This is a genomic window from Nonomuraea sp. NPDC050310 (genome assembly GCF_040655795.1).
GTDB lineage: Bacteria > Actinomycetota > Actinomycetes > Streptosporangiales > Streptosporangiaceae > Nonomuraea.
The window spans coordinates 671440-727624 of record NZ_JBFAKP010000001.1; the positions used below are offsets into that span (position 1 = coordinate 671440).

Annotated in this window: 53 protein-coding genes (2 of these 53 running past the window's edge); 31 read left to right on the forward strand and 22 right to left on the reverse strand. The window is 71.3% G+C overall.

Features of this window, described 5'->3' with window-relative positions; all coding sequences use genetic code 11:
- The 5 genes from AB0I67_RS03290 to AB0I67_RS03310 all read right to left on the reverse strand — a co-directional run.
- Positions 1–345, reverse strand: partial view of a DUF58 domain-containing protein gene (locus tag AB0I67_RS03290; RefSeq protein WP_357916794.1) — the beginning only. Its footprint begins 1140 nt before the window's first position; the window shows 345 of its 1485 coding nt (coding positions 1–345); it begins with the start codon at positions 343–345; its stop codon lies beyond the left edge, outside the window.
- 84 nt (positions 346–429) lie between these two features.
- On the reverse strand, positions 430–1404 hold the full coding sequence (locus tag AB0I67_RS03295; protein ID WP_357918376.1) for a MoxR family ATPase: 975 nt from the start codon (positions 1402–1404) through the stop codon (positions 430–432).
- Positions 1400–2593, reverse strand: coding sequence for a DUF4350 domain-containing protein (locus tag AB0I67_RS03300; RefSeq protein WP_357916797.1), 1194 nt, complete (start codon positions 2591–2593; stop codon positions 1400–1402). The genes AB0I67_RS03295 and AB0I67_RS03300 overlap by 5 nt, the downstream gene beginning before the upstream one ends.
- Positions 2590–3318 (reverse strand): DUF4129 domain-containing protein, encoded by a 729-nt coding sequence (locus AB0I67_RS03305; RefSeq protein ID WP_357916800.1) that lies wholly within the window; start codon positions 3316–3318, stop codon positions 2590–2592. The genes AB0I67_RS03300 and AB0I67_RS03305 overlap by 4 nt, the downstream gene beginning before the upstream one ends.
- A gap of 3 nt (positions 3319–3321) precedes the next feature.
- Positions 3322–4371, reverse strand: coding sequence for a hypothetical protein (locus tag AB0I67_RS03310; RefSeq protein WP_357916803.1), 1050 nt, complete (start codon positions 4369–4371; stop codon positions 3322–3324).
- Here AB0I67_RS03310 and AB0I67_RS03315 point away from each other — a divergent pair.
- From AB0I67_RS03315 to AB0I67_RS03330, 4 genes are all read left to right on the forward strand, one after another.
- Positions 4336–4695: a hypothetical protein gene (locus AB0I67_RS03315; RefSeq protein ID WP_357916806.1), complete on the forward strand. Its 360-nt coding sequence runs from the start codon at positions 4336–4338 to the stop codon at positions 4693–4695. The two genes, AB0I67_RS03310 and AB0I67_RS03315, sit on opposite strands and share 36 nt — an antisense overlap.
- Positions 4696–4946: 251 nt before the next feature.
- On the forward strand, positions 4947–5624 hold the full coding sequence (gene mtrA / locus AB0I67_RS03320; RefSeq protein WP_357916809.1) for an MtrAB system response regulator MtrA: 678 nt from the start codon (positions 4947–4949) through the stop codon (positions 5622–5624).
- A gap of 100 nt (positions 5625–5724) precedes the next feature.
- Entirely contained in the window at positions 5725–7353 is a 1629-nt protein-coding gene (gene mtrB, locus AB0I67_RS03325) for an MtrAB system histidine kinase MtrB (RefSeq protein WP_357916812.1), read from the forward strand.
- Entirely contained in the window at positions 7343–9088 is a 1746-nt protein-coding gene (locus AB0I67_RS03330; RefSeq protein ID WP_357916815.1) for an LpqB family beta-propeller domain-containing protein, read from the forward strand. The genes mtrB and AB0I67_RS03330 overlap by 11 nt, the downstream gene beginning before the upstream one ends.
- Before the next feature lie 156 nt (positions 9089–9244).
- Here AB0I67_RS03330 and AB0I67_RS03335 read toward each other — a convergent pair whose 3' ends face one another.
- Positions 9245–9370 (reverse strand): hypothetical protein, encoded by a 126-nt coding sequence (locus AB0I67_RS03335; protein WP_357916818.1) that lies wholly within the window; start codon positions 9368–9370, stop codon positions 9245–9247.
- Positions 9371–9693: 323 nt separating this feature from the next.
- Between AB0I67_RS03335 and AB0I67_RS03340 the strand changes: the two genes are divergently transcribed.
- The 3 genes from AB0I67_RS03340 (at position 9694) to AB0I67_RS03350 (ending at position 12553) form a co-directional block, all read left to right on the forward strand.
- On the forward strand, positions 9694–10365 hold the full coding sequence (locus AB0I67_RS03340) for a phosphoribosyltransferase family protein (RefSeq protein ID WP_357916821.1): 672 nt from the start codon (positions 9694–9696) through the stop codon (positions 10363–10365).
- A 642-nt stretch (positions 10366–11007) separates the two neighbouring features.
- Positions 11008–11688 (forward strand): ribosome-associated translation inhibitor RaiA, encoded by a 681-nt coding sequence (gene raiA / locus AB0I67_RS03345; protein ID WP_357916824.1) that lies wholly within the window; start codon positions 11008–11010, stop codon positions 11686–11688.
- 187 nt (positions 11689–11875) lie between these two features.
- Positions 11876–12553, forward strand: a complete 678-nt coding sequence (locus tag AB0I67_RS03350; RefSeq protein ID WP_357916827.1) for a response regulator transcription factor — start codon at positions 11876–11878, stop codon at positions 12551–12553.
- Between the two features lie 535 nt (positions 12554–13088).
- Here the strand turns inward: AB0I67_RS03350 and AB0I67_RS03355 are convergent.
- The gene (locus AB0I67_RS03355; RefSeq protein ID WP_357916830.1) at positions 13089–14297 is read right to left on the reverse strand and encodes a crosslink repair DNA glycosylase YcaQ family protein; all 1209 of its coding nucleotides are present in this window, start codon (positions 14295–14297) and stop codon (positions 13089–13091) included.
- 320 nt (positions 14298–14617) lie between these two features.
- On the reverse strand, positions 14618–14860 hold the full coding sequence (locus AB0I67_RS03360; protein WP_357916833.1) for an HGxxPAAW family protein: 243 nt from the start codon (positions 14858–14860) through the stop codon (positions 14618–14620).
- Between the two features lie 169 nt (positions 14861–15029).
- Here AB0I67_RS03360 and secA point away from each other — a divergent pair, with 169 nt between their 5' ends.
- Positions 15030–17825, forward strand: a complete 2796-nt coding sequence (gene secA, locus AB0I67_RS03365) for a preprotein translocase subunit SecA (protein ID WP_357916835.1) — start codon at positions 15030–15032, stop codon at positions 17823–17825.
- Between the two features lie 630 nt (positions 17826–18455).
- On the opposite strand, the gene AB0I67_RS03370 is transcribed toward secA, so the two are convergent.
- Both AB0I67_RS03370 and AB0I67_RS03375 read right to left on the reverse strand, forming a co-directional pair.
- The gene (locus AB0I67_RS03370; protein ID WP_357916838.1) at positions 18456–18854 is read right to left on the reverse strand and encodes an Rv3235 family protein; all 399 of its coding nucleotides are present in this window, start codon (positions 18852–18854) and stop codon (positions 18456–18458) included.
- Positions 18855–19484: 630 nt separating this feature from the next.
- On the reverse strand, positions 19485–20855 hold the full coding sequence (locus AB0I67_RS03375) for a PTS transporter subunit EIIC (protein WP_357916841.1): 1371 nt from the start codon (positions 20853–20855) through the stop codon (positions 19485–19487).
- 259 nt (positions 20856–21114) lie between these two features.
- Between AB0I67_RS03375 and AB0I67_RS03380 the strand changes: the two genes are divergently transcribed.
- A complete protein-coding gene (locus tag AB0I67_RS03380; protein WP_357916844.1) occupies positions 21115–22476 on the forward strand; it encodes a carbohydrate-binding protein in 1362 nt (453 codons plus the stop codon).
- A gap of 25 nt (positions 22477–22501) precedes the next feature.
- Here the strand turns inward: AB0I67_RS03380 and AB0I67_RS03385 are convergent, their stop codons facing one another.
- Positions 22502–23833 carry a PTS transporter subunit EIIC gene (locus tag AB0I67_RS03385; protein WP_357916847.1) on the reverse strand — a complete coding sequence of 444 codons (1332 nt, stop codon included), beginning with the start codon at positions 23831–23833 and terminating at the stop codon, positions 22502–22504.
- Between the two features lie 75 nt (positions 23834–23908).
- Entirely contained in the window at positions 23909–24646 is a 738-nt protein-coding gene (locus tag AB0I67_RS03390) for a GntR family transcriptional regulator (RefSeq protein WP_357916850.1), read from the reverse strand.
- A 110-nt stretch (positions 24647–24756) separates the two neighbouring features.
- Here AB0I67_RS03390 and AB0I67_RS03395 point away from each other — a divergent pair, with 110 nt between their 5' ends.
- From AB0I67_RS03395 to AB0I67_RS03450, 12 genes are all read left to right on the forward strand, one after another.
- A complete protein-coding gene (locus AB0I67_RS03395; protein ID WP_357916853.1) occupies positions 24757–25779 on the forward strand; it encodes an SIS domain-containing protein in 1023 nt (340 codons plus the stop codon).
- A gap of 48 nt (positions 25780–25827) precedes the next feature.
- Positions 25828–26064, forward strand: a complete 237-nt coding sequence (locus tag AB0I67_RS03400; protein WP_192790232.1) for a PTS glucose/sucrose transporter subunit IIB — start codon at positions 25828–25830, stop codon at positions 26062–26064.
- A gap of 3 nt (positions 26065–26067) precedes the next feature.
- On the forward strand, positions 26068–26514 hold the full coding sequence (locus AB0I67_RS03405) for a PTS glucose transporter subunit IIA (RefSeq protein WP_357916856.1): 447 nt from the start codon (positions 26068–26070) through the stop codon (positions 26512–26514).
- Positions 26505–27125: an HAD-IA family hydrolase gene (locus tag AB0I67_RS03410; RefSeq protein WP_357916858.1), complete on the forward strand. Its 621-nt coding sequence runs from the start codon at positions 26505–26507 to the stop codon at positions 27123–27125. The genes AB0I67_RS03405 and AB0I67_RS03410 overlap by 10 nt, the downstream gene beginning before the upstream one ends.
- A 15-nt stretch (positions 27126–27140) precedes the next feature.
- Positions 27141–27398, forward strand: a complete 258-nt coding sequence (locus AB0I67_RS03415; protein WP_357916860.1) for an HPr family phosphocarrier protein — start codon at positions 27141–27143, stop codon at positions 27396–27398.
- Positions 27399–27445: 47 nt separating this feature from the next.
- The gene (ptsP, locus tag AB0I67_RS03420; RefSeq protein ID WP_357916863.1) at positions 27446–29101 is read left to right on the forward strand and encodes a phosphoenolpyruvate--protein phosphotransferase; all 1656 of its coding nucleotides are present in this window, start codon (positions 27446–27448) and stop codon (positions 29099–29101) included.
- 58 nt (positions 29102–29159) lie between these two features.
- Positions 29160–30446: a beta-N-acetylhexosaminidase gene (nagZ, locus tag AB0I67_RS03425; protein ID WP_357916865.1), complete on the forward strand. Its 1287-nt coding sequence runs from the start codon at positions 29160–29162 to the stop codon at positions 30444–30446.
- 25 nt (positions 30447–30471) lie between these two features.
- The gene (locus AB0I67_RS03430) at positions 30472–31113 is read left to right on the forward strand and encodes an HAD family phosphatase (RefSeq protein ID WP_357916867.1); all 642 of its coding nucleotides are present in this window, start codon (positions 30472–30474) and stop codon (positions 31111–31113) included.
- Positions 31114–31121: 8 nt separating this feature from the next.
- Positions 31122–31628, forward strand: coding sequence for a hypothetical protein (locus tag AB0I67_RS03435; RefSeq protein WP_357916869.1), 507 nt, complete (start codon positions 31122–31124; stop codon positions 31626–31628).
- On the forward strand, positions 31625–32254 hold the full coding sequence (locus tag AB0I67_RS03440; protein WP_357916872.1) for an HAD hydrolase-like protein: 630 nt from the start codon (positions 31625–31627) through the stop codon (positions 32252–32254). The genes AB0I67_RS03435 and AB0I67_RS03440 overlap by 4 nt, the downstream gene beginning before the upstream one ends.
- A 49-nt stretch (positions 32255–32303) precedes the next feature.
- The gene (locus AB0I67_RS03445) at positions 32304–33026 is read left to right on the forward strand and encodes a haloacid dehalogenase-like hydrolase (RefSeq protein WP_357916875.1); all 723 of its coding nucleotides are present in this window, start codon (positions 32304–32306) and stop codon (positions 33024–33026) included.
- A gap of 91 nt (positions 33027–33117) precedes the next feature.
- Complete coding sequence (locus AB0I67_RS03450; protein ID WP_357916878.1) at positions 33118–35055, forward strand: acetoacetate--CoA ligase; 1938 nt, start codon at positions 33118–33120, stop codon at positions 35053–35055.
- On the opposite strand, the gene AB0I67_RS03455 is transcribed toward AB0I67_RS03450, so the two are convergent.
- From AB0I67_RS03455 to AB0I67_RS03465, 3 genes are read right to left on the reverse strand one after another with little or no spacing between them, the layout of a single operon-like run.
- Positions 35029–35670 carry a GNAT family protein gene (locus tag AB0I67_RS03455; RefSeq protein WP_357916881.1) on the reverse strand — a complete coding sequence of 214 codons (642 nt, stop codon included), beginning with the start codon at positions 35668–35670 and terminating at the stop codon, positions 35029–35031. The genes AB0I67_RS03450 and AB0I67_RS03455 overlap by 27 nt on opposite strands.
- Positions 35671–35718: 48 nt before the next feature.
- On the reverse strand, positions 35719–36282 hold the full coding sequence (locus tag AB0I67_RS03460; RefSeq protein WP_357916884.1) for a hypothetical protein: 564 nt from the start codon (positions 36280–36282) through the stop codon (positions 35719–35721).
- Positions 36283–36304: 22 nt separating this feature from the next.
- Positions 36305–37726 carry an FAD-binding oxidoreductase gene (locus AB0I67_RS03465; RefSeq protein ID WP_357916887.1) on the reverse strand — a complete coding sequence of 474 codons (1422 nt, stop codon included), beginning with the start codon at positions 37724–37726 and terminating at the stop codon, positions 36305–36307.
- Positions 37727–37897: 171 nt separating this feature from the next.
- Between AB0I67_RS03465 and AB0I67_RS03470 the strand changes: the two genes are divergently transcribed.
- Positions 37898–38413: a DoxX family protein gene (locus AB0I67_RS03470; RefSeq protein ID WP_357916890.1), complete on the forward strand. Its 516-nt coding sequence runs from the start codon at positions 37898–37900 to the stop codon at positions 38411–38413.
- A gap of 57 nt (positions 38414–38470) precedes the next feature.
- Here AB0I67_RS03470 and AB0I67_RS03475 read toward each other — a convergent pair whose 3' ends face one another.
- Positions 38471–39832, reverse strand: a complete 1362-nt coding sequence (locus AB0I67_RS03475) for an FAD-dependent oxidoreductase (protein WP_357916893.1) — start codon at positions 39830–39832, stop codon at positions 38471–38473.
- Positions 39833–40065: 233 nt separating this feature from the next.
- Between AB0I67_RS03475 and AB0I67_RS03480 the strand changes: the two genes are divergently transcribed.
- Entirely contained in the window at positions 40066–40692 is a 627-nt protein-coding gene (locus tag AB0I67_RS03480) for a hypothetical protein (RefSeq protein WP_357916895.1), read from the forward strand.
- A 244-nt stretch (positions 40693–40936) separates the two neighbouring features.
- Here AB0I67_RS03480 and AB0I67_RS03485 read toward each other — a convergent pair whose 3' ends face one another.
- The 4 genes from AB0I67_RS03485 to AB0I67_RS03500 all read right to left on the reverse strand — a co-directional run bounded on the left by AB0I67_RS03485 (position 40937) and on the right by AB0I67_RS03500 (position 45082).
- A complete protein-coding gene (locus AB0I67_RS03485) occupies positions 40937–42385 on the reverse strand; it encodes an NADH-ubiquinone oxidoreductase-F iron-sulfur binding region domain-containing protein (protein WP_357916897.1) in 1449 nt (482 codons plus the stop codon).
- 23 nt (positions 42386–42408) lie between these two features.
- Positions 42409–43113: a hypothetical protein gene (locus tag AB0I67_RS03490; protein WP_357916899.1), complete on the reverse strand. Its 705-nt coding sequence runs from the start codon at positions 43111–43113 to the stop codon at positions 42409–42411.
- 62 nt (positions 43114–43175) lie between these two features.
- Positions 43176–44468: a DUF1996 domain-containing protein gene (locus AB0I67_RS03495; RefSeq protein WP_357916902.1), complete on the reverse strand. Its 1293-nt coding sequence runs from the start codon at positions 44466–44468 to the stop codon at positions 43176–43178.
- A complete protein-coding gene (locus tag AB0I67_RS03500; protein WP_357916905.1) occupies positions 44465–45082 on the reverse strand; it encodes a DUF4142 domain-containing protein in 618 nt (205 codons plus the stop codon). The genes AB0I67_RS03495 and AB0I67_RS03500 overlap by 4 nt, the downstream gene beginning before the upstream one ends.
- Positions 45083–45200: 118 nt before the next feature.
- Here AB0I67_RS03500 and AB0I67_RS03505 point away from each other — a divergent pair, with 118 nt between their 5' ends.
- The 4 genes from AB0I67_RS03505 to AB0I67_RS03520 all read left to right on the forward strand — a co-directional run bounded on the left by AB0I67_RS03505 (position 45201) and on the right by AB0I67_RS03520 (position 51650).
- On the forward strand, positions 45201–45722 hold the full coding sequence (locus AB0I67_RS03505; RefSeq protein ID WP_357916908.1) for a sigma-70 family RNA polymerase sigma factor: 522 nt from the start codon (positions 45201–45203) through the stop codon (positions 45720–45722).
- On the forward strand, positions 45722–45895 hold the full coding sequence (locus AB0I67_RS03510) for a zf-HC2 domain-containing protein (RefSeq protein ID WP_357916910.1): 174 nt from the start codon (positions 45722–45724) through the stop codon (positions 45893–45895). Before AB0I67_RS03505 ends, AB0I67_RS03510 begins: the two co-directional genes overlap by 1 nt.
- 62 nt (positions 45896–45957) lie before the next feature.
- On the forward strand, positions 45958–46752 hold the full coding sequence (locus AB0I67_RS03515) for a tryptophan 2,3-dioxygenase family protein (RefSeq protein WP_357916912.1): 795 nt from the start codon (positions 45958–45960) through the stop codon (positions 46750–46752).
- A gap of 35 nt (positions 46753–46787) precedes the next feature.
- Positions 46788–51650 carry an NAD-glutamate dehydrogenase gene (locus AB0I67_RS03520; protein ID WP_357916915.1) on the forward strand — a complete coding sequence of 1621 codons (4863 nt, stop codon included), beginning with the start codon at positions 46788–46790 and terminating at the stop codon, positions 51648–51650.
- Here the strand turns inward: AB0I67_RS03520 and AB0I67_RS03525 are convergent.
- On the reverse strand, positions 51647–52666 hold the full coding sequence (locus tag AB0I67_RS03525; RefSeq protein WP_357916918.1) for a hypothetical protein: 1020 nt from the start codon (positions 52664–52666) through the stop codon (positions 51647–51649). The genes AB0I67_RS03520 and AB0I67_RS03525 overlap by 4 nt on opposite strands.
- A 36-nt stretch (positions 52667–52702) precedes the next feature.
- On the opposite strand from AB0I67_RS03525, the gene prfB reads away from it, so the two are divergent.
- On the forward strand, positions 52703–53818 hold the full coding sequence (prfB, locus tag AB0I67_RS03530; protein ID WP_357916921.1) for a peptide chain release factor 2: 1116 nt from the start codon (positions 52703–52705) through the stop codon (positions 53816–53818).
- Positions 53819–53856: 38 nt separating this feature from the next.
- On the opposite strand, the gene AB0I67_RS03535 is transcribed toward prfB, so the two are convergent.
- Complete coding sequence (locus AB0I67_RS03535) at positions 53857–54045, reverse strand: hypothetical protein (protein ID WP_357916923.1); 189 nt, start codon at positions 54043–54045, stop codon at positions 53857–53859.
- Between the two features lie 202 nt (positions 54046–54247).
- Here AB0I67_RS03535 and ftsE point away from each other — a divergent pair, with 202 nt between their 5' ends.
- The 3 genes in view from ftsE to smpB are tightly spaced (at most 34 nt apart) and all read left to right on the forward strand, a layout consistent with a single transcriptional unit that may run on beyond the window.
- On the forward strand, positions 54248–54937 hold the full coding sequence (ftsE, locus tag AB0I67_RS03540; protein ID WP_357916926.1) for a cell division ATP-binding protein FtsE: 690 nt from the start codon (positions 54248–54250) through the stop codon (positions 54935–54937).
- Between the two features lie 34 nt (positions 54938–54971).
- Positions 54972–55874 (forward strand): permease-like cell division protein FtsX, encoded by a 903-nt coding sequence (ftsX, locus tag AB0I67_RS03545; RefSeq protein WP_357916929.1) that lies wholly within the window; start codon positions 54972–54974, stop codon positions 55872–55874.
- Between the two features lie 23 nt (positions 55875–55897).
- Positions 55898–56185: the 5' portion of an SsrA-binding protein SmpB gene (smpB, locus tag AB0I67_RS03550; RefSeq protein ID WP_357916932.1), read on the forward strand. 180 nt of this gene lie beyond the right edge of the window; only the first 288 of its 468 coding nucleotides appear in the window; its start codon is at positions 55898–55900; its stop codon lies beyond the right edge, outside the window.

Sequence of the window (56185 nt, forward strand, 5' to 3'; positions counted from 1 at the left end):
CACGGTCAGCTTCCGGCGCTCGCCCGGCGGGACGTTGAGGGCCAGCGAGCGCGGCTCGGCCCCGGCCGAGGGCGGCCAGGCGTCACGCAGCAGCCCGCGCACCCGCCGCGAGCCGGGGTTCTCGACCAGCAGCTCGACCGTGGCGACCTGGCCCAGCCGCACCAGGGTCTCGCCGGACCGCTGGAACCGCAGCCCGCGCACGCTCCCGGCCAGCGCGAGGTCGACCAGGACCGCGGCGGCCAGCAGCAGGCAGACCCCGGCCAGCGCGAAGCCGGGCTCGGGCGCGACGAGCACCACGACCACACCCAGGACCGCCAGCAGCGCGGCCCGCCCGGTCAGCGCCATGTCAGCGCGGCCCCCTCATCCACACCCGCTCCCGAACCTGCCGGACAGCGGGTCCTACTGGGCTCTTCCATGCCAAGACTCATCTCAGCGCGGCACCGGGACGGCGGCGAGGATGCCGTCGAGCAGGCCGTCGGCGGTCGCGCCCTCCAGCTCGGCCTCCGGACGGAGCTGCACGCGGTGGCGGAGCGCGGGCCGCGCCAGCGCCTTGACGTCGTCGGGCGTCACATATGCCCGCCCCGACAACCACGCCCAGGCCCGCGCCGTCGCCAGCAGCGCGGTGGCCCCACGCGGGGAGACGCCGAGCTGCAGCGAGGGGGAGTGCCGGGTCGCCCGGCAGACGTCCACGATGTACCCCAGCACCTCGGGCCCGACGTGCGTCTTGCTGCACGCCTCCCGCGCCGCCGCCAGGTCGTCGGCGGTGGCGACCGCCTTGACCTGGCTCAGGTCACGCGGGTCGAAGCCCTGTGCGTGCCGCTCCAGCACCGCGATCTCGTGCTCGCGCGGCGGCAGCGGCACGGTCAGCTTGAGCAGGAACCGGTCGAGCTGCGCCTCGGGAAGCTGGTAGGTGCCTTCGTACTCCACCGGGTTCTGGGTCGCGCAGACCACGAACGGGTCGGGCAGCGCCAGGCCGTCGCCCTCGACGCTGACCTGCCGCTCCTCCATCGCCTCCAGGAGCGCCGCCTGCGTCTTGGGCGGCGTGCGGTTGATCTCGTCGGCCAGCAGCAGGTTCGTGAAGACCGGGCCGCGCCGGAACTCGAACTCCGCGGTCTTGGCGTCGTAGATCAGCGAGCCGGTGATGTCGCCGGGCATCAGGTCGGGAGTGAACTGCACCCGCTTGAAGTCGAGCGACAACGCTGCCGCGAGGGTGCGGACCATCAGGGTCTTGGCCACGCCGGGCACGCCTTCGAGCAGCACGTGGCCCCGGCACAACAAGGCGATGACCAGCCCGGTCACGACCGCGTCCTGGCCCACGACCGCCTTGGCCACCTCGGCCCGCAGCGCGCCGAGGGCCTCACGCGCGCTCTCCGCCCGGCCGGCCACCCGGGTGGTCTCCTCAATGTTCAATGATCTGCCTCTCCAGTTGCTCAAGGTATCGGGCCAGACCGACAAGCCCGCCGTCGTCTGCCGGGGCCGTGCCGTACAGCGCCCCGCCGATCTGCTGCGGATCCAGCCCCGTCCGTACGGCTACCGCGCTCACCACGGCGTGCGGGGGCGAGTCGCCGGTGAGGCCGAGCCTGGGCACGATCCGGTCGAGCGTCCCGGCGCGCAGGGCGGCGGCGGCCTGGCCGCGTGCCCGGCGGGCCCGGTAGAGCCCGCCGCGTCCCTCGACGGTCTCGGCGGCGCGCACCACCACCGGCAGCCGCTCGGCGACGACCGGGCCGAGCCGCCTGGCCCGCCACACCACGGTGACCAGCAGCGCGACCAGCGCCATCCGCAGGCCCCAGCCGATGCTCTCGGGCATCAGGTCGTGGAAGGAACGGCTGCCGCCCCCGGGCGGCTGCGCGTCGCCCGGCTCGGCGGGCGGCGGGACCAGCCAGGTCACCGCGCGCTTGGCGCCGAGCAGGTTGAGCGCCAGGGCGGCGTTGCCGTCCTCGTCGAGGCGCTGGTTGGTCATGAAGGTGGTGCTGCTCAGGACCGTGACCGTGCGCTGGCCGTCGTGGTACTGGACGAGCGTGGGCTTGCCGCGCGACGGGTAGCACGCGGTCGCGCCGGCCGGCGGGTCGAGCGGCTGGCCGCCGAGGTACGCGCTGCCTGCGGCGGTCGCCGCCGGCAGGTCGCACTCGGGCTCGCGCGTGCGCTCCCGTGCCGGGTCGCGGGCCGGCTCGACGGCGGGGGCCAGGAGGTCGAGGTGCAGGTTGCGGGCGTCCACGACCCGGTCGCCAGGGAGTGCGGCGAGGGCGCCCGGGTTGGCCGGGTCGACGTTGCCGGTGACCAGGACCAGCCGGTCACCGGGCAGGGCGGCGGCCTGCTCGGCGGAGTCGACCCGGTCCACCTGTACGCCGTGCGCGCGCAGGAGCTGGGCCAGGGCCTTGCCGCCGCGCAGCGTGCCGTCCTCCGGGTCGAGGTAGCGGGCCTGGCCGTCGCCGCCGGTGAACAGCACCGTGATGGCGGCCACCAGCGTGAGCAGCGCGGCCACCAGCAGCGGCGCCCGAACGGCCCGCCAGATCCGCCCACCAGTGGGCGAGGTCGCCGTCCGGGCGGCGGGGCTCTGCGGGGAGGTCGCCGGGGTGTGCGGGGGAGCGCTCATCGCGGACCTTCCTGCCCGTTGACCGCCGATCGCGGCGCCTGCCCGGAAAAAGGCGGCTGCCCTGGCAACGGCGGTTGCGGTGGTTGGCCGGGGAGCGGAGGTTGCGGGGGAAGGGGAGTCGGGCGGGCCTGGCGCAGCCGCTCGTCGAGGTCACGAAGCATGCCGTACGCCTCGGCCGTCCCCGGCACATCGCCATAGGTCACGTCGTCGAACACCCGGGCCGCCGCCGCCAGCTCGCCCGCGAAACCGGGCAAAGCCCGCCCCGCCTCGGCGGCCAGCTCGTCCGCGGTACGGCCGGGCAGCCCGTCCACCAGAGCCCGCTCCTCCAGGTCACGGGCAATGGCCCGCAGACGCTCCTGGACCGCCTCGGCCCAGAGCTCCTCGCCCGCCAGCCGCTCGGCCTCCTGCCGGTGTTCCACGGCCGTGCGCGCCCGCGTCCCGAACAGCTCCCCACCCCCGCCCGCCGCACCCCGCGTGGTCCGGCGCAACCGCCAGATCAGCAACCCGGCCAGCCCGCCCACGATGAGCACGATGAGCACGGCCGCGATCACCCCGCCGGCCGGCGCGCCGTCCACCTCGGGGTTCGTCAGGTCGCCGAGGAACTGCTGGAGCCGCCGCCAGACCTCGTCCACCAGCGGCTCGTGCTCGTACCCGGGCTTGAGCAGCTCGTCGGCGGCCTCACGCTGAGCGTCGTCCCTGCTGATGGGCGGGCCGATGGGCGTCACGGGCTAGCGTCCGGAGGCGTTGGACGGGTGCCAGAGCTCGTCGGCGGAGGAGTGCACCCAGCCCTGTCGCTGCTGCTCGATGGCGGCGGTCTGCAGGACCAGGTCGAACGCCTCGCTGCGCATCCGGCGGTCGGTGTACAGGAGCCCGGCGACCCCGGCCTGGATCGGGTAGGAGATCATCCCACCCACCATGGTGCCGACCGCGATCAGCACCGCGGCGATCACGGTGGAGCCCACCGTGCCGCCGCCGAGCATCCCGACGAACGAGCCGATGAAGGTGAAGGGCACCGCGATGATGCCGCTCACGAAACCGGCCAGCAGCGCGGTGACCAGCAGGATGCCGAGCACGCGCCAGAAGTCGCCGGTGACCAGCCGCCAGGACCGCCGCATCGCGGCGATCGGCCCCAGCCCCTCCAGCACCGCGGCCGGGGTGGCGAAGGAGAAGCGCGCCATGACGAAGAGCGCGTAGGCGACGTAGGCCAGGATCACCAGCACGCCCACGCCGAAGACGGCGCCACCGCTCGCGCTCACGCTCAGCAGCAGGACGAAGATCGGCACGAGCAGCAGCAGCGGCGCCAGCACCAGCCCGGCCATCAGCAGCACGACCCCGAACAACGCCGGCCAGCGGCCCTTGAGCAGCCGCCAGGCCTCCCCGGCGGTGATCTTCCCGCCGAAGACGGCACGGCCCAGGATGCGGGTAAGCACGCCGGTCAGCAGCGTGACCGCGATGTAGCCGATCAGCATCGAGACGAGCGAGCCGCCGTAGGTGGCGAGGAAGCCGGAGTTGACGCTCTCCAGGTCCTCGGGCCGGGTCTCCGGGTCGGTCAGCAGGCTGCCCATGTCGCCGAGCAGCAGCGACTGGCTGACCGCGACCGGGATGGCGACCAGCAGCGCGGTGATCGCGGACAGGCCGAGCACGGCTTTCGGGTTGGAGCGGATGAGCTTGATGGAGCCGTCGAGCACATCGCCCAAGGTCAGCGGCCGGAGCGGGATGATGCCGGGGCGCAGCGCGGGCGCGTGGTGCGCGTAGCCGTGGCCGGGCTGGCCGGGCATGCCGTAGGGCTGGCCACCGTACGGCTGACCGGGCTGGGCCGGGTGACCGTGCTGACCAGGCTGACCGTGCTGACCGTGCTGACCGGGCTGGGCAGTCTGACCAGGCTGGCCGGGCTGGGCGTGCGGGTGGCTCTGCTGGCCGTACGGCGAGCCATACGGCGTGCCGTACGGCAGGCCACCCTGCGCGGGCCCGGGCGCGCCCGGGCCGGGCGGCTCGGACGGCGGCGGGCTCTGGCCCGGCGCGGCCCACGGCGAGGACGCGGGCGCTCCGTAGGGCGGTGGCTGCTCGGCGGCCCAGCCGGGTGGACGCTCCTGACCTTCTGACATAGCCCAATCCTGGCATGTGTGACAACGGCACGGGGTTCCGCGGACGCCGCATTACCGGCTTTTCCGGCGAGCTGGGCCATGGGGATGGCCGAATGAGCCTGCGTTACCGCAGACTGAGGATTGTCGGGGGACCATCGGGCGTAAAATTTGGCATTTGACGGTCTCACGTCACATCCACGAGCTGGCCAAGGGTAACCTTCCAACAATCGTGGAGTATGTCCCACAATGCGTAGAACGAATGAGGGGCCATGAAAGGTCGCGTGCTGGTCGTCGACGACGACGCCGCTCTCGCCGAGATGCTCGGCATCGTGTTGCGTGGAGAAGGCTTCGAGCCCTCTTTCGTCTCTGACGGGGACAAGGCCCTCGACGCGTTCCGCGACACGCGCCCGGATCTGGTCCTGCTCGACCTGATGCTCCCCGGCGCCGACGGGATCGACGTCTGCCGTCGCATCCGGGCCGAGTCCGGGGTGCCGATCGTCATGCTGACCGCCAAGAGCGACACCATCGACGTGGTCCTCGGCCTCGAATCGGGCGCCGACGACTACATCGTCAAGCCGTTCAAGCCCAAGGAGCTCATCGCGCGGGTGCGGGCGCGGCTGCGCCGTACCGACGAGCCGACGCCGGAGATCCTGCAGATCGGCGACATCACCATCGACGTGGCCGGCCACTCGGTCAAGCGCGGCGAGGAGACCATCAACCTCACCCCGCTGGAGTTCGACCTGCTGGTGGCGCTGGCCCGCAAGCCGCGCCAGGTCTTCACCCGCGAGGTCCTGCTGGAGCAGGTCTGGGGTTACCGCCACGCGGCCGACACCCGTCTGGTCAACGTGCACGTCCAGCGGCTGCGCGCGAAGATCGAGAAGGACCCGGAGCACCCCGAGATCGTGGTGACCGTCCGCGGTGTCGGCTACAAGGCCGGGCCTGCCTGACGGCTCCGCCATGCCCCCCGCCAAGAAAGGGTCACGCCGCCGGATCGTTCGCCGCCTCCTCGGAGGAGCGCGGCGGAGGCTGCGGCGTGCGGCGGGGCGGGTGCGCCGCGTCTGGCGGCGCTCTCTGCAACTCCAGGTGGTCTCCAGCACGCTGGTGATCTCCATGACCGTCGTCGCCGTCCTGGGCGTCTTCCTCTTCCAGTCGATCACCACCTCGGTCGTCGACCAGCGCGAGAAGTCCGCCCTGAGCGACGCGCGCAGCGACACCGCGGCCATCGCGAACCTCCTCAAGGCGCACCAGGACAGCGGCGAGAGCCCCAAGCCGGGCCAGATCGTCAAACCCCCGGTCGACCAGGCGATGGACGCGATCAAGCCGACCGAGGAACGCCGCTACGACGTCATCGTCCTCAACGAGCGCGAGCCCAGCGGCTCCCGCGCCACCGAAGGCGTCAGCCGGCTGAGCATCCCGGCCGACCTGCGCGACCGCATGGACACCAACAACACCAAGTTCCGCTGGGGCGAGGAGTTCCGCGTCTCGGGCCGCTACCAGGTTGGCTTCAACCCCACCGGCACGCCCAAGCTCGCCATGGTGACCGCTGTGGTCGTCTCGAGCGGCGGCTACCAGGTCTACCACTTCTTCCCGCTCACCGAGGAAGAGGCCACCCTGACCGCCATGCGGCAGATGCTGGTGCTGGTCGGCATCGGCCTGGTGGTGCTCCTGGCCGCGATCGCCTCCCTGGTCACCCGCCAGGTCGTCACTCCGGTACGGCTGGCGCGGCAGGCGGCGGAACGGCTGGCCGCCGGCAAGCTCGACGAGCGGCTCAAGGTCCGCGGCGAGGACGACCTCGCCCGCCTGGCCACCTCCTTCAACGAGATGGCCGCCAACCTCGCACTCAAGATCCACCAGTTGGAGGAGCTCTCGCAGGTCCAGCGGCAGTTCGTCTCCGACGTCTCGCACGAGCTGCGCACCCCGCTGACCACCGTGCGGATGGCCGCCGACCTCATCCACGACGCCCGCGAGGACTTCGACCCGATGGTCTCGCGTTCCGCGGAACTCATGCAGGCGCAGCTCGAACGCTTCGAGTCGATGCTCGCCGACCTGCTGGAGATCAGCCGCTACGACGCCGGGGCGGCCACGCTCGACCTCGAACCCACCGACATCCGCGACGTGGTCCTGCGGGCCGTCGCCGACTCCGAGTCGCTCGCCGAACGCCACGCCACCCGCTTCGACCTGCGGCTGCCCAACGAGCCGTGCATGGCCGAGATCGACAGCCGGCGGGTCGAGCGCATCCTGCGCAACCTGCTGTTCAACGCCATCGAACACGGCGAGGGCCGGGACATCGTGGTCACCGTCGGCGCCGACCGCGACGCCGTGGCGGTAGCCGTACGAGACCACGGTGTCGGGCTGAAGCCCGGCGAGGAGCAGATGGTCTTCGACCGGTTCTGGCGAGCCGACCCCTCGCGCGCCCGCACCATCGGCGGCACCGGCCTGGGCCTGGCCATCTCGCGCGAGGACGCCTCGCTGCACGGCGGCTGGCTGCAGGCGTGGGGACTGCCCGGCGAGGGCTCGCAGTTCCGGCTCACCCTGCCACGTGACTCCAGCATCGAGCTCAAGGGCTCGCCGCTGTCGCTCGAACCCCCCGAAATGCAGATCAGGCGGACCTGGCGCGGGCAGATCACGCCCGTGCTGGCGCCCGCCACGGGGGACGGGGCCTTCCATGGCGAGTAGACGGTTCCTGACGCGCACCGCGGCGGTCGCCTTCGCGGTGTCGGTGACCTGTCTCGGCTCGGGATGCTCGGTCATCTCGCTGAGCAGCGCGCCCAAGCCGCCCGACCGCTCGGTCGAGGGGGCGAGCCTCGGCAAGCCCTTCCACCGGGTGCTGCCGGTCGAACCGCGGCCCGACTGGACCCCGGTCGAGGTGGTCGAGGGCATGCAGGCCGCAATGGCCGCCTTCGCCGACGAGCCCGGCGACAAGACCCTCTGGAAGTACCTGACCGCCGACGCCCGCAAGGCCCTCCAGGCCGCCGGGCCGCCGGTCTACGTGCTCGACCAGATCCGCGTGGTGCCCAAGGCCGAGGACGAGCCGGAGGGCCAGCGCGCCCGCGTCGAGATCACCGGCAACGCGATCGCGCAGATCACCGACGACGGCCGGTACGTCCCGATGACCACCCCGCAGAAGGTCACCGACCTCGTCACCCTGCAGAAGCAGGGCGGCAACGGCTACCGCGTCGCCGCCTTCGCCAACACCCGCATGCTGCTGTCGGCCGCCGACGTCGAACGCGCCTACGAGCGCAGCCGCCTGTACTTCCTCAGCTCCCAGGACGGCGAACCCGTCGCCGACCTGGTCATGCTCCGCCGCCGCGCGGCCGAGAACCTCGCCGAGAGCATCGTCGGCCACCTGCTCAAGGGACCGAGCGGCGCGCTCGGCGAAGCCGTCTACTCCGCGCTGCCCGCCGGTGCCCGCGTCGGCTCCGTGCGGCTCACCCGCGAGGTCGTCGAGATCAACCTGCTCGGCTCCTTCGACGCCGACTCCGTGCGCAACGAGCGCGGCCTCAAGACCCAGCTCGGCGCCAGCCTCACCGAACTCGCCAAGGGCCGCCGCATCGACGTCCTGCACAACGGCAACCCGTTCTACGGCACCCGCTCGCTGGAGATCAGCCCCGAGGACTACAACCTCGGCTCGACCCCTCCCCAGATGGCCTTCCTGCTGCGTGGCGGCCGTGTCCTCACCGAGCAGGAGCAGGGCTCGCCGCGGTCCTTCCTCCTCGTCCCCGGCGCCGACGGCGGGCCGGGCCTGACCTTCCCCGCCGTCTCCTCCGACGGCATGCTCGTCGCCGCCCTCGACCACGACGGCATCTGGGTACGGCAGGACGGCCAGTGGAACCGCTGGATCGACGGCACCCTCCTCGCCCCGCCCGCCTGGCGGGCCGGCAAGCTCTGGACCTTCGACCCGTCCAAGTCGGCCTTCGTCTCCCACGACCCCGCCACCGGCCAGCGCCAGGACTACCGCATCCCCGACCTCGCCGACGGGACCGTCGAACACTTCAAGTTCGCCAAGGACGGCGTCCGGGTCGCGATGATCGTCAAGGACCTCGACGGGATCCACTCCCTCCGCGTCGGCGTCCTGGCCAACGGCAGGATCGAGCACCTCCAGACCCTCGCCGCCGCCAAGGACGCCAAGGACCAGGACCGCGAGCACTTCCTCGACCTGGCCTGGGAGACGCCGGAGAGCCTGCTCCTCCTCACCGACTCCGGCCTCAACGGCGTCGACCTCGTCCGCGGCCTCAGCCCCACCTCCTCCACCCGGGCCAAGAACGCCCGATCCGTGGCCGTCTCCGGCTCCCGCATCCTCCTCGGCACCGACGCCGGCGTCCTCCAGCTCAACCCGGCCAACCAGACCTTCGAGCCCCTCCCCTCCGTCGAGGAAGGCCCCCCGGCCTACCCCGCCTTCCGCGCCGGCTAACCGGCCGCCCCGTGGCCCCTGACCTGGCCACCGCCCAGGATCACCCCCCACCGCGGGGGCTTCCCGCCGCATCGATGACCTGTGGTCAGTGGGCGCACCCGCCGCTCAGGATCACTCCCCACCGTGGGGCTTCCCCGCCGCATTGGTGGGTTGTGGTCAGTGGGCGTGGCCGTCGTACAGGATCACTCCCCACTGCGGGGCTTCCCGCCGCATTGGTGGGTGGTGGTCGGTGGGCTGGGCGCCGCACAGGAGCACCACCCGCCGCCGGACTTCTCGCCGCATAGAGGATGAGGGGGTGGCGGCTGCGGGGCCGCCGTACGGGGCAGGAATGTCGGACGTCTGCCAGCCGCCGCACGCCAGCCAACCCCCCACCCACCAATGCGGCGAGAAGCTGTGCGGCGGGTCGTGATCCTGTACGGCGCCCAGCCCCCGCCACCGATGCGGCGAGAAGTCTCGCGGGCGGGTGATGATCCTGTACGGCGGGCAAGCCGGTGACCACAGCCCACCGATGCGGCGAGAAGCCGTGCGGCGGGGAGTGATCCTGTACGGCGGAGCCATCAACAACGGGCCCGATTCTGTCGCCCCCACAAGGCAAACTCACCCCCGTGCTGACCGCCCTCCTAACCCTCGTCCTCCCCCAACCCTGCCTCTCCTGCGCAGCCCCCAACGGCCCCCTGTGCCCACCCTGCCTAACCCCAGACCCCGCCCCCCGTTCCCCAACCCCGCCCCCACCAGCCCTCCCACCCTGCTGGTCGGCAGGCGACTACGAAGGCCCCCTGAAACGCGCCATCCTCGCCTACAAGGAACGCGGCCAAACCACCCTGGCCACCCCGTTGGGCGACCTCCTGGCCTTCACCCTGACCAGGGCCCTCCACCACACAAACCAACCAAACCACCACCCCCTGACCCTGGTCCCGATCCCCAGCGCCAGAAAGGCGGTCCGCTCCCGAGGCCACGACCCAGTAACCCACCTGGCCACGCGTGCCGTACAAGCCCTGAAAGCCACCGGCACCCCCGCAACCCTGACCCCGGCCCTCACCCAGGCCCGCCGTACGAACGACCAGGCCGGCCTGACGGCCGCAGCCAGACAGGCGAACCTGGCGGGTTCACTCCGCTGCACCCGAGACCTGACCGGCTCAACGGTGATCTTGGTGGACGACGTCCTCACCACCGGAGCCACCCTGGCCGAAGCCGCCCGCGCGCTCAGAAGCACCGGCGCGAACCCCTGCCTCGCCGTAACCGTCGCCGCGACACGCCGAAGATCCAGAAATTCCTGACTGTCACCCTGGGTAAAGAAAGATCAAAGCCTCCCGTCTCACCCCGAAGTCACACCTGCCTACCCACCCCACCGGCTCCCACCAGCTCACCACCCGAAAGCCCGCCCCCATAAGGGATCCACTATCGCCAACCCGGACACACCACCCCACCCGCCACCCGCCGGAAAATCACGGAAAGTGATCGTTTGGCCAAGCTCCAGGCTGACATTCACCGCTGATGCGGATAGCGTTCTGACATGGCACCCGTTCGGGTCCGTGGTTGCGCAGAGTCGGGAGTCCCGGCTCCGCTAGCCGATGCCAGCCGCAGGCAAAACGGTCCACGTAAGGCGACTTTTTGTCGACTGATCACGGTGCGGCTTAGAAGTAAGTCCTGCCTTCCCGGAGGTCCAGATGTCCTCCGACCAGAAGAGAAGGTGAGTAGTGGCACAGAGCTGCGAAATCCTCAGCAGGCGATTGTGGGGTCGAAGACCAGGTCGGCCGGACGGGTGCCAGTCGAGTTCCCCGACCGAAGCGTTCGCCCTTGGCGCAGCGCTGATGCAGATGTGCCGGAAGAGGGTAGTGGTGAAGGAGAGGCTGAACCCCACCCGGCCGTCCCCGTCGGGTGTGCTCTCTCGTAGTCGCTAGACGAAGGGGGGTTGTTGCATGGACATCATCGTCAAGGGCCGGCACACAGGAGTGAGTGATCGGTTCCGAGACCACGTGACGACCAAGCTGGCCAGGATCGAGCGGCTGAACAGCAAGCTCATCCGCGTGGACGTGGAGGTATCCAAAGAGCGCAACCCGCGTATCACCGACCAGCGCGAGCGTGTGGAGCTGACGATCCACTCCCGCGGCCCGGCCATCCGAGCCGAGGCCTCCGCCGACGACCGCTTCGCCGCGCTCGACATCGCACTCGACAAACTCGAAGGCCGCCTCAGGCGGCTCGCCGACCGCCGCAAGGCGCACCACGGCAGCCACCACACTCCCTCCGACGCCGAACTGACTGCCTCGTTCATCGCCGAGGTCGCCCCCGCGACCCGGATCGTGCCCGACAAGCAGGCCGCTCGCACGGAGCCGGAGGAGCCGAGGGAGCCCGAGGCCGCCTTCTTCGACGACCGGAAGTACGACGATCTCGTGCCCATCGAGATGGAGGGCGACGGCCCGCTCGTGGTGCGCGAGAAGTTCCACGAAGCCGAACCCATCACCATCGACCAGGCGTTGCTCCAGATGGAGCTCGTCGGCCACGACTTCTATCTGTTCCGCTGCAAGGAGAGCGGACACCCCAGTGTCGTGTACCGGCGGCGCGGATACGACTACGGCGTGTTGCGGCTCGTAGAGCCCTGATCCCGGGTCACGAAGATCTTCTCGACCACCCAAGGACCGCGGAACCCGTGCCATGATGGCGGTTCGACGGCTCTGGCCCCCCACGAGGAGGAGACGTGAGCGAGCGCATCGCTGGGCCCCTGACGGGGCATCGCGCGGCGAGCGAGCGTGTAGAGGATGGGCAGGCGCGGCTTCCGGAGGCGGTCGCGTGACGGAACCGAGCGAGCCCATCCGAGTCCTGGTGGTCGACGACTACCAAATGATCAGGCACGGCCTCGTCACCACCTTGAGCACCGAGGACGACATCGAGGTGGTCGGCGAGGCGAGCGACGGGCAGGAGGCGGTCGACATGGCCGACCGGCTCCTCCCCGACGTCGTGCTCATGGACGTCCGCATGCCCCGGCAGGGCGGCATCGAGGCGACCAGGCACATCAAGGCGTCCGTGCCGAGCACCCGCATCATCATGCTGACCGTCAGCGACGAGGAAGAAGACCTCTTCGAGGCCATCAAGGCCGGGGCCACCGGCTACCTCCTCAAGGACGTCCAGCTCGACGAGGTGCCCGACGCGGTGCGCAAGGTGCACGAGGGGCAGTCGCTCATCAATCCGGCGATGGCCGCGAAACTCATCAACGAGTTCGCGAACATCAGCCGCAAGGAGGCCGAGCGGCCACCCCAGATGCCCGTGCCCCGGCTGACCGAACGGGAGATGGAGGTCCTCCGGCTGGTGGCCAAGGGGATGAACAACCGCGAGATCGCCAAGCAGTTGTTCATCTCCGAGAACACCGTGAAGAACCACGTCCGCAACATCCTGGACAAGCTGCAGCTGCACTCCCGGATGGAGGCCGTGGTCTACGCGGTCCGCGAGCGCATGCTGGAAATTACCTAGCACTGCCCTTGTTCCTCGGCGCGGGCTCCTCTTGCAGGCCCGCCGCCCGTGCCCCCTTCCACACGGGCCGGCGCGGCCTGTTGTGGCCCTGCTTTGCGGTGACATCGGGGTGGTTCCCTGCGGCCTCGGGGCGTCCGTCAGCCTGGATCGTGCCTGGGCCGCTACCGACTGCCCCGGCCTTCCTGGCACTTCGTCATGATTCGCCCGCCCCTGTGGGCCCGTCGGACGTCGGCCCGGTAGCGGGGTGGCGGGCGGTGCTGGGCCTGCCACCACCCCGCTGGTACGGCTGAGCGCTGTACGGCTGACATCCCACGGCGAGCCCGAGCTTTGACCGGTCAGCCCTCCTCCGGCGGAGCTCGCCGTAGACCGCCGTCGGGACAGGGAGCGGCAGGTTCTCCTGGTGACCGGCCGACCATCCCGTGCGGGGCTCGCCGTCCTCCACCATTCCGGCACTGACCGTCGGCCTGAGCCGCCGGGGCTTGCCGTACTTCACCCCGGCCCTCGCGGCGGGCCGTACACCGGTTTCCGGGTGGAGCTAAGGGGTGCGGGTGAGGTGGGGGAGGAGGTGGGGCTGGTCGAGGCGTTCGATGCGGACCGAGTCGCAGCCCACCCAGGAGGCCGCCTCCCACAAGGCGGCGCGCAGGCCTTCGACGGCCTTGGCGGTGGGGATGCCGGGTTCGAGGCTGACCTGGCGGGCGACGAAGGTGGTGCCCTCACGGGCCGGGTCGACCCGGCCGATGAGACGGCCGCCGGCGAGGACGGGCATGGTGAAGTACCCGTGGACCCGCTTGGCCTTCGGGACGTAGAGCTCCAGCGTGTAGTCGAAGCCGAAGACCCGTGAAGTGCGGCCGCGGTGCCAGATGAGCGAGTCGAAGGGGGAGACCAGGGTGGCGCGATGGCGGCCACGGGTCTCGGTGGCGAGCAGGGCGGGATCGGCCCAGGCGGTGGCGGCTGCCGCGGCGCCGGTGGAGGCCGAGGCGCGGCCGGTGGGGGGCCAGCCGGTGACGGTGACCGGGACGAGGCCGGCGGCGCCGCTGTTGAGGGCCTCGTCGAGCATGGCGGCGTGCTGGTTGCGGACGCGGAGGAAGTCGACGAGGTCGGCCCGCGTGGCGACGCCCAGGGAGCGGCCGGCGATGGCGACCAGGCGGGTGATGCACTCCTGGTCGGTGAGGTCCTCGGCCAGGAGGTCGGCGGGGACGGCGCGTTCGGCCAGGTCGTAGACGCGACGCCAGCCGACGCGGCGGGTGCAGACCAGCTCGCCGATGTCGAGCAGCCACTCCAGGCCGATCTTGGAGTCGGACCAGTCCCACCAGGGGCCGCCGTTCTTGGCGCCGCCGACGTCGGCCGTGGTGATCGGGCCGGAGGACCGGACCTGGTCGAGGAGTTTGTCGACGTCCTTGGGGACCTCGTGCCAGCGGAGCCCGCGCTCGCGGTAGGCGCGGCGGCGGAAGGCGAACAGCGGCCAGTTCTCGATGGGCAGGATGCAGGCGGCGTGGCACCAGTACTCGAAGCTACGGGCCGGCTGGTCCCAGTAGGCGCGCTCCACGGCGGGCCGGCCGAGCGCGCCCAGGCGGGCGTAGGCGACCAGCTCGTGGGAGCGGGCGAGCACCGAGACGGTGTCGAGCTGCACCGCTCCCAGGCGGCGCAGCATGGCGTGGGGGCCGCCCTTGCGGACCTCGGCCCCGATGAACCCCTGCGCGCGCAGGACCAGGCGGCGTGCCTCGTCGGCGGTCAACTCCGTCATGTCGGCGAATGCTAGCGGCGGCGACCGACAGAACCGGCTTCGGCCCCTTCTCCACTTATTGGAGAGGAGGTCTTCCAGGGGGCCGGACTCAGAGGGTGGTGCCGGCCGTACGAGGGAGGGGTGTGGCGACGGCGGGCGGCGGACGCTCGCAGGCGGCCACCCGCCTGCGGGTGTCCGGCGCCCGCCGTTGTACGTGCTCAGCGGCAAGGCTCAAGGCCGTGCCGGATCCTGCGGCGGCCCGGCGAGAGCCGGAAAGGCCGCAGGGCCGGGGCGGCCAGGTGGGCCGCCCGGGTCGAGGGTGATCACTCAGTGGTGATCGGTCACTTGTGGTCTTCGGCCGTCATTCCCGCGCGCGGCGCGTCGATCACGACATCAGAGAAGATGTCGAACACGAGGGCCAGAATGCCGCCCACCACGATGATTCCGACGCCGATCCAGACGATCATCCAATTGGCTTGGATCATTCCGACCCCGCCCACGATGAACCCGGCCAGCATGACGGTGACCGCGAGCCACGATGAAGCTCGTCCACCGTGGTTGCCCAGGTTCTCTCCGCCCGCCATGGCCTTCTCTCCTTCGAGGTTATGACTCTGTCTGGAGGCATTCTCCCAGAAGGGATCGGCGATGGCTGTGTCAGGTGCCCGAACCGCCTACGATGGCAACGGGGAAGTATGACTCGGCCTCTCCTCCTGGCGGCGCCGCCGGGGTAGACCTGCGAGGAGCTTTACACAAGTGGCAGCCATTCTGGACAGGATCCTTCGCGCTGGCGAGGGCAAGATTCTGCGTAAGCTCAAGCGCATCGCCGATCAGGTCAACTCCATCGAGGACGACTTCACGGCGATGACCGACGCTGAGCTCAGGGCGATGACCGATGAGTTCAAGCAGCGGCACGCCGACGGCGAATCCCTCGACGACCTGCTTCCCGAGGCTTTCGCCACCGTCCGTGAGGCGGCGCGGCGCGTCCTGCACCAGCGCCCCTATGACGTGCAGATCATGGGCGGCGCCAACCTGCACATGGGCAACATCTCCGAGATGAAGACCGGTGAGGGCAAGACCCTGACCTGTGTCCTGCCCGCCTACCTCAACGCGCTGACCGGCCGTGGCGTCCACGTCATCACGGTCAACGACTACCTGGTCCAGGTGGGCGCCGAGAAGATGGGCCGGATCTACCGCTTCCTCGGTCTCGAGGTCGGCATGATCCTTTCGGGTCAGACTCCCGACGAGCGGCGCAAGCAGTACGCGGCGGACGTCACGTACGGCACGAACAACGAGTTCGGGTTCGACTACCTGCGCGACAACATGGCCTGGTCGCTGGACGAGTGCGTGCAGCGCGGCCACGTCTTCGCGATCGTCGACGAGGTCGACTCGATCCTCATCGACGAGGCCCGCACCCCGCTGATCATCTCCGGCCCCGGCGAGCAGTCCGGCAAGTGGTACGCCGAGTTCGCCAAGCTGGTTCCCCGCCTCCGCAAGGGCGTCGAGGCGAAGAACCCGGGCGAGGAGAGCACGGGCGACTACGTCGTCGACGAGAAGAAGCGCACCGTCGGCATCCTCGAGGCCGGTGTCGCCAAGGTCGAGGACTGGCTGGGCATCGACAACCTCTACAAGCCCGAGAACACCCACCTCGTCGGCTTCCTGAACAACGCCCTGAAGGCCAAGGAGCTGTTCAAGAAGGACAAGGACTACATCGTCACCAACGGCGAGGTCCTCATCGTCGACGAGTTCACCGGCCGCGTGCTGCACGGCCGGCGCTACAACGAGGGCATGCACCAGGCCATCGAGGCCAAGGAAGGCGTGGAGATCAAGGACGAGAACCAGACTCTCGCCACGGTCACCCTCCAGAACTACTTCCGCCTCTACGAGAAGCTGGCCGGCATGACCGGCACCGCCGTCACCGAGGCGAACGAGTTCCACCAGACGTACAAGATCGGCGTGGTCCCCATCCCGACCAACAAGCCGATGATCCGCAAGGACCAGGCCGACCTCATCTACCGCACCGAGGACGCCAAGTTCCAGGCGGTCGTCGAGGACCTGGTCGAGCGCTACCAGCACGGCCAGCCGTGCCTGGTCGGCACCACGAGCGTCGAGAAGTCCGAGCGGCTGTCGCGCATGCTCAAGCGCCGCGGCATCCCGCACGAGGTCCTCAACGCCAAGAACCACGCCCGTGAGGCGGCGATCATCGCCGAGGCCGGGCGTAAGGGCGCCATCACCGTCGCCACCAACATGGCCGGTCGAGGCACCGACATCATGCTCGGCGGCAGCGCCGACTTCCGCGCCGACCTCGAGCTCAAGGCGCGCGGCCTCGACCCGCTCGAGACTCCGGAGGAGTACGAGAAGGCGTGGGACGAGGCGCTGACCAAGGCTGAGGCCGCGGTCAAGTCCGAGCACGAGGAGGTCGTCGCCCTCGGCGGCCTGTACGTCCTCGGCACCGAGCGGCACGAGTCCCGCCGCATCGACAACCAGCTCCGCGGCCGTTCCGGCCGGCAGGGTGACCCGGGCGAGTCGCGGTTCTACCTCTCGCTCGGCGACGACCTCATGCGCCTGTTCAACTCGCCCCGCGTCGAGGCGATCATGATCCGCATGAACATCCCCGACGACCAGCCCATCGAGTCGGGCATCGTCACCAAGGCCGTCGCCAGCGCCCAGCACCAGGTCGAGCAGCAGAACTTCGAGATCCGCAAGGAAGTTCTGAAGTACGACGAGGTCATGAACCGCCAGCGCAAGGTCATCTACGCCGAGCGCCGCCGCGTCCTGGAAGGCGCCGACCTGCACGAGCAGGTCCGCGGGTTCATCGCCAACGTGATCGACGGCTACGTCGCCGGCGCCACCTCCGAGGGCTTCGCCGAGGAGTGGGACCTCGACAAGCTGTGGAAGGCGTTCGCCGAGCTCTTCCCGATCCAGCTCACCGTCAACCAGGTGATCGAGCAGGCCGGCAGCCGCGAGGACCTCACCGCCGAGTTCCTCAAGGAGAAGATCACCGAGGAGGCGTACCGCGCCTACGACGCCCGCGAGGAGGAGCTCGGCGCCGAAGCCGTGCGCGAGCTCGAGCGCCGCGTCATCCTCTCGGTCCTCGACCGTAAGTGGCGTGAGCACCTCTACGAGATGGACTACCTCCGCGAGGGCATCGGCATGCGGGCCTACGCGCAGAAGGACCCGCAGATCGAGTACCAGCGCGAGGGCTTCGAGATGTTCAACGCGATGCTCGAGGGCATCAAGGAGGACACCGTCGGGTTCCTGTTCAACCTCGAGGTCGAGGTTCAGGAGTCGCCCATCGTCGAGGAGGAGGAAGACGCCGTCCTCGCCGAGACCCGCTCCATCATCGCTCGTGGGCTTCGTGGGCCGGAGCGGCCTAGCGAGCTTGACTACAGTGCGCCTGGTGAGATGGGTGAGGTCGAGCACACCCGCGTCCGTACCTCCGCCGCCGAGCGGGCCGCCTATGGCAACGTCGAGCGCAATGCGCCGTGCCCTTGTGGGTCGGGCAAGAAGTACAAGCGCTGCCACGGTGACCCCAAGAACGTCACCGCCTGACCCTTTCGTCACCTTCCACCGCCCGTGCCCGGGGTTCCCGGGCGCGGGCGGTGCTGGTTTTCTGGGGTTCTTTCTGTACGGCAGGCGTACGTGGAGCCACCCACCGGCCGTGGCTGGCGACCCTCCAGGGAGACGCTCACCGACCTCCCCGCCTGATCGCCGCAACGGCTTAGGGGCTAGGGACTGGGATTGCGCGGCTGCCCGGCACGCTCAACCAGTCGAGGCACCCGCCCAGATGGCCGGCCGCCCTCCCACCGAGCCGCCCACCCACCGAGCCGCCCTCCCACCGAGCCGCCCTCCCACCGAGCCGTCCTCCCACCGAGCTGCCCTCCCACCGAGCCGCCCACCAAGCAAGGCGGCCAACCGCCCAACCGCCGCCCACCCAACCACTGAGGCGGCCAGGCGGCCGATGGCGCGGGTGGCCGAGTGGCGGGGGGTGGTCAGTGGATTGGCGGCCAAGCGGGCAGGCGGCGCCCAGCGGGCAGGCCACCGAGCGAGGAGGCCTCCGGGCCGGGAGACCGCTGAGCCGGGGGACCGGTTAGCGAGGGGATCGGTGAGCGCGGAGGCCGGTGAGCGGGGCGGTCGGTGAGGGGCCGGCCCGTGGGGGTGGGGCCGGCCGTACGGGGTGGGTTAGCGGGTTTCGAAGTCGGTGCACACCCACTGCACACCGCGGCGTTCCAGGCGGAGAGCCAGGGCGTGGCTGCGTTCGCCGCAGTGGACCAGCACGCACATCTCGACCGCCCCGTCCCTGGGCTCTTGGATCCGGGGAGTGCCCACCAAGGGCGGGCGGCGGGTGTCGATCATGCGGCCCGCCTTGCGGAGCTCTCGATAGGCCTGGTCGCTGAGGCGGTCGGCCAGGCTCGCCGGGGGGCGGCGGCCGGCCAGGACTTCGGCCAGCGCTTGGCCCAGGTGGCGAAGTCGGCGCTGGTCCGGGAGTGCGCCGGGTGGGCCCCAGACGAGGGTCGCCGGATCGTCCACCGCCAGGGCCAGGGTGCCCTGGAACCGGGTCTGAGCCTGGGGTCTGCGCACCAAGGGGATGGCAGGCGCGACCTCTGCCGGACCCTCGGGCGCCCCCGTCCGACTCCCGGGTGTCCCCGCCCGACCCCCGGACACCTCAGCCGGATCCCCGGGCACCTCGGCCGGGTGGGCGGGCGCCGAGATGGGATGGGCGGACGGCGCGGCGGGGTGGCCGGGCGGCGGGGTGGGGTGAGCGGGTGCCGACGTGGGGCGGCGGGTCGAGGGTGAGGGGGCCGGGGAGCCCCCGGCCGGGGAGTCCAAGGCTGGAGAGTCCAAGGCTGGGGAGTTCGCGGCGGGGGAGGTCGTGGGAGGGGTGTGCTCGTAAGGCGGGTCGGGGTAGGGGGCGACGGTCAGGTGGGGGAGGCGGGGGTGGCGGGTGATGGGCATGAGGTCCTCCAAGGGGGTTCCCGGCTGAGAAAGACCGGTCGCTATAAGGAGGATTCGGCCCGGGCTCCAGATACATCCCGGCCCGACTTTCTGAAAAACCGGGCCAGTTTGCCAGAGAATGCGGCAAAGATTCTTGGCCGGCCGGCGCCAGCGGCGATCATTGGGACAGAGGTCGAGGCCCCTAAGGGCGTCCTGAATCGTTGTGTCCAGGCCGGTTAGGGGGTTGTGCCTGGCCGGAAGGGGCCGACTGGAGGGTCAGGGGTCGGCGGGCTTCTGGGGGGTGGCGGAAGGGGCGGCGGGAGGGGCAGTGGAAGGGGTGGTGGCGGGGTCCTCTTCGGGTTCCCGGCCGGGGGTGAGAATGTTCAGCTTGCGGATGAGAAAGCTGAAAAGAGCGTAGTAAATCACGAAGTAAGCCACCCCGATCAAAATGATGAGAACCAGCCCATGAGTGTTGGACTTGGTGGCATTGAGCAGCATGTCGATCAACCCGGCCGAAAAGCTGAACCCCAGCCGGGTGTCCAAGGTGGCCAGCAAAGCCATCGCCAGCCCGGTCAACACCGCATGCACCACGAAAAGCACCGGCGCGACGAAGATGAACGCGAATTCGATCGGCTCGGTGATCCCGGTGACGAAGGCGGTGAGCGCTCCGCCGATCATGATGCTGCCGACCGCCGCCCGGCGGTGCGGGGGTGCGGCGCGCCAGATGGCCAGGGCGATGGCCGGCACGCCGAACATGAGCACCGGGAAGAAGCCGGTCATGAAGATGCCCGCCCCGTCCTGCCCGATGGCGTAGCACTTGAGGTCGCCCGCGGCGTGCACGCCGTTGACGGTGCACTCGGGGATGACCGTCCAGACGATCGAGTTGACGAAGTGGTGCAGCCCGAGCGGGATGAGGAAACGGTTGGCGACGCCGTACACGCCGGCGCCGAGGGCGGAGTTGGTGGCCAGCCAGTCGCCGAAGTCGGTGAGCGCCTGCCCGATAGGCGGCCAGATGAGGCCGAAGATGACGCCGAGCAGGAGGGAGGCGAGCGCGGTGACGATGGGCACGAAGCGGCGCCCGCCGAAGAAGGCCAGCCAGGACGGCAGCTTGATGCGGTAGTACCGCTGCCAGAGCACCGCGGCCAGCAGGCCGATCATGATGCCGCCGAGCACGCCGGTGGGCTGGGCGGAGGCCGCCTGGTTGATCACTTCGGAGCCGTCGGCGAGGGTCTGGCTGACCTTGGCGTGGATGACCTCGTTGTCGGAGTTGAAGAACATCCGCTTGGCGACCTGGTCGAAGACGAGGTAGCCGACCAGCGCGGCCAGGGCGGTGGAGCCGTCGGCCTTCTTGGCGAAGCCGATGGCCACGCCGATCGCGAAGAGGATGGGCAGGTTGTCGAAGAGCACGCCGCCGGCGGCGGCGAAGATCTCGGCGACGTCGGCCGACCAGGCGAAGCCGGGCACGTCGGCGAGGCCGCCCGGCTCCGGGCCGTTGGAGCCGAGCATGTCGGGCTGGCCGAAGCGGAGCATGAGCCCGGCGGCGGGGAGCACCGCGATGGGCAACATCAGGGAGCGTCCGATGCGTTGCAGCACGGCGAAGGCCGACGCCCAGAACGACTTGCCGCCTTCGACGGCCGTGGAGCTCATCGCCGATTCCCCTCGCCAGTGATCATGCGGGGGAGTGCCCGGTAAATACCCGGAGCGGGGCCTGCGTGTCAAGGTATAACGCCAGATTCTGGTCAAGTGTTATGCCCGCCCGGCGGCTCCGCCGTACCTCCGAAAAGGGGTGCTGAGCTGGGCAGACGCGCCGGCCATAAGGCGGGGTTATGGGGGTCTTGATATGGCGGCGGTGCGTGCCGTTCCCGTTACGTTTGCGGCGCACCCCCCAATTCGAGGAGAGATGTTCATGCTCCGAAGGAAGGCCGTGGGGGCGTCCATCGCCCTCGCACTGACGATCACAGTCGCTCCGGCGGTCGCGTACGCGGCGACCGCCGGTGATCCACCCAATGCCTACGCGCAAGCCCAGCAGTCGGCCGCCGCGCAGGCCGACCCGGATCCGAAGCTCATCCAGGCGCTCACCCGCGACCTGGGGATCAGCGCCGACCAGGCGCAGGTTCGGCTGGTCAACGAGACCGCCGCCGCCCAGGTGGAGAAGGTCTTCGCCGACGCGCTCGGCGCCTCCTTCGGTGGCCTGTGGGTGAGCGGCCCGGTGGCGGACCTCTCGGTGGCCACCAGTGACGCCGCCAAGCTGGACACCATCCGCGAGCTCGGCGGCGCGCCGATCCTGGTCGCCAACCCGCTGAGCGAGCTGGAGGCGGTCAAGGCGCAGCTCGACCGGCTGCGGCTGCCGCGCGGCGTCGCGTCGTGGTTCGTGGACGTGACCGCCAACAAGGTCGTCATCCTCACCCGCGACCCCGGCCGTGCGCAGCTCTTCGTCGACTCCAGCGGCCTGGACACCAGCAAGGTGCTGGTCCTGCGCACGGGCGAGAACCCCCGCCCGCTGTACGACGTGCGCGGCGGCGACGCCTACTACATCAACGGCAGCACCCGCTGTTCGGTGGGCTTCGGCGTCACCCGAGCCGGCAGCCAGGGCGGCTTCGTCACCGCCGGCCACTGCGGCACGACCGGCGCGAGCACGACCGGTTCCAACCGCGTCGCGCAGGGCACCTTCCGCGGCTCCTCCTTCCCGGGCAACGACTACGCCTGGGTCGAGGTCAACAGCCAGTGGACGCCGACCAACCTGGTCAACGCCTACAGCGCCGGCCTGATCACCATCACCGGCTCGACCCAGGCGGCGGTCGGCTCGTCGATCTGCCGGTCGGGTTCGACCACGCAGTACCGCTGCGGCACGATCCAGCAGCACGGCACCAGCGTCACCTACCCGCAGGGCACTGTCAGCGGCGTCACCCGCACCACGGTCTGCGCCGAGGGCGGCGACTCGGGTGGTTCGTTCTTCTCCGGCAACCAGGCCCAGGGCGTCACCTCGGGCGGTTCCGGCAACTGCAGCTCCGGCGGGACGACCTACCACCAGCCGGTGAACGAGATCCTGCAGACCTACGGGCTGACCCTGGCGCGGACCGGCAACCCGCCGACCAGCCCGCCGCCCACCAGCCCGCCGCCCGGCGGCGGCACCTGGGCGGCCGGCACCGCCTACGCCGCCGGCGCCAGCGTGACGTACGGCGGAGCGACCTACCGCTGCCTGCAGGCGCACACCGCGCAGGCCGGTTGGGAGCCGCCGAACGTCCCCGCGCTGTGGCAGCGCGTGTGATGTAGCACCTCGGCCCGGTCACCCCTCAGGGGTGGCCGGGCTTCTCCCTGGCGGCGGCCGGTTCGCCGGAGTCGACGTCGGGCTCGGGTTCGCGTCCCGGGGTCTGGATGTCGAAGCGCTTGATCAAGAAACTAAAGACAAAGTAGTAAATAACGCCATAAATCGCCCCGACCAGCAGGATGCCCGGCAGGTTCTGCGTGTTCGACTTGCTGGCGTTGAGCAGCAGGTCCAGCAACCCCGCCGAGAACCCGAACCCGAGCTGCGCGTCGATCAGCGTGGTGATCGCCATCGCGAGCCCGGTGAGCAGCGCGTGCACCACGAAGAGCACCGGCGCGACGAAGATGAAGGCGAACTCGATCGGCTCGGTGATCCCGGTGACGAACGAGGCGAGCCCGGCCGAGAGCATGATGCCGCCCACCGTCGCCCGCCGGTGCAGCGGGGCCGAGCGCCACATCGCCAGCGCCGCCGCCGGCAACGCGAACATCATGATCGGGAAGAACCCGGTCATGAACTCGCCCGCCTGCGGGTCCCCGGCGAAGTAGCAGTTCCAGTCGCCGCCGAGCGTGCGGGCGCCGACGTGGCACTCCGGCACCATGTACCAGACGATCGAGTTGGCGAAGTGGTGCAGCCCGAGCGGGATCAGCAGCCGGTTGAGCAGCCCGTAGAGGCCGGTCCCGACCGGCCCCGCCTCGGCCAGCGCCCGGCCGGCCGAGCCGATCCACTCGGCCAGTACCGGCCAGACCCAGCCGAAGGCCACTCCGAGCAGCAGCGCCACGATCGAGGTGATGATCGGCACGAACCGCCGCCCGCCGAAGAAGGCCAGCCACGCGGGCAGCTTGATCCGGTGGAACCGCTGCCAGAGCAGGGCGGTGGCCAGGCCGATGACGATGCCGCCGAGCACCCGCGTCGGGTTCTGCACGCCGTAGTTGATGATCTCGCGCAGGTCGTCGGTCCGTACCAGCACCTGCTCCCGGATGCCGGAGCCGAGGAACATGGTCCGGGTCACCCGGTCGAAGACCAGGTAGCCGATGACCGCCGACAGCGCCGTGGAGCCGTCGGCCTTGCGCGCGAACCCGATCGCCACGCCCACCGCGAAGAGCATGGGCAGGTTGTCCAGCAGCGCGCCCCCCGCGGCGGCCAGCACCAGGGCGACGTCGTTCATCCACGCGAAGCCGGCCACGTCGGCCAGGCCGCCCGGCTCGGCGCCGTTGGAGCCGAGCATGTCGGGCTGCCCGAAGCGCATGAGCAGCGCCGCGGCCGGCAGGGCCGCGATGGGCAGCATGAGCGACCGGCCCATGCGTTGCAGCACGCTCATCACTCGGGCGAACGGCGAAGGGATCGCTGCGGTCTCGTTCACCGGCAGTCCTCGGGGGGTCGGGGGGTGTTTCCAGGAAGCCTAGAGCGGGCCGCCTGCCGTACCGCCGGGCGCGGGTCAGCGGCGGGCGGGCATCTCCAGCATGGTGCGGAGCTGGTAGCGGTCGGCCCGGTAGGTCGAGACGCCCAGCTCGGCGCAGACGCCGCCGGAGAAGGAGCGCCGCTGCAGCAGCAGGACCGCCCCGCCCCGGTCGAGTTTGAGCAGGTCGGCGTCGCTCGGGTCGGCGATGCCGCCGTCGATGGTCAGTTCCCCGGCGTCCATGACGATCCCGTAGCGCTTCTCCAGCAGCTCGTACAGCGAGGTGTCCGACAGGTCGTGGTCGGCCAGGTCGGGCGCGAGGGAGACCGGGATGTGCGCGCGCTCGATCGACAGGGGTTCCCCGTCGGCGGTGCGCAGCCGCTCGATGAAGTGCACCTCGTCGCCGGGCTGGATGCCCAGCTCCTTGGCCAGGTGGGCGCTGGCGCGCACGACGCGGCGGTCGAGGTCGCGCGAGCCGGGCACCATGCCGCGGGCGCGCATGTCGTCGGTGAACGAGGTGAGCTGCAGGGCCAGCTCGATCTTCGGCCGCGCCACGAAGGTGCCCTTGCCGGGCACGCGGTGCAGCCGGCCCTCGCTCACCAGGTGGTCGACCGCCTGCCGTACCGTCATCCGCGACAGCCCGAAACGCTGGCAGAGCTCGCGCTCGGACGGGATCGCCGCTCCGATGCTGAGCTCGTTGCTCTCGATGAGGTCGAGCAGGATCTCCCGTAGCTGGAAGTACTTGGGCACCGGGCTGTCCGGATCGATGTGCGCCACGGATCCTCCCCTCGATCTGATGTGGGCAATGAGCTATGGTTCGTACTGGTCTAGTCCGGACTAGACCACGTGGACCAAGATATAGCGATAGGAGCAGTATGACCACCAGGATGCGTAGCGAGATCGCCGAGCAGCCGGCGGCCCTGCGGGCGACGCTGGAGGCACTGCTGCCCCGGGTTGACGAGGTCAGCGCCCTCGGTGCGCAGACGAAGCAGCTGCTCTTCATCGCCCGCGGTACCTCGGACAATGCCGCAGTTTACGGCCGCTACCTGATCGAGTCGCACGCCGGTCGCCTGGCCGCGCTCGCCGCCCCCTCGATCGCCACCACCTACAAGCGCAAGCTCGACCTCGACGGCGTGCTGGCCGTCGCGATCTCGCAGTCCGGCAAGACCGAGGAGATCGTCGAGACGCTGAGCTGGGCCAAGGACTGCGGCGCCAAGACGGTCGGCATCACCAACGGCGGCGTGGACAGCCCGCTGGCCCAGGCCGCCGACCTGGCGCTGTGCACCGAGGCCGGGGTCGAGAAGGCCGTTCCGGCCACCAAGACCTACACCACGCAGCTCGCCGCCCTCGCCGTGCTGGCGCTGGGACTGGGCGCCGACGTCAACGCCGACGACCTGCAGCTCGTGCCCGACGCGGTCGAGAAGCTGATCGCCGAGCCGGGCGACCTGGACGCCGTCGTCGAGGGCCTGGCCGACAAGCCCGGCGTGGTCGTCTCCGGCCGCGGCCTGGCCTTCTCCACCGCGCTGGAGACCGCGCTCAAGCTCAAGGAGGCGTGCTACCTGCACGCGATGGGCCTGTCCTACGCCGACCTCCTGCACGGCCCGATCGCCGTGGTGGACGAGGACACCCCCGCGCTCCTGGTCGCCGCCGAGAACAGCCCCACCCTGTCGGGCACCGTCGCGCTCGCCGAGCGCGTCGTCGGCGCGGGCGCCGCGGCCTTCACCATCGGTGGCGGTACGGCTCTCGCCAAGGCGGGCACCGCCGCGCTGAACGGCCCGGCCCTGCCGGAGTGGGTGGCGCCGATGGGCCTGATCGTGCCCGGCCAGCTCCTCACCGAGGCGCTCGCCCGCCGGCTCGGCATCGACCCCGACGCGCCGCGCGGCCTCAACAAGGTCACCCAGACCGATTGATTACCTGGCGTAGTTTAGCCTGTTCGGAGGGGAACGAGGGAGGACCCGATGGCGGCTGATGCCAACGCGATCATCGCGGGGCTCGGTGGTGCGGACAACATCATCGAGATCGAGCCCTGCATCACGCGGCTCCGCACCGAGGTGCACGACGCGTCCAAGGTCGACCAGGCCGCGCTGAAGGCGGCCGGCGCCCACGGCGTCATGGCGGCGGGCAACGTGGTGCAGGTCGTGGTGGGGCCCGAGGCCGACACCATTGCCAGCGACATCGAGGACATCATCGGCTGAGCCATGACCACTGTTATCGCCCCCGTAGAGGGGTCGGCTGTGGGATTGGCGGCAGTGCCGGATCCGGTGTTCTCGGCGGGCATGGTCGGTCCGGGAACGGCGATCGACCCGATTCGGGGACCGGGCAAGGCAGTCGCTCCCATAGACGGAAAGATCATGAAGTTGCACCCGCACGCCTACGTGATCGTGGGCGACGACGGCAAGGGTGTCCTGGTCCACCTGGGCATCGACACCGTGCAGCTCAAGGGCGAGGGGTTCCAGCTCCTGGCGGCCGAGGGGGATCGCGTCAGCGCCGGCCAGCCGGTGGTGGCCTGGGACCCCGCGGCCGTCGAGGCCGGCGGGCGCTCGCCCGTCTGCCCGGTCGTCGCGCTGGACGCGACGGCCGAGTCGGTCACCGGCGTGGCGCGTGGCGTGGTGCACGTCGGGGACGAGCTGTTCCGGTGGGGGTGAGCACCGCGCTGTTCGACCTGGACGGCACCCTGGTCGACACCGAGGCGCGCAACATGGCCATGTGGCGGCGGCTGCTGGACAACCACGGCATCGACGCCGACGTCCGGATCTTCATGGGCCGCCGGGGCCGCGACGTGCTGCCGGTGCTCTTCCCGGACCGCGACCTGGCCGACCTGGCCGAAGAGGTGTGGAGCTACGAGCGGCTGCCCGACCTGCCGGGCATCGCGCCGGTGCCGGGCGGGGCCGCGCTGGTGCGCGAGGCCGCCGCCGCGGGCGCGCCGCTCGGGCTGGTCACCTCCGCCCAGCGGCCCTGGGCCGTACGGCATCTCGACTATCTCGACATCCGCGGCCTGTTCCAGGTGCTGGTCACCGCCGAGGACGTCGAGCACGGCAAGCCCGACCCCGAGGGCTACCTGCGTGCCGCCCGGCTGCTGGAGGCCGATCCGGCGACCTGCGTGGTCTTCGAGGACACCCCGGCCGGGATTGCCGCGGCCAAAGCGGCGGGTATGAGGTGCGTGGGCGTCGCGACCACGCACGCCGCGAGCGAGCTCGGCCAGGCCGACCTGGTGGTCCCCGATCTGACCGCCGTGGCCTGGCCGCCGTCTCTCTAGGGGAGGATGTTGATCATGGCTGAGCGCAGGGTGACCGTCGTAGCCGAGGTGGGGCTGCACGCGCGGCCCGCCGCCACCTTCGTCCAGGCCGCCGCCAAGGCGCCGATCGAGGTCAGCGTGTGCAAGCTCAACCGCGACCCGGTCAACGCCAAGAGCATCCTGGCCGTGATGGGGCTCGACGTCCGGCAGGGCGAGGAGATCGTGATCTCGGCCGAGGGCGAGGGCGCCGAGGAGCTCCTGGACGAGCTCGCCGCGATCGCCTCGGCCCCGTGACCGGCGCGGGGGTGAGCCCGGGCAACGGGCACGGCCCCGTGAAAGGCGTGGGGGTCAGCCCTGGCATCGGGTACGGCCCCGCCTACGTGCTGGCCGAGCAGGTCCCCGAACCGCCCGTCGGCGAGCGGTACGCGGGCGAGGCCGGGCCGGAGAAGGACCGCGTCGCCCAGGCCCTGGAGCGGGTCGCCGCCGAGCTCGACCGGCGCGGCGAGCGGGCCGGGGGCCAGGGCCGCGAGGTGCTGGGCGCCCAGGCCATGATGGCCCGCGACCCCGGTTTGGCGGTCGAGGTGGCCGCCCTGGTCGACACCGGGCTGGCCGCGCCGCGCGCCGTCTTCGAGGCCTTCCAGAAGTACCGCGACCTGCTCACCGCGGCCGGCGGCTACCTGGGGGAGCGGGCCGCCGACCTCGACGACATCCGCGACCGGGTGATCGCCGTGCTGACCGGGGTGCCGATGCCGGGGGTGCCGGAGGAGGCTCCGGGGGGCGTGCCGTACGTGCTGGTGGCCCGGGATCTGGCGCCCGCGGACACCGCGGTGCTGTCCAGCGCGGTGGTGGCCGCCTTCGTCACCGAGGAGGGCGGGCCGACCAGCCACACCGCCATCCTGGCCCGCGCGATGGGGGTGCCCGCGGTGGTGGCCTGCCCCGGCGCGACCACGCTCGACGGCAACCTGCTGGTCGACGGCGGCGCCGGCCTGGTCGAGCGGGAGCCGGAGCCGCACCGCGTCGAGCAGGTACGGCGGGCCGACGCGGCCCGCAGGCGCCTGCTGGCCGAGACGACCGGCCCGGGCCGCACCGCGGACGGCCACCGGGTCCCGCTCCTGGCCAACCTGGGCGGCCCGGCCGACGTGCCGGCGGCCTTGCAGGCGGGCGCGGAGGGCGTCGGGCTCTACCGCACCGAGTTCCTCTTCCTCGACCGCGCCTCGGCGCCCTCCGCACGGGAGCAGGAGGAGGCCTACCGCGCCGTCCTGGAGGCCTTCCCGCGCGGCAAGGTCGTCGTGCGCACCCTCGACTCCGGCGCGGACAAGCCGCTGGCCTTCCTGCCGCCGCCGGGGGAGGAGCCCAACCCGGCGCTGGGCGTGCGGGGGCTGCGAATGGGACGGCACGTGCCCGAGGTGCTGACCGGCCAGCTCCAGGCTTTGGCCCGCGCCGCCGAGGGGACGAGCGCACAGCTCCAGGTGATGGCGCCGATGGTGGCCACCGCCGAGGAGGCGGCCTGGTTCGCCGCCGCCTGCCGTACGGCCGGGCTGCCCGAGGCCGGCGTGATGATCGAGATCCCGGCGGCGGCCCTGCGCTCGGCGGATCTGGCGCGGTTCGTGGACTTCTTCTCCATCGGCACCAACGACCTGGCCCAGTACGCCTTCGCCGCCGACCGGCAGCTCGGCGTGCTCAGCGACCTGCAGGACGCCTGGCAGCCCGCCCTGCTCGACCTGGTCGCGCTGGCCGTCGGCGGGCACGGGCGGCCCTGCGGGGTGTGCGGGGAGGCGGCGGCCGATCCGGCGCTGGCGTGCGTGCTGGCCGGGCTCGGGGTGGGCTCATTGTCGATGGGGGCGGCCGGGTTGCCTGCCGTACGGGCGGCGCTGGCGCGGCACACGCTGGTGCAGTGCCGGGCGGCGGCCGGGGCGGCGCGGGCGGCCGCGAGCGGGGAGCAGGCCAGGGCGGCGGCCCGTGAGCACCTGCCGGGACTGTCCGAACTGGGGCTTTAAGCGGCTCTGGAGGAAAAGAGTGGTCCGAGCGGCTCGCGGGCTGGATAGCGTTGGTGTCATGGTTCGAGGCATCCGTACGGCAAGGCTCCTGGCGGTCGCGACCGCGTCGCTCCTGACCGGGCTGACCGCGTGCGCGGGAACGGCGAAGCCGCCCGCGCCCACCTCCACCACGGGCGCCCCGGCCTCCACGCCGCAGGAGCAGACCTCGGCGGCGCCCGAGCAGGGCGGGGAGAAGGGCGAGCAGCGCGGCGAGGTGGCCAGGGCCCTGGCCGGGATGAGCCTGGAGGACAAGGTCGGCCAGCTCTTCATGCCGGTGCTGCCGGGCACGACGGCCGACGCCAAGACCATCCGCAAGTACCGCCTCGGCGGCGTGATCCTCTTCCCGGACAACATCAAGACGGTCGAGCAGGTCGTGGCGCTGACCAACGGCCTGCAGGAGGCGGCGGGCAAGGTGCCGATGCTGGTCGGCACCGACCAGGAGAACGGCATCGTCTCGCGGGTGGGCGCGCTGATGACCAAGTTCCCCGGCGCCAAGGTCATCGGCGACACCGGGGACACCGCGCTGGCCAGGAAGGCGGCCGAGGCGACCGGCGCGGAGCTGAAGTCGCTCGGCATCAACCTCGACTTCGCCCCGGTCGCCGACGTCAACATCAACCCGCGCAACCCGGTGATCGGCGTGCGGGCCTACGGCTCCGACCCGGCCAAGGTCTCGCGCATGGTCGGCGCGGCGGTGAAGGGCTTCGCCGACGCGGGCGTGGCCGCCACCGCCAAGCACTTCCCCGGCCACGGCGACACCACCACCGACAGCCACACCGGCCTGCCGGTGATCAAGCACACCAGGGCGCAGTGGGAGAAGCTGGACGCCCCGCCCTTCCGCGCGGCCATCGCCGCCGGGGTGGACGCGATCATGACCGCGCACATCGTCATGCCCGCCCTCGACCCGTCCGGCGACCCGGCGACGTTGTCCAAGCCGATCCTGACCGGCATCCTGCGCGGCAAGCTCGGCTTCAAGGGCGTGATCTCCACCGACGCGCTCAACATGGAGGGCGTGCGCACCAAGTACGGCGACGGCGAGGTGGCCGTGCGTGCCGTGCTGGCCGGAGCCGACCTGCTGCTCATGCCGCCGAGCCTGGACAAGGCCTACACGGCGGTCCTGGACGCGGTGAAGTCGGGCCGCATCTCCGCCAAGCGCCTGGACGAGTCGGTCACCCGCCTGCTGGAGCTGCGCCGCGCCCGCGGCTTCCTCGACCGGGCGCCGGTCGCCTCCGCCGAGGAGGCGAACCGGGTGCTCCGCTCAGCCGAGCACCGCAAGCTGGCGGCCCGCATCACCCGCGCGAGCCGATGACGTAGCGGAGCATTATTCTGTCCTTATGGTCAAAGGCATTCTGATCGACTGGGGCGGGGTGCTGACGAGCCCCATGGGCGTCTCCATCGCCCACTGGCTCGAAGCCGACCGGATCGACGCCGCGCACTACCGCCAGGTCATGCGGCGCCTGATCACCGAGGCCTACAGCGAGGACGGCGGCCACAACGTCGTGCACGCGCTGGAGCGCGGCGAGCTCGGCGCGGCCGAGTTCGAGCGGCTGCTGGCCGCCGAGCTGCTCACCCTCGACGGCACCCCGCCGCCCGCCGAGGGCCTGATCAACCGGATGTTCGCCGGCTTCGCCCGCGAGGAGGCGATGTACGGCATGCTCCGCGAGGCCAGGAGCCGAGGGCTCAAGACCTGCCTGCTGTCCAACTCCTGGGCCAACGACTACCCGCGCGAGGACTGGCCCGAGCTCTTCGACGCGGTCGTCATCTCCGGTGAGATCGGCATGCGCAAGCCCGAGCCGCGCATCTTCCACCACGCGCTCGGCCTGATCGGCCTGGAGGCCGCCGACTGCGTCTTCATCGACGACATCGAGGCCAACATCCTGGCCGGGACCGGCCTGGGCCTGCGCGGCATCCACCACCGCGACGCCGTGGCCACCATCGCGGAGCTGGAGACTCTCCTGTCGTCACCGCTGGCATGATTGACCTCATGCGTGTCTATCTGCCGTGCACGATCCCGGCTCTCACCCGCGCGGTCGAGGCCGGCCAGCTCGGCCCGGCTCCCCTGACCGGCTTCGCCGTGACGCCCGCCCTCACCGAGTGGTACGCCTCCGGCGACACCGAGGAGCTGGAGTACGTCGCCCTCACCGAGGCGGCGCGCTCGTCCCTGCGGATGCTGGCCGCCGACCGCGCCGACGGCGCGGCCACCCCGGCCCGCCGCGTCGTGATCGCCGCCGACGTGCCCGACGGCCTGCTCCAGGTGCCGGCCGCCCTGGAGGAGAAGGCCCGGGTACGGCTGGCCGAACCGGTGCCGATGGCGAAGGTCGCCGCGGTGCACGTCGACGACCTCGGCGCCGCACCCGACATCGAGGCCGCCATCGCCGCCCTGCCCGAGGCGGACGAGGGCGACGACGACGCCCGCTTCACCGTCGACGGCGCGGAGGCGCACGAGCTCATGTGGTACGCCACCCAGGAGATCCCGGACCTGCTGTCATGATCAAGCACCTCGTCTGGGACTGGAACGGCACGCTCTTCCACGACATCGAGGCCATCGTCGGCGCGACCAACGAGGTCTTCGAGCCCTACGAGCTGCCCAAGCTCGACGCCGACGCCTTCCGCGCGGTCTACACCCGGCCGGTCTGGGTGACCTACGAGAAGCTGCTCGGCCGCGAGCTGCGCGAGGGCGAGTGGAAGCTGCTCGACGACACCTTCCACGCCAGCTACTACCGCCTGATGGCCGCCTGCCGGCTGGCCGAGGGGGCCGAGCGGCTGATCAAGGAGTGGGGCGGCAGCCAGTCGCTGTGCTCGATGGCGCCGCACGACCATCTGGAGCCGCTGGTGAAGTCCTTCGGCATCCACGAGCACTTCCTGCGGGTCGACGGGCTGCGCGACGGCAAGACCGGCGGCGAGAAGGCGGCCCATCTGGCCGCCCACCTGGCGGGCATGCCGGTCCGGCCCGAGCAGATCCTGGTCATCGGCGACAGCGTGGACGACGGCGTCGCCGCGCGGGCCGTGGGGGCGCGGGCGGTGCTCTACACCGGGGGCATGAGCACCCGCGCCGAGCTGGAGCGGACCGGGTTCCCGGTGGTGGACACGCTGGCCGAAGCGCTCAACCATGCCTAAATCGCCCGGGCCTGGCCTGGCCGGCGGGCGGTAGCCGTACGCTAGGCCCGTGACCCCCCGCCTCGTCCTCTGGAACGTCGACCTCACCCTGGTCGACGTGGCCATCGTCACCCGGGATGCCTACGCGGAGGCGTTCCGCGCCGTCACCGGGCGTCCCCTCGTCAAGCTGGCGCCCGCGCTGGGCCGCCCCGACTCCGAGATCATCTTCGAGACGCTCGCGCTCAACGGCGTGCGCGCCGAGAACGAGGACCTGCCGCGCTTCATCACCGCCCTGGCCACCGCCTTCGCCGGCCAGGCGCACCGGCTGGCCGCCACCGGCCGCGCCATGACCGGCGCCCGCGAGGCGCTGGAGGCCGTGGCCCGGCTCGACGGCGTGGTGCAGTCGGTGCTGACCGGCACGATCAAGAGCAACGCCGTGCTCAAGCTGCGTGCCTTCGGGCTCGACCAGCACGTCGACTTCGACATCGGCGGCTACGGCGAGGAGGTCTACCCCAAGGCCACCCTCCTCCAGGTCGCCCAGGGCCGCGCCAAGCAGCGGTACGGCACGCCGTTCGGCGCGGCCGACACCGTGGTGATCGGCGACTCCACCCGCGACGTGCAGGCCGCCCGCATCGGCGGCGCGGCGGTGATCGGCGTGGCCTCGGGCCGCTCGATGCCGGCCGAACTGCGCGAGGCCGGGGCCGACCTGGTGCTGCCCGACCTCGGCAACGCCTCGGAGGTGGTCGCGGCCGTTGCCGCGCTGACCTCGCCGGTGGACCGCAAGGCCGGCTGACCCGCTGTGTGGTGCCCGGCCACGTCGCCGGGTGGCGGGATATGTGTCCCCCGATGATGACTGGCGCGCCCGGCCGGGCCAGGATGGTGCCATGGTTGCTGAAGGTGAACTGCTCTGGACGCCGGCCGACCCCTCCGGCTCCAGGATCGCGCGCTACCTCGACTCGCGCGGGCTGACCGGCTACGAGCAGGCATGGCAGTGGTCGGTCGATCACCCGGCGGAGTTCTGGACGTCGATCTGGGAGTACTTCGAGGTGATCGGCGAGCGCGGCGACGGGCCCGTGGTGTCCGGGACGATGCCCGGCGCGCGCTGGTTCCCCGGCGCCGGCGTGAACTACGCGGAGAACGCGTTGCGCCCGAGGACGGGCACCGCCTTCGTCTTCCGCGCCGAATCCGGCACCCGGCAGGAGTTCTCCCACGCCGAGCTGCGGGAGGAGGTCGCGCGGGTGCGGGCCGGGCTCGTCCGGCTCGGCGTCGGCAAGGGCGACCGGGTGGCCGCCTACCTGCCCAACATCCCGCAGGCGCTCATCGCCTTCCTGGCCACCGCCTCGCTGGGCGCGATCTGGTCGGCCGCCTCGCCCGACTTCGGCGTGCCGAGCGTGGTCGACCGGTTCACCCAGATCGAGCCCAAGGTGCTCATCGCGGTGGACGGCTACCACTACGGCGGCAAGAGCTTCGACCGCACCGACGCGGTGCGCGAGATCGCCGGCTCGCTGCCCACGCTGCGCGCGACCGTGTGGATCCCGTACCTGACCGCGGCCGACGAGGGCCGCGCGCCCCAGCAGGCCGAGCCCGCCGAGCCGCACACCTCCTCCCTGCCCACGGGCCAGGTGCTCGGCTGGGCGGGACTGCGGGCCGAGCCGGCCGAGCTCGCCTTCGAGCCGGTGCCCTTCGACCACCCGCTGTGGATCCTCTACTCCAGCGGCACCACCGGCCTGCCCAAGCCGATCGTGCACGGGCACGGCGGCGTGGTGCTGGAGCACCTCAAGTCGCTCAGCTTCCACCAGGACCTCGGCGAGGGCGAGGTGTTCTTCTGGTACACCACCACGGGGTGGATGATGTGGAACTACCTCGTGGGCGCGTTGCTCGTGGGCGCGGTCCCGGTGTTGTACGACGGGGCGCCGCAGGACCTGTGGGGGTTGGCCGCCGCCGAAGGGGTCACCTACTTCGGGGTGGGCGCGCCGTACATCCTGGCCTCGATGAAGACGGGCGCACGGCCCACCGGGCTGCGGCTCAAGGGCATCGGCTCGACCGGGTCGCCGCTGCCGCCCGAGGGGTTCGCGTGGGTGGCCGAGCACCTGCCCGGGGTGCCGGTCGGCTCCTTCTCCGGCGGCACGGACGTCTGCACCGGCTTCGTCGGCTGGACGCCGCTGCACCCGGTGCGCGCGGGCGTGATCCCGTGCCGGTCGCTGGGGGCGCGCATCGAGTCGTTCGACCCGGCGGGCAAGCCGGTCGTGGGCGAGGTGGGGGAGCTGGTGCTGACCGCGCCGATGCCCTCGATGCCGGTGATGTTCTGGAACGACCCGGACGGGTCGCGGTATCGCGACAGCTACTTCGACGTCTACCCGGGCGTGTGGCGGCACGGCGACTGGCTCAAGCTCGGCGAGGACGGCTCCTGCGTGATCTACGGCCGGTCCGACTCCACGCTCAACCGGGGCGGGGTGCGGATGGGCACGAGCGAGTTCTACCGCGTCGTCGAACGGTTCGAGCAGGTCGCCGACTCGCTGGTGATCGACACCGGGCAGCTCGGACAGGAGGGGCGGCTGCTGCTCTACGTCACCCTCGCGCCCGGCGCCTCCCTCGACGACGGGCTGATCATGGGTCTGCGCCGGGCGCTGCGCCAGGAGCTGTCGCCCCGGCACGTGCCCGACGAGATCATCGAGGTGCCCGGGATCCCGCGCACCCTGTCCGGCAAGAAGCTGGAGGTGCCGGTGCGCAAGATCCTGCTGGGCACCCCGGTCGAGGAGGCGGCCAACCCCGACGCGATGGCCAACCCCGACGTGCTACGCCACTTCCGCCGCGCCCAGTAGCGGCAGGCACGCCTCCAGGTTGTGGATCTGGACGTCCGGGGCGGGCGTCCAGTCCGCCCGGTCCAGCCGGAAGCGCCGGCTGACCACGCGCTTGCCCTTCGGGCAGACCAGGTTGACGCCGTCCTCGCGGTAGCCCAGCTTGCGGGTGACCGCGAGGGAGGCGGCGTTGTCCTCGAACGCCTCGGTGCGGGCGTAGTCGGCGTTCAGGCCGGCGAAGGCCAGGTGCAGCACCGCCGTACGCATCTCGGTGCCGAGGCCCAGGCCGTGGAAGCGCCGGCCCAGCCAGGAGCCGGTGGAGACCTCGCGCAGGATCGCGAAGTCCTTCGCGGCCATCTCCTGCGTGCCGACCACTTCGCCGTCCACCACCACCACGAACGGCAGGGACCAGTTCTCGGGCGTCATCCGGCTCAGCGCCCCGAGCTGCCAGGCGACGGTGCTCCGGGCGCGCTCCTGCGGCGTGGCGTCGGTCCAGGGCACGAGGAAGGGCATGACGCCCTCGTCGTGCACCCCCTCCGCGGCCCGCTCGCCGAGCTCGTCGAGATCGGCCAGGCTGGGCAGGCGCAGTTCGAGCCGCGGGGTGGTGATCTTGAGGTTCAGGGTGGGAAAGTGCCGCATTCCGGAAGTCTGCCAGCTCGGGTACGGCGAAGCCGACCGGATTTCCGGCTACGCGGTCAGCCCGGCCGCCCGCAGCGTGCGCTCGACCGCATCGGCCCACGGGCGCATGGCGACGACCGGAACGCCCTGCTCGGCGGCCTGCGCGGCGAGCCAGTCGCCGTACATACGGCTCACCCGGGCCCGCCCGCGCTGCTCACCGGCGGCCGGTTCACGGCTGAGGTAGTTGGCCACGATGCGGTCCTCGTCCGGCTCGTGCAGGATCACCTTGACCGCGCCGGGCAGCTCGGTCGACGGCAGCAGGTAGTCGCCTTCGAGGACCACCGGCGTGCCGGTCTCCAGGTGGTTGGCCACCACGGCCCGCACCGCCGGCTCCAGCGCCCGGGCCACCTCGATCTGGAGCTCCACGATCCGCTCGGCCGGGAAGGCGGCGGCCTCGGGCGTGGTGCACCAGTAGTGCAGCATCGGGAGCTGCTGCGGGGTGGTCATCGCCTGGAGCGCCTCGACGATGTCGTCCAGCTCGACCAGCGGCACGCCCAGGCGCCGGGCGAGCGGGTAGGCGACGCTGCTCTTGCCGATGCCGGAGGCGCCGCCCAGCAGGATCACGGTGTTCACCGGCGCGAGCATACCCAGTGGCTCAGAACCCCTGGGGCAGGCGGAACACGTTGTCGGGGTCGTAGGCGGCCTTGACCTCGGCCAGCCGGCCGGCGTTGGCGCCGTAGTAGGCCGGACGCCAGGAAGTGAGGTCGGGGTCGATGTAGTTGACGTAGGCGTGCTCGCCCAGCCACCGGCTCATCGCCGCGTGCGTGCCGCGCACCCAGGTGCGGTCGGTGCCGGGCGAGTAGTACTGCAGGCTGTAGAGCGCCGCGCGGTGCGGGAAGGCGGTGGCCGAGGCCGGAGTGCGGGCGATGGCGCCGCCCATCGCGTCCATCAGCACGGTGTGCTCGCCGCGCCTGGCCACCCAGTCCACCAGCGCCGCCCGGCCGTCGGCGGGCAGCGGCCGGTAGGCGAAGTGCGACTTGGCGGCGAACGCGGCCCGGGAGAGCCGACCGTCGCGGGTCTGGCCCGGCAGGTGGCACTGCGAGGCGGACAGCCGCGCGCAACCCGCCATGATCATCATCGCGTCGAGGTGCGTGGTGTGCTTGACGTGCCGCGAGCTCGGCGCGCCCAGCTTGGCCAGCAGCGGCTTGAGCAGCCGGTCGAGCTCGGCCGGCGGCCCGAGGTAGAGCCCGCCCACCTGGACGTCGAGCACGCCGTTGTCGCGGCCCAGATGCAGGTTCGACCACAGGCTGTCGGGGGCCGCGGGCGCCCAGTCCTGCCAGGCCTTGAGCGTGGCCGCCGCCTTCCGCCAGGGCCAGTGCAGGAAGAACGTGGTGACCCGGCCCACCGGGTGGGCGCGGAAGGTGAAGGAGACCGCCACGCCGACGTTGCCGCCGCCACCGCCCCGGCAGGCCCAGTAGAGCCCGGCGTGGTGGGTGGAGTCGGCGGTCACCAGCCGCCCGTCGGCGGTGACGAGCTGCACCGACTCCAGGGTGTCGCAGGTCAGGCCGTACTTGCGGGAGACGACGCCGAGGCCCCCGCCCAGCGCCAGCCCGGCGATCCCGACCGTCGGGCAGGTGCCGGCCGGGATGCTGACGCCGTGGCGGGCCAGCCGGTCGTAGACGTCGATCAGCTTCGCGCCCGCGCCGACGATCGCCCGGCCGTCGCGGTGGCCGACCGAGTTCAGCCGCGAGACGTCGATCACCAGGCCGGGCCCGGTGGACCAGCCGGCGTAGGAGTGGCCGCCCGAGCGCGGATGCACCGCCAGGCCGCTGCGCCGGGCGAAGACCAGGCAGGCGGCGACGTCGGCGGCGTTGGCGCAGTAGGCCACCCCGCCCGGCCGTACGCGGTCGTGGGCCGGGCTGAACAGCCGCCTGGCCTGGTCGTAGGCCCGCTCGCCCGGCCTGACCAGCGTGCCCTTGAGCGCGCGCCGCAGCCCCGCCCAGTCGGGCGGAGGCGCCGCAGCGCCGAGCAGCACGGGGCTGAGGGCCATGGCCTGGAGGAGCTGCCGTCGTTCCACGTTTGTGAGACGGGCGAGGCGGCCGCCCGGTTGGTCACAGATGTGTCACTGGTTCCGGAGATCCATAACACCGGGGAGAGGGGGCAGATGGGAGGGCCCAATGACCTTGCCCGCGAGGCCGTTCAGCGGCTAACTCTTAGGAAAGTTTACTTTTCATTTAAGGGAGCTGCCATGATCAGGCAGGGTGCGGTCGAGGAAACGCGCGTCGGCGACATCCGGGACGTGGGCCTGCTGGCCCTCCGGCTGGTGACCGGGCTGCTCCTGGCCGGGCACGGCGCGCAGAAGCTCTTCGGCGTCCTCGGCGGACACGGGCTGGACGGCACCGCCCGCTTCTTCGCCGGTCTCGGCTACGAGCCCGCCACCTTCTTCGCGGCGCTGGCCGGCCTCGCCGAGTTCGGCGGCGGGCTGCTGCTCGCGCTCGGCCTGCTCACCCCGCTGGCCGCCGCGGCCGTGCTCGGCGTCATGGCCAACGCGGTCGTGGCCGACTGGTCCAAGGGGCTGCTCGGCGGGTTCGAGTACCCGCTGCTGCTCGGCACGGTCGGCGTCGTGGTCGCCTGCACCGGCGCCGGGCGGTACGCGCTCGACCACGGGCGGCCCTGGGAGCGGCACGGGGCCGCCTGGGCCACCGCCAGCATCGCCCTCGGCCTGCTGAGCGCCGCCGGCGCGCTGCTCGTCCGCGCCCTGTGAACCCGTGAACCCCGTGAACCCTGTGAGCCCGGTGAGCCCGGGCTGCCGGTCTTGGGGTCAGGCCACGGGGCTGGGCTGCCGGCTCGGGGTGCTCGCCTCCTGCGGCAGCGGCGGGTAGATGCTGAGCTGCTCGGCCGCCACCAGCGCGGCCGACGCGTCCGACACCAGGCCGGTCGAGATCGGCACGGTCCGGAGCAGCGCGTGCAGCAGCCAGTCGGTGCCCACCCGCAGCCGGTTGCCCGTGGATTCGAGCGCCAGCAGGTGGTAGCCGCTGGTCACCAGCTTGGCGGGCGGCCCGGTGAGCCGCAGCCCCATCGGGTCGGCGACGGCCGACAGCCCGCCCAGGTCGGCGACCATGCCCAGGTCCCGGTGCCGGTAGTAGGTCAGCTCGCCGTACCCGAAGGACGCGGCGATGTTCCGCGCGGCGACCGGGCCCTGGCGCTGGGCGTGCTGCGCGGTCTGGGCGCACACGCCGCCCGGACGGGTCAGGTCCGGTACGGCTGCCGCGTCCCCGACCGCGTAGACGTGCGGATGCTCCCGCACGCTCAGATCGGCCCGCACGACCACGCGCCCCCGGTCCAGCGGCAGGCCCAGCCGCTGGACCAGCGGGCTGGCCGACACGCCCGCCGTCCACACCAGCAACCGGCAGGGCACGACCGTCCCGTCCGTCAGCGTGACCGAGTCGGGGCGCGCCTCCCGGATCGAGGTCCCCAGCCGGACCTCCACGCCCAGCCGGCGCAACGCGTCCGTGGCCTTGGCCGACAGCGCCTCCCCGAGCTGCGGCAGCACCGCGGGCGCCATGTCCAGCAGCAGCCATCGCGTCCGCAGCCTCGGCGCCGCCGCCGTGGCCAGCCGCTTGGCCATGGCCACGAACTCCGCCCCGGCCAGCCCCGCCCCCACCACCACGAACGTGCTGAGCGCCTCCCGCTCGGCCAGATCGGCGGTGACCCGCGCCCGCTCCACGTTCGCGATCACCCGGTCGTGCAGGTAGAGCGCCTCGGTCAGCGTCTTGAACCCGTGCGCGTGCGCCTGCAGGCCCGGGATGTCGAACACCCGTGTCACGCTGCCCGGCGCCAGCACCAGCCGGTCCCACGGCAGCTCGAACCGCTCGCCGGACGTGCTCAGCACGGTGATCGTGTGGGCGTCGAGATCGGCGTCCACCGCGTTCCCCCGGCACAGGACCACGCCCCGCAACCTCGACAGCGCCACCGCGATGTCCGGCGCGTGCACCAGCCCGCCCGCCACGTGCGGCAACAGGGGTGTGTAGAGGTGGAAGTCCGTGGGGTTCACCACGACCACCTCGGCCGTGCCGCGCGGCACCATCCGGCTCAGGCTGCGCGCACAATGGAACCCACCGAAACCGCCACCGACCACTACGACTCTCTTCACCCTGGGAGTTTTCCCCGGCACCGGCCGCATTTGGTCAACGGCCCGGCAGGCGCGGGCATGGGATTACCCGGGAGCTTCCTCACGCCCGCCCTCCTCCGAACCCGGTGGCTTCCGACCCGCCCTCCTCCGAACCCGACGACTTCCGTCCCCCCACGCCTCCCCCAACGGGACGGATGTGCGGTGCCCGGCGGCCGTGTTCCGCCCGACCCTCCCCGAGGAGGTGGAGGTGTACGCTCGCACCTTCCCGAGACCGCGGAGGTGCGATGCCCGCCGACCACGACCTCACCGTCCTGGACCCGCTCCCGGCCGTCTTCTCGGCCTTCCCCGGCCCCTTCTGGGTCGCCGGTGGCTGGGCCGCCGACCTGCACGCCGGCCGGGTCCTGCGCCCGCACGCCGACCTCGACCTGCTCATCCTCCACTCCGACCTGCCCGCCTTCGCCGCCGCCTTCACCGACCGCGAGATCCTCCTCAAGGACCACCGGGACGGTACGGCGAAGCCCTGGGACGGCCGTCTCGACCTCGACCCCGGCCCTCAGAGCCTGACCTTCACCGATCCCCGGATCCCTTACCCGCTGGAGGTCGTGCTGGGCCTTTCCGACGGCGACGACTGGGTCTTCCACCGCGGCAGCGGCCGCATCCGCCGCCCGTTCACCGCCATCACCCACCTAACCCCTGATGGCCTGCGCTACCTGGGCCCGGAAGTGGTGCTGCTCTTCAGATCCCGCCAGGACCGCCCCAAGGACCACGCCGACTTCATCGCTCTGGCCGACCACCTCACCCCCGAACAGGCCGCCTGGCTCCTGTCCTGGCTCACCCCCCACGGCCACCCACCCCACCCCTGGTCAGCCCCCCTCCACACCATCGCCACCACCCCCCAACCCGCCGACTGAACCGAACCACCCATCGGTCCGGGCCTCGCCGGTGGGCGTTGAGCGGCGGGATCGGGCCGGAGCGGCGCGCCGCCTTCTCCGCGGACCGCGCCCAGCTTGCCGAGGGTCGCGATGCTGGAGCCCCCGGGCCTTCCACCTGCCGCAGCCGTCGGTGCACGGCCCCTTCGCCCGTGCGAGCCCCCTTGAGAGTCCCACCGGGCAGCGCCCGAGCCCCTTGCGCGGAGCGCTCCGAAATCGAGGGCTGTCAGGCGAGGCGGAGGGCGAGGGCGGGGCACATCTCGACGGCCCGGCGGGCCTCACGCAGCATGCCGCCCGGGACAGGCCGGAAGGCCGGGTAACCGAAGTCGTCGAGGTCGACGAACTCCGGCAAAAGATGGGCGCACAAGCCGTGCCCCTCACACCGCGTCCAGTCGACGTCGAGCCGGTATTCAGGTTCCGCAGGCGACTCGGGCAGCGGAAGGACGCCGAGCACGGGGCGGCCACAGGTGCCGGCGTCCAGGTGCGAGGCGATGTCGGTGGCGAAGACGTCCAGGGCGGACAGGGCGAAGCGGGCGGTGCCGTCGGGGTGGGAGCAGGCGCCCCGCCGCTCGACCGACCGGGCGGCTCGCCGTACGGCCTCGGGTGAGCCCTCGCCCGAGCAGAGGGCCAGCAGCGCACGGGCGAGGTCGGGCAGCCCGAGCCGGCAGGGCCCGCACTGCCCGGCGGACTGGCCGGCGAGGTAGGCGGCGACGCGGGCGGTCTCGCCGAGCGGGCAGGTGTCCGGGCCGAGCGGCAGGACGATGCCGGCGCCGAGCGGGGTCCCGGCGGCACGGGAGAGTACGGCGGTGCGGGCCTCGGCGGCGGTCAGCCAGGTGCCGTGGTAGCCGCCCAGGAGCACGCCCGGCCCGAGGTCGGCGCCCGGCGAGCACAGGTCGAGGACGGCCGAGAGCGGCATGCCGTGCGCGGCCTCGACGACGGTCTCGCCGCCGACGGTGAGCAGCAGGGTGCCGGGTTCGCGAGGCGTCCCGACGTCGGCGTAGGCGGCCGGGCCCAGCCGGGCGAGCAGGGCGAGCTGGGCGAAGGTCTCGGCGTTGGACAGCAGCGTGGGCAGCCCGTCCACGCCCTCGTGCGCGGCCCGGCGCTTGCGTCCGGGCGGCGTCGGGGTCTCGCCGTTGACGCCTCGCACCAGCGCGCCGCCCTCGCCGGTGATGAAGCGTTCGGGCAGGCCGATCACGCGGATCCGCAGCCGCGACTCCTCCGCTCCGGCCACCCCGGCGGCGCGGCGCTCGGCGACGGCCGCCTCGGCGGAGGCGAAGGGCACGCTGTCGGCGGCCACCGCGAGCACGACCTCCCGCGCGCGCAGCGCCTCGGCGGCGAGGACGGCGCCGTCGAGCACCAGGTGCGGCGTACGGACGAGCAGCATGGCGTCTTTCCGGCTGGCGGGCTCGCCCTCGGCGGCGTTGATCAGCACGACGCGTTCTGAGCGGTTGCCGGCGACCGCACGCAGCTTGCGGGCGAAGGGGAAGGCCGCCCCGCCCCGCCCGCGCAGGTCGACGAGATCGACCTGCGCGATGAGGGACTCCAGGTCGAGCGGCGCCGGAGCGCCGTGGATGGTGCGGTGGGCGGGCAGGTCGAGGCGGCGGCAGTGGTCGAGCCCCTCGGTGAGCCGGGCCGGCCCGAGCCGCACGACCGGCGGGACCTTGTGCGGGATCATGATGTCCTCCAGCGGAACGTGACTCAGCCGGCCTTGCGGTACTTGGCCAGCTCGACCGGCTGCGCCAGCCCCCGCTCCCCGGCGGCGGCCTCCGGTTCGGCGACCACTTCGGGTACGGCAGGCGGCCGGGCCACCGAGGCCCAGACGCGCACCAGCAGGGCGGCGCCCACGGCGGCCAGGCAGCCGAAGTAGGCCCAGGTCACCCAGGCCGCAGGGGTACGGCCGGCGGTCAGCCCGTGCAGGACGGCGATCGGCCAGGCGAGGTAGGCGGCGCCGTGCAGCACCCGCCACAGCCCGGGCCGTGCCGTACCGGCGAAGCGTCCCCGCACGACCCCGCTGAGCGCGGCGACGGCGAGCAGCCCGGCGGCCAGCAGCCCGAGCCAGGGCCCGCGCCCGGACTTGAGGGCGATGTGCCCGGCCAGGAGGGCCATCCCGGCCAGCGCGGCCAGCCGGTGGGCGAGCTGGGCCCGGACCCGGTTGGGCGCGGAGAGGAAGACCCGTTCGGTGGCCAGCAGGCCGAGGGCGACGGTGGCGGTGAGCGTGACGAGCGCGAGGACGCCGAGGTAGAAGTCGGCCAGCGCGAGGAGTTCGCGGCCGCGGGGCGAGGCGGTGAGTGCGGCGGCCGACAGCAGGAGCGCGGTGAGCGAGGCGATCAGGCCGAGGCGGACGTTGCGGGCGTCCAGTCCGGCGGCGGCCGGGGCGTGCCGGGGTTGGCGACGGTGCAGCATGAGGATTCCTCCCAGGGGTCGCGGTGAGGGTGCTGCCCTGGGGCCTCAGCAGAGTGGGCTGGTCAGCAGCGGCGGCCGCGGTTGATGCAGGAGACGGCGAAGGCCATGAGCCGGTCGGGCATCACGTTGGCGAAGTCGGCGTGATCGGTGACCGGGTTGTGCTTCTGCTCGGGGAAGGCGTCGAGCGCGTAGGACAGGCCCGGGGCCACCGAGTAGGTGAGGATCATGCGGAGCTGCGGCACGGCCCGGGTGCCCTGCGGGCAGCGCCCGCCCTGCGGGAAGACGACGTGCGTGCGGTGGTTGGCGCTGTCGGTGTTCTGGCCGTCCCAGCAGCTCGGGAAGTCGAGGATGCGGACGACCTGGCTGAAGCGCGGGCAGAGCGGATACTTGGTGGTGATCCGGTTCGTGAAGCCGGTGCAGGTCCACTGGGCGCGGGCGTTGGCGCCGCCGTTCGTGGCCGCCTTGGCGTCGCCGGTGATCAGGCGGAGGAAGCGCGGCATGGGGCCGACCCGCTCGCCGGTGCCGCGGAAGAGCATGATCGCCTGGCGGGGGCGCAGGACGCGGCCGACGTTGCCGTCGGGGTCGCCCAGGTTGTCGTCCACGCGGCGGTCGCGCAGGACCGGCCAGAAGTAGGTCGAGCGGTCGTTGAGCCGGCAGGTGGTGCCGGCGGCGGCCAGGGACTGGTCGGTGGAGAAGGCGTCGGTGGACAGGTTGCCGACGTAGTCGTGCAGGTGGTGGGCGCCGTTGCGGACGCCGGGGGCGACGATGAAGTTGTCGGGGTTCTGGTGGCCGTTGGCGTTGGTGCCGCAGCGGGAGGTGAAGCTGCCGCCGCGGCCGGTGAGGTTGCCGGAGGCGTTGGGCTGGACTCGGCGGATGTCGATGAAGTCGTCGGGGAAGGGGCCCAGGTCGGCGCACTCGTCGCCGGGGTCGTCCGTGGGGCTGGGGGAGGGGCTCGGGGACGGGCCGGCATCGGGGTCCCCGCCCCGGTCGTCCCCGGGGTCCCCGGTGGGCTCGCCCGGATCACCCGTCGGCTCGCCCGGTCCAGGGTCGGCGGACCCGTCGGCCGGACCTGGATCGGCGGGCCGGTTCCCCCGGTCGGGGTCGGTGGGCCGGTCCGGTGAGGGCGAAGGCGGCCGGGGGCGGGGGTCCGGGTCGGGCGAAGGAGGCCGGGGGCGGGGGTCCGGGGTGGGCGAAGGAGGCTCGGGCGGGGCGGGGAGGAGGCGGCCGCCGGCGGGGGAGTGCGACCCCGGCAGGCAGTGGTCGGCGAGGGCGGCGGGCGCCGCGGCGACCTCGGTGAGCGAGGCCGCGACCAGCCCGGACGCCACGAGCGTCAGAGCCGTCAGGACGTGTTTCATGGTTTCACTCCGATGGTGGGTGAGGGCGGTTCCGGCAGGGCCGAGTGGTCCACGAGCCCGGTGGACTCCAGCAGGGTCATGTGCCGCATGACGACCACGACCGCCCGCTGGGCGAACTTCCGGATCTCCGCGTTCCGCGTGCCGGCCCGGACCTGGGCGACGACCGCGAAGACCTTCCCGTGCGCCGCGCGCAGCAGGTTGGCGAAGTCGCGGTCGTAGGCGGCGCCGGACCGGGCGGAGAGCTGGGCCATCCAGCGTTGCTGGTCGGCGCTGGGGACGCTGGGCAGGTCCACGTCGAGCGCCGCGGCCACCTTGCGGACCTCGACGTCGAGCTTGGTGTGGTCCTCGACGAGGTGCCGGCCGACGTCCTTGACGCGCTCGCTGGCGGCGAGCTGCTGGGCCTGCTGGCCGGTGGGGATCTCCCAGAGTCCCGCCTGCCGTACCTTGATCAGGAAGTCGCGGTCGGCGGGGCCCAGAGGGCCCGACGGGCGCGGTTCCCAGGTGGCGGGCTCGCCCGCGGTGGGCAGGACGAGCACGACGGTGAGGACGGCCGCGACCGCGAAACCGCCGAGGGTGAGCGCGGTGGCGGCGATGTCGGCGAATCGGCGTCGCATGCCCCGAGGTACGCGGACCCCGACCCGAGAGTTCACGCCTTGTGACGAGATAGTCAGAAATGACTGGAGTTATCGGAGTGGCTACCGATGCGGTAACGAAGGTGTAAAGATGTGCGCCGTGTTAGCTCACTCCAAGGACGAGGAGCAACGCATCGCGCTGCTCTATCAGCAGTTCCGCGGCCCGTTGCTGCGCCACGTGCGCAGATCCACGGGAAACGATCTCCAGTGGGCGGAGGACGTCGTCCAGGAGACCATCGTCAGGGCCTGGCGGAACTCCGCCCGGCTGTATTGGGAACCCAGCCTCATCTGGGCGTGGATGCTGACCGTGGCCAGGCGGATCGTCATCGACGGCCGCCGCCGGCGCAGCGCGCGCCCGCCCGAGGTCGAGCCGCCGGAGGCCGACAGCATCGCGGTGCCCGACGCCTCCGACCGGGCGTTGTCGGCGATCGTGGTCGGCGACGCGCTGGCCCGGCTGTCCGAAGAACACCGCGAAGTCATCGAGCAGACGTACCTGCGGGACCGTACGATAAGTGAAGCGGCGGAGATACTGGGGATTCCGCCGGGCACGGTGAAATCACGGCTCTACTACGCCATAAGAGCCCTCCGTGAACTGCTGCGCGAGAAGGGGGCAGCCGGCTGATGCATCCTGAGGTGGCCGCCTACGTCCTCGGCGTCCTCGACGAGGAGGAGCACGAGGCCTTCGAGCGCCATCTCGACGGGTGCGAGCAGTGCCGGCGGGAGCTCGCCGAGCTCGCCGAGGTCCCCGACGCCTTAGATCAGTTGAGGTCGAACCCCTCTCGCGTTGACGATTGACCACTTTTCGGGTGGTATCGGTACGGGCATGGGCCCGGCAAGTTCTTGGGGGAGGAGCCTCGGTGGCGGTTGACGCTGTGCCGCCAGACCGGCAGTTCGGTGAAGAGGGCGGGCGCCTGTCCTATGGCGCCTACCTCCGCCTGCCCGAGCTCCTCGGCCAGCAGGAGCCGCAGTCGCAGGCCCCCGACGAGCTGCTCTTCATCACCGTGCACCAGGTCTACGAGCTCTGGTTCAAGCTGCTCCTGCACGAGCTCGAAGGCGCGCGCGACGCCCTGTTCAACGGCGAACTGTGGCAGGCCAGGCACCTGTTCAGGCGGGTGCACTCGGTCGAGCGCGTGCTGGTCGAGCAGGTCGAGGTCCTGGAGACGATGACGCCCCAGGACTTCCTGGCCTTCAGGGCCAAGCTCGCCCCGGCCAGCGGGTTCCAGTCCGTGCAGTTCCGCGAGCTGGAGTTCCTGTCCGGGCTGAAGGAAGCCCGCTACCTGACCGGGTTGCGGGACGCCAGCGAGGGCGAACTCGCCAGGCTGCGCCGCCGTATGGAGGAGCCGACGCTGTGGGATGCTTATCTCACCGCCCTCTCCAGGCGCGGCCTGGGCATCTCCGACACGGAGATCATGGGTTCGCTGCTGACCGTGGCGAGGGACCGCAGGACCTACGACGACCTGTGGCAACTGGCCGAGGATCTGCTGACTCACGATGAGACGGCCGCATTGTGGCGGATGCGGCACGTCCAGATGGTCGAGCGGCAGATAGGCACGAAATCCGGCACCGGCGGCTCGACGGGAGCCCCCTACCTCCGGGGCCGGACCCGCATGCACTACTTCCCCCTGCTGTGGGAACTAAGGGCATGGCTGTAACGAAGGATGAACCCTCACAAAGGAGTGAGAGCGAGATGCCGCTCGAAGAGGCCAAGGACGAACTGCTCCAGCGCGCGGCGCACCAATGCGCCGAAGTGCCCGAGGACGAGGCGTCGGCCTTTCTCCGGCTCTACTACCGGCATGTCGCGCCCGAGGATCTGCTCGAGCGCAATGCTGTAGACGTTTACGGCCCGGCGATGTCCCAGAAGCACCTGGCCGAGGTCAGGCCGCAGGGGCGGGCGCTGGTCAGGGCCTACACGCCGACCGTGGAGGAGAACGGCTGGGATCCCGGCCACTCCGTGGTCGACGTGGTCACCGACGACATGCCCTTCCTCGTCGACTCGGTCACGATGGAGCTCGACCGCCACGACATCGGCGTGCACCTCCTGGTCCACCCGCAGATGCGGGTACGGCGGGACATGACCGGCCGCCTGCTCGGCCGCGGCCAGGAGGACGTGACCGGCCAGATCTCCACCGAGTCGTGGATGCACATCGAGATCGACCGGCAGGCCGACCCGGCCGTGCTCAAGGAGCTGGAGGCCGACCTCCAGCGGGTCCTGGCCGACGTACGGCACGCGGTCGAGGACTTCGTGAAGATGCGCGCGCTGGCCGTCCAGACCGCCGAGGACCTGGGCGTCAACCCGCCGCCGCTGGAGCCGGCGGAGGTCGAGGACAGCATCGACCTGCTGCGCTGGCTGGCCGACGGCCACTTCACCTTCCTCGGCTACAAGGAGTACCGCCTGGACCGCTCCGAGGACGGCGAGGTCCTCAAGGCCGTCCCGGGCGCCGCGCTCGGCATCCTGCGCGACGACAAGGCCGGCTCCGACAGCTTCGCCGCGATGCCGCCCGAGCTGCGGGCCAAGGCGCGCGAGAAGCAGCTTCTGATCATCACCAAGGCCAACTCGCGGGCCACCGTGCACCGCAGCGCCTACCTCGACTACGTCGGCGTCAAGCTCTTCTCGCCCGACGGCGAGGTGGTCGGCGAGCGCCGCTTCCTCGGCCTGTTCACGCACGTCGCCTACAACGAGTCGATCTCCCGCATCCCGGTGCTGCGCCGCAAGCTCGGCGAGGTGATCGAGGCCGCCGGGCTCTCCCCCGACTCGCACGACGGCAAGGACCTCATCGAGATCCTGGAGACCTTCCCGCGCGACGAGCTGTTCCAGACCTCCGTCGAGCAGCTCGTGCCGATCGCCCAAGGCGTGCTACGGCTGCGCGAGCGCAAGCAGGTCCGGCTCTTCCTGCGCCGCGACGACTACGGCCGCTTCATCTCGTGCCTGATCTACCTGCCGCGCGACCGCTACACCACCAAGGTGCGGCTGAAGATGCAGGAGCTGCTGCTCAAGGCGCTCGGCGGCACCTCGCTCGACTACTCGGCGATGATCGGCGAGTCGGCGCTGGCCCGGCTGCACGTGGTCATCCGCGGCGAGCGCGGCAAGCCGCTGCCCCAGCCCACGGTGGACGTCGAGGAGCTGGAGTCGCGCCTGGCCGCGATCACCCGGTCCTGGGAGGACGACCTGGCCGACGCGCTGACCGAGATGACCTCCGAGGAGGAGGCGCCCCGGCTCGCCCGGCGCTACCAGGCCGCCTTCCCCGAGGGCTACAAGGCCGACTTCCCTCCCAAGCTGGCCGTGGTCGACCTCAAGCGCCTGGAGGAGCTGGTCGGCAAGGACGACGACGCGATCGGCATCAACCTCTACGAGCCCTACGACGTCACCGAGGGCGAGCGGCGGCTCAAGATCTACAAGCTGGGCTCGCCGATCTCGCTGTCGAAGGCGCTGCCGCTCATCCAGCGGCTCGGCGTCGAGGTCGTCGACGAGCGGCCCTACGAGGTGGACCGCGACAACGACCCGACCACCAAGAACGCCTGGATCTACGACTTCGGCCTGCGCTACGTGCCCTCGCCCGAGGTCGGCCGGGAGGACTTCAAGCGGCTGTTCCAGGACGGCCTGGCCGCCCTCTGGCACGGCCAGGTGGCCGCCGACAACTTCAACTCGCTCATCCTGCAGGCCGGGCTGACCTGGGAACAGGTCGAGATCCTGCGGGTCTACGCCAAGTACCTCCGCCAGGCCGGCACCACCTTCAGCCAGCGCTACATGGAGCGCGTGCTGACCGGCAACGTACGGCTGTCGCGGCTGCTGGTCTGCCTGTTCGAGGCGCGGCTCGACCCGAGGCGCTCGGCGGAGGCCCGCCAGGACCTCACCGACGCGCTCACCGAGGAGATCCTGGCCTCGTTGGACGAGGTCGCCTCCCTGGACGAGGACCGCATCCTGCGCGCCTACCTGGAGATGATCCAGTCCACGCTGCGCACCAACTACTTCCAGACCGGGCCCGACGGGCGGCGCAAGCCGTACATCTCGTTGAAGCTCGACTCGCCGTCGATCAGCGTGCTGCCGCTGCCGCGGCCCAAGTACGAGATCTTCGTGTACTCGCCGCGGGTCGAGGGCGTGCACCTGCGCTTCGGCAAGGTGGCGCGCGGCGGCCTGCGCTGGTCCGACCGGATGGAGGACTTCCGCACCGAGATCCTCGGCCTGGTCAAGGCGCAGATGGTGAAGAACACCGTCATCGTGCCGACCGGCTCCAAGGGCGGCTTCGTCGTCAAGCGGCCCCCGGCGAGCGGCAACCGCGAGGACGTGCTGGCCGAGGGCGTGGCCTGCTACCGGATCTTCATCTCCGGCCTGCTGGACATCACCGACAACCTGGCCGAGGGCAAGGTCGTCCCACCCTCTGACGTGGTACGGCACGACGGTGACGACCCCTACCTGGTGGTCGCCGCCGACAAGGGCACGGCCACCTTCTCCGACATCGCCAACAGCGTGGCCAAGGAGTACGGCTTCTGGCTCGGCGACGCCTTCGCCTCCGGCGGCTCGGTGGGCTACGACCACAAGGCGATGGGCATCACCGCCCGCGGCGCCTGGGAGTCGGTGAAGTACCACTTCCGCACGATGGGCCTCGACACGCAGACCACCGACTTCACCGTCGCCGGCGTGGGCGACATGTCGGGCGACGTCTTCGGCAACGGCATGCTGCTGTCGGAGCACATCCGCCTGGTGGCCGCCTTCGACCACCGGCACATCTTCATCGACCCCGACCCCGACGCGGCCACCTCCTTCGCCGAGCGGCGGCGCCTGTTCGAGCTGCCGCGCAGCTCGTGGGAGGACTACGACCGCGGCCTCATCTCCGCCGGAGGCGGCGTGTGGCCGCGCACGGCCAAGTCGATCCCGCTCACCCCGCAGATCCGCGAGGCGCTGGGCATCGAGGAGCCGGTCGCCTCGATGGCGCCCAACGACCTGATCAACGCCATCCTCAAGGCCCCGGTCGACCTGCTCTGGAACGGCGGCATCGGCACCTACGTGAAGTCGGCGGCCGAGTCCAACGCCGACGTCGGCGACAAGGCCAACGACGCCCTGCGCGTCAACGGCGCCGACCTGCGCGCCAAGGTGGTCGGCGAGGGCGGCAACCTGGGCCTGACCCAGCTCGGCCGGATCGAGTTCGCGCTGAACGGCGGGCTGGTCAACACCGACTTCATCGACAACTCCGCGGGCGTCGACACCTCCGACCACGAGGTCAACATCAAGATCCTCCTGGACGAGGTGGTGCGCGACGGCGAGCTCACCGACAAGCAGCGCAACCAGGTCTTCCGCGAGATGACCGACGAGGTCGCCCAGCTCGTCCTGCGCGACAACTACGCCCAGAACGTGGTGCTGGCCGCGGCCCGCGCCCAGAGCGTGGAGATGCTGCACATCCACGCCCGCTACCTGCGCAAGCTGGAGCGCGAGGGGCTGGTCAACCGGGAGCTGGAGTTCCTGCCCTCGGACAAGATCCTGGCCGAGCGCCGCCAGGCCCGGCTCGGGCTGACCGCGCCGGAGTTCTCGGTCCTGCTGGCCTACACCAAGCTGGTCACCGAGAACGAGCTGCTCGGCTCCGACCTGCCGGACGACCCCTACCTGGCCACCTGGCTGGTCTCCTACTTCCCGTCGGCGTTGCGCGAGCGGTTCCGCTCCTACATGGACAACCACCCGCTGCGCCGCGAGATCATCACCACCTGCGTGACCAACGAGCTGGTCAACTCCACCGGGACCACCTTCATGTTCCGGCTGGGCGAGGAGACCGGCGCCTCGGCCGAGGACATCGCCAAGGCCTGGCTGGTCACCCGCGAGGTGTTCGACCTGCCCGGCTTCTTCCGCGCGGTGGAGAGCCTGGACAACCAGGTCGACACCGCGACCCAGATCGCGATGCTGCTGGAGGCGCGCAAGCTGGCCGAGCGCGGCACCCGCTGGCTGCTGACCAACCGGCGCCCGCCGATGGACCTGGCCGGCGCGGTCAGCTACTTCGTCAAGGGCGTCAACGGCCTGCTCGCGCACATCCCCAAGCTGCTCACCGGCCCCGACCTGGCCGCCTTCGAGGAGCGCCGCGACGCCTTCGTGGCCAGGGGCGTGCCGGTGGAGCTGGCCGAGCGGACCGCGTCGATGGTGCCCGCCTACTCCACCTTCGACCTGGTGGAGATCGCCTCGCTCACCGGCCGACCGGTGGGCGAGGTGGCCGAGGTCTACTTCGACCTGGCCGACCGGCTCCAGCTCGCCCGGCTGCGCGAGCGGGTGATCGCGCTGCCGCGGGACAACCGCTGGAACTCCATGGCCCGCTCGGCCCTGCGGGACGACCTCTACGCCGCGCACGCCTCGCTCACCCAGGACGTGCTGGCGTCGAGCGCCTCGGGCCTGGCGCCGGAGGAGCGGCTGGCCCGCTGGACGGAGGCGAACGCCGCCGCCGTCGGCCGGGCCCGCCAGACGCTCTCGGAGATCTGGGAGAGCGACAACTTCGACCTGGCGACCCTCTCGGTCGCGCTCCGGGCGGTGCGGACGCTGGTGGCCTCCAGCAGCCTGCCCCGCAGCGCCGACTAGCCCGTCGGGCCGGAAGCCTTGATCACCCCGCCGTCGTGGGCGACCACGTCGGCGGGGTGTTCGGCGTCGGCGGGCGGTACGGCGGTGGCGAACTGGTGCACCTCGCTGACGCTGAGCGGCTTGAGCCGGGTCGGCTTGACCACGTCGCCCACCGCCCAGCGGGCGCGCTCGGGCACGGGGATCGGCACGCCCTCCTCGCCCGTGGTCTTGGGCGTCACCGTCGTCGTGCGGGTCAGGGAGTACTGCACCAGCGCGCCGCCGTCCTTCGTGCGCAGCGCGTAGACGGGCAGGTCGCCGGTGGAGAAGGTGGAGTCGTTGTCGTAGGCCCTGTCCCGCCACATCGCCCGGTCGCGGGCGTCGCTCTCGGCGATCTCGGTGGTGAACGGGCCCGGCGCGATCAGCTTGCCGGCCACGCCCTCCGAGCCCGCCTCGGCGATGGTCGCGTGCAGCGGGCCCACGTACTTCGGGCTGATCCGCACGCTCACGTCGTCGGAGGCCAGGGGCGTCGCATACCCGTCGGCGCCGATCTCCACCTGCGGCACCTTGCGCAACACCGTCATCGAGGTCAGCCGCCAGCGCCCGCCGCCCCGGGCGAAGGTCACCAGCGTCGGCTTGCCGTCGCGCGGCACGATCGCGGAGAACCACGGGTTCTTGTCGCCGGGCGCCAGCCTGGGCACCAGCAGCGTCGGCTCGCCCCACCGGTAGGCGGCAGGCCGGCCGCCGGCCGAGTCGAAGGCCGCCGCGGTCAGCGACGACTGCCCGCCGGTCACCTGCTCCAGCGCGTCACGCATCAGGCCCGCCTCGCGCACCCAGACGTTGGCGCGGGCGAACTCGGTGAACTCCGCCAGCGCCTGGGCCGGGGTGATCGGCGGCGCGGCGGTGGGGGTCGGTGAGGCGGTCGCGCTGCTGCTGACGGTCATCGGGGTCGGCGGCGTCGCCGGACGGTCGCCTGCGGAACAGCCGGTCAGGCTGAGCAGAAGGGCGGCGCCTAGCACCACCGGACCGTATGCGCGCACCTCGATATGTTACGGCGTGCCGTACCCTTGGGAGACGTGGCAGGAATAGACCCGGCAGAAGAGATCAGCGAGCTGTCCAGCACGCTCGCCAGCATCAAGGACGTGCTCGACCTCGACGCGATGCGCAAGCAGATCGCCGAGCTGGAGGAGCAGGTGGCCGCGCCGGATCTGTGGGACGACCCCGAGGCGGCGCAGAAGGTCACGAGCAAGCTCTCGCACCTGCAGGGCGAGCTCAACCGCGTCGAAGGGCTCCAGCGGCGGGTCGACGACCTCTCGGTCCTGTTCGAGCTGGCCGCGGAGGAGGACGACGCCGACACGCTGGCCGAGGCCGAGCGGGAGCTCAACTCGCTGCGCGGCGACGTCAACGCGCTGGAGGTCCGCACGCTGCTGTCGGGCGAGTACGACTCGCGCGAGGCTCTGGTGACCATCAACTCCCAGGCCGGCGGCGTCGACGCGGCCGACTGGGCGCAGATGCTCCTGCGCATGTACCTGCGCTGGGCCGAGCGCAAGGGCTACTCCACGGAGGTCTACGAGACCTCCTACGCGGAGGAGGCCGGCATCAAGTCCGCGACCTTCACCATCAAGGCCCCCTACGCGTACGGCACGCTCCGCGGCGAGCACGGCACGCACCGGCTGGTCCGGATCAGCCCGTTCGACAACCAGGGCCGCCGGCAGACCTCCTTCGCCGGCGTCGACATCGTGCCCGTCGTCGAGCAGACCGACCACATCGACATCAACGAGGACGAGCTCCGCATCGACGTGTACCGCTCCTCCGGCCCCGGCGGCCAGGGCGTCAACACGACCGACTCGGCGGTCCGCATCACCCACCTGCCCAGCGGCATCGTGGTCTCCTGTCAGAACGAGCGCTCCCAGCTCCAGAACCGGGCGACCGCCATGGCGGTCCTCCAGGCCAAGCTGCTGGAGCGCAAGCGGCAGGAGGAGGCGGAGAAGATGTCCGAGCTGCGCGGCGCCTCGACCACCTCGTGGGGCACGCAGATCCGCAACTACGTCCTGCACCCGTACCAAATCGTCAAGGATCTGCGCACCGGCACCGAGGCGGGCAACCCGACCGCGGTCCTGGACGGGGACATCGACGGCTTCATCGAGAGCGAGATCCGCTGGATGCGCCGCCAGGAAGCCGGGATGGAGTAGTCAGGGCGACGCCGGCCGTCCCGTACGGCCGGCTTCGGCTAGGTGCCGAGCAACTGCCGCAGCACCAGCGTGAGGAAGAGCGCGGCGAGAAGGACCGCGGCGACCATGGCCGGGGTCAGGGCGAAGCCGTGCCGGTGCAGGCGTTCGCGGTTGGCGCGGCAGGTGGCGCAGCGTCCCTCGATGACCGGGTGGGCGCAGGCGGCGCAGACAAGGTGTTCGCAACTCATCGTGCCTCCACTGTAGCCGCTCAATCGTTTTGTTTCCGTTATGGACGTTCCATGCCAGTCTTCCCCCTAGACTGTCCTCCAGCCAATCGGAACGTCGATCATCAGTAAAGATGGACGCCCCCGGTAGGTCAGCGGTGGGAAGTGGGCATGTGCCACCCTCCCCTCCAGCTTGGCCCCTAGACTGGTACGCCGTGATGCTCTCGTGATTCATTTCGACAACGTCACCAAGGTCTACGCGAATCAGAACAGGCCCGCGCTGGACCACGTCTCCGTAGACATCGACAAGAGCGAGTTCGTGTTCCTGGTCGGGCCCTCGGGCTCCGGGAAGTCGACCTTCCTGAGGTTGATCCTCAAGGAGGAGCGACCCAATTCCGGTGCCATCCACGTGGCCGGCAAGGATCTCGCCAGGCTGTCCAACTTCAAGGTGCCCTCCCTGCGCCGCCGCATCGGCTGCGTGTTCCAGGACTTCAGGCTCCTGCCCAACAAGAACGTCTACGAGAACGTGGCGTTCGCCCTAGAGGTGATCGGCAAGCCCAGGCGGTTCATCCGCAAGGTCGTGCCCGAGGTCATCGAACTGGTCGGTCTGGAAGGCAAGGCGCACCGCATGCCCGAGGAGCTCTCGGGCGGCGAGCAGCAGCGCGTCGCGATGGCGCGCGCCTTCGTCAACCGGCCGATGATCCTGCTGGCCGACGAGCCGACGGGCAACATCGACCCGGCGACCAGCATCGGCATCATGAAGGTCCTCGACCGGATCAACAGGACCGGCACCACCGTCGTCATGGCCACGCATGACGCGGCCATCGTCGACTCGATGCGCAAGCGTGTCGTGGAGCTGGAGGACGGCAAGATCGTCCGCGACCAGTCGCGTGGCGTCTACGGCCAGGCGTACTGAGGATCCGGATACCAAGGGAGCTGACGGGAAGAACATGCGGGCGAATTTCATCCTCTCCGAGGTCTGGATCGGCCTTCGCCGGAACCTGACGATGACCATCGCGGTCATCGTCACCGTCGCCGTCGGCATGGCGATGCTCGGCGTCGGCTTCCTGATCAGCGCTCAGGTCAGCACCATGAAGGACTACTGGTTCGACAAGGTCGAGGTCTCGGTGTTCCTGTGCACCAAGAACACCTCGATCCCCGCCTGCAAGGGCAAGGAGGCCAGCCCCGACCAGACCGAGGCGCTCAAGACCAAGCTGGAGGGGCTGCCCGAGGTCAAGCAGGTCCACTTCGAGGACCAGGCGATGGCCTACGAGAACTTCCGCAAGACCGCCGTGGACAAGACGCTGCTGGACGTGACCAAGCCGGAGGACATGCCCACCTCCTTCCGCGTCCAGCTCAAGGACCCCGAGCTGTTCCAGCCGGTCATCGACGCGGTCACCGGGCAACCGGGCGTCTCGTCGATCAAGAACCAGAAGGAACTGCTGAACGACTTCTTCGGCATGCTCGACGCGCTGCGGACGGCGGCCTTCGTGCTCGCCGGATTCGTGGTCATCGCGTCGATCCTGCTGATCGCCAACACGGTGCGGCTCTCGGCGTTCAACCGGCGCCGGGAGACGGGCATCATGCGGCTGGTCGGCGCGTCCAACCTGTACATCCAGCTCCCGTTCGTCATGGAAGGCATGATCTCGGGGCTGATCGGCGGCGTCTTCGCGGCGGTCATGCTGATCCTGGCGAAGGTCTTCGTCTTCGAGGAGTTCCAGAAGTACCTGGCGATCGGATCCCAGCTCGAATGGGAGACCGTGGCCTGGGTGATCGTCTGGACGCTGGGCATCGGCGTGCTGATCTGTATCCTGTCGTCCTTCGTGACCCTCCGTCGCTACCTCCGAGTGTGACCGGACGCCGGTAAGGTCGAGGTATGCCACGTGAAACCGGGCGGAAGCTCATCGCCCAGAACAAGCGTGCCCGGCACGACTATCAGATCAGTGACACCTTCGAGGCGGGTCTGGTCCTCCAGGGCACCGAGGTCAAGTCGCTGCGCGAGGGCCGGGCCTCGCTGACCGACGGCTACGCCACGGTCGAGAACGACGAGGCGTGGCTGCTCAACGTGCACATCCCCGAATACGCGCAGGGCACGTGGACCAACCACTCGGCCCGCCGTAAGCGCAAGCTCCTGCTCAACCGCAAGGAGATCGACAAGCTCGCC

Bases quoted from the DNA above. Each gene is read 5' to 3' on its own strand.
- AB0I67_RS03300 (WP_357916797.1), bottom strand. From the start codon at position 2,593: ATGAGCGCTCCCCCGCACACCCCGGCGACCTCCCCGCAGAGCCCCGCC.
- AB0I67_RS03310 (WP_357916803.1), bottom strand. From the start codon at position 4,371: ATGCCCGGCCAGCCCGGCCACGGCTACGCGCACCACGCGCCCGCGCTG.
- mtrA (WP_357916809.1), top strand. From the start codon at position 4,947: ATGAAAGGTCGCGTGCTGGTCGTCGACGACGACGCCGCTCTCGCCGAG.
- AB0I67_RS03330 (WP_357916815.1), top strand. From the start codon at position 7,343: ATGGCGAGTAGACGGTTCCTGACGCGCACCGCGGCGGTCGCCTTCGCG.
- AB0I67_RS03335 (WP_357916818.1), bottom strand. From the start codon at position 9,370: ATGCGGCGAGAAGTCCGGCGGCGGGTGGTGCTCCTGTGCGGCGCCCAG.
- raiA (WP_357916824.1), top strand. From the start codon at position 11,008: ATGGACATCATCGTCAAGGGCCGGCACACAGGAGTGAGTGATCGGTTC.
- AB0I67_RS03355 (WP_357916830.1), bottom strand. From the start codon at position 14,297: ATGACGGAGTTGACCGCCGACGAGGCACGCCGCCTGGTCCTGCGCGCG.
- AB0I67_RS03360 (WP_357916833.1), bottom strand. From the start codon at position 14,860: ATGGCGGGCGGAGAGAACCTGGGCAACCACGGTGGACGAGCTTCATCG.
- AB0I67_RS03375 (WP_357916841.1), bottom strand. From the start codon at position 20,855: ATGAGCTCCACGGCCGTCGAAGGCGGCAAGTCGTTCTGGGCGTCGGCC.
- AB0I67_RS03380 (WP_357916844.1), top strand. From the start codon at position 21,115: ATGCTCCGAAGGAAGGCCGTGGGGGCGTCCATCGCCCTCGCACTGACG.
- AB0I67_RS03395 (WP_357916853.1), top strand. From the start codon at position 24,757: ATGCGTAGCGAGATCGCCGAGCAGCCGGCGGCCCTGCGGGCGACGCTG.
- AB0I67_RS03400 (WP_192790232.1), top strand. From the start codon at position 25,828: ATGGCGGCTGATGCCAACGCGATCATCGCGGGGCTCGGTGGTGCGGAC.
- AB0I67_RS03405 (WP_357916856.1), top strand. From the start codon at position 26,068: ATGACCACTGTTATCGCCCCCGTAGAGGGGTCGGCTGTGGGATTGGCG.
- AB0I67_RS03415 (WP_357916860.1), top strand. From the start codon at position 27,141: ATGGCTGAGCGCAGGGTGACCGTCGTAGCCGAGGTGGGGCTGCACGCG.
- nagZ (WP_357916865.1), top strand. From the start codon at position 29,160: ATGGTTCGAGGCATCCGTACGGCAAGGCTCCTGGCGGTCGCGACCGCG.
- AB0I67_RS03430 (WP_357916867.1), top strand. From the start codon at position 30,472: ATGGTCAAAGGCATTCTGATCGACTGGGGCGGGGTGCTGACGAGCCCC.
- AB0I67_RS03435 (WP_357916869.1), top strand. From the start codon at position 31,122: ATGCGTGTCTATCTGCCGTGCACGATCCCGGCTCTCACCCGCGCGGTC.
- AB0I67_RS03440 (WP_357916872.1), top strand. From the start codon at position 31,625: ATGATCAAGCACCTCGTCTGGGACTGGAACGGCACGCTCTTCCACGAC.
- AB0I67_RS03450 (WP_357916878.1), top strand. From the start codon at position 33,118: ATGGTTGCTGAAGGTGAACTGCTCTGGACGCCGGCCGACCCCTCCGGC.
- AB0I67_RS03455 (WP_357916881.1), bottom strand. From the start codon at position 35,670: ATGCGGCACTTTCCCACCCTGAACCTCAAGATCACCACCCCGCGGCTC.
- AB0I67_RS03470 (WP_357916890.1), top strand. From the start codon at position 37,898: ATGATCAGGCAGGGTGCGGTCGAGGAAACGCGCGTCGGCGACATCCGG.
- AB0I67_RS03475 (WP_357916893.1), bottom strand. From the start codon at position 39,832: ATGCGGCCGGTGCCGGGGAAAACTCCCAGGGTGAAGAGAGTCGTAGTG.
- AB0I67_RS03480 (WP_357916895.1), top strand. From the start codon at position 40,066: ATGCCCGCCGACCACGACCTCACCGTCCTGGACCCGCTCCCGGCCGTC.
- AB0I67_RS03485 (WP_357916897.1), bottom strand. From the start codon at position 42,385: ATGATCCCGCACAAGGTCCCGCCGGTCGTGCGGCTCGGGCCGGCCCGG.
- AB0I67_RS03490 (WP_357916899.1), bottom strand. From the start codon at position 43,113: ATGCTGCACCGTCGCCAACCCCGGCACGCCCCGGCCGCCGCCGGACTG.
- AB0I67_RS03495 (WP_357916902.1), bottom strand. From the start codon at position 44,468: ATGAAACACGTCCTGACGGCTCTGACGCTCGTGGCGTCCGGGCTGGTC.
- AB0I67_RS03500 (WP_357916905.1), bottom strand. From the start codon at position 45,082: ATGCGACGCCGATTCGCCGACATCGCCGCCACCGCGCTCACCCTCGGC.
- AB0I67_RS03510 (WP_357916910.1), top strand. From the start codon at position 45,722: ATGCATCCTGAGGTGGCCGCCTACGTCCTCGGCGTCCTCGACGAGGAG.
- AB0I67_RS03520 (WP_357916915.1), top strand. From the start codon at position 46,788: ATGCCGCTCGAAGAGGCCAAGGACGAACTGCTCCAGCGCGCGGCGCAC.
- AB0I67_RS03535 (WP_357916923.1), bottom strand. From the start codon at position 54,045: ATGAGTTGCGAACACCTTGTCTGCGCCGCCTGCGCCCACCCGGTCATC.
- ftsX (WP_357916929.1), top strand. From the start codon at position 54,972: ATGCGGGCGAATTTCATCCTCTCCGAGGTCTGGATCGGCCTTCGCCGG.